At 75.3% G+C, this 56,265-nt stretch carries 57 protein-coding genes (2 of these 57 only partly in view); 26 read left to right on the top strand and 31 right to left on the bottom strand.

The genetic code is table 11. The features are described 5' to 3' along the window. A protein-coding gene (locus tag ACU610_RS12130) for an SDR family NAD(P)-dependent oxidoreductase (protein WP_446767962.1) crosses the window boundary here: on the top strand, positions 1-621 show its 3' portion. 276 nt of this gene lie to the left of the window's left edge; the window shows 621 of its 897 coding nt (coding positions 277-897); its start codon lies off the left edge, out of view; its stop codon occupies positions 619-621. 9 nt (positions 622-630) lie between these two features. Here ACU610_RS12130 and ACU610_RS12125 read toward each other — a convergent pair whose 3' ends face one another. Next, complete coding sequence (locus tag ACU610_RS12125) at positions 631-1,356, bottom strand: GAF and ANTAR domain-containing protein (RefSeq protein WP_446767961.1); 726 nt, start codon at positions 1,354-1,356, stop codon at positions 631-633. A gap of 198 nt (positions 1,357-1,554) precedes the next feature. Here ACU610_RS12125 and eat point away from each other — a divergent pair, with 198 nt between their 5' ends. The 3 genes from eat (at position 1,555) to eutC (ending at position 5,262) form a co-directional block, all read left to right on the top strand. Further along, positions 1,555-3,021 carry an ethanolamine permease gene (gene eat, locus ACU610_RS12120; RefSeq protein WP_446767960.1) on the top strand — a complete coding sequence of 489 codons (1,467 nt, stop codon included), beginning with the start codon at positions 1,555-1,557 and terminating at the stop codon, positions 3,019-3,021. Between the two features lie 73 nt (positions 3,022-3,094). Further along, positions 3,095-4,510, top strand: coding sequence for an ethanolamine ammonia-lyase subunit EutB (locus tag ACU610_RS12115; protein WP_446767959.1), 1,416 nt, complete (start codon positions 3,095-3,097; stop codon positions 4,508-4,510). Continuing rightward, the gene (gene eutC / locus ACU610_RS12110; protein ID WP_446767958.1) at positions 4,507-5,262 is read left to right on the top strand and encodes an ethanolamine ammonia-lyase subunit EutC; all 756 of its coding nucleotides are present in this window, start codon (positions 4,507-4,509) and stop codon (positions 5,260-5,262) included. The genes ACU610_RS12115 and eutC overlap by 4 nt, the downstream gene beginning before the upstream one ends. Positions 5,263-5,531: 269 nt before the next feature. Here the strand turns inward: eutC and ACU610_RS12105 are convergent, their stop codons facing one another. Genes ACU610_RS12105 through ACU610_RS12095 form a run of 3 tightly spaced genes read right to left on the bottom strand, consistent with a single transcriptional unit; the run spans position 5,532 to position 8,658 of the window. Further along, complete coding sequence (locus ACU610_RS12105; protein ID WP_446767957.1) at positions 5,532-7,139, bottom strand: tripartite tricarboxylate transporter permease; 1,608 nt, start codon at positions 7,137-7,139, stop codon at positions 5,532-5,534. Beyond that, a complete protein-coding gene (locus ACU610_RS12100) occupies positions 7,139-7,654 on the bottom strand; it encodes a tripartite tricarboxylate transporter TctB family protein (RefSeq protein ID WP_446767956.1) in 516 nt (171 codons plus the stop codon). Before ACU610_RS12100 ends, ACU610_RS12105 begins: the two co-directional genes overlap by 1 nt. Further along, a complete protein-coding gene (locus tag ACU610_RS12095; protein WP_446767955.1) occupies positions 7,651-8,658 on the bottom strand; it encodes a Bug family tripartite tricarboxylate transporter substrate binding protein in 1,008 nt (335 codons plus the stop codon). The genes ACU610_RS12100 and ACU610_RS12095 overlap by 4 nt, the downstream gene beginning before the upstream one ends. A 262-nt stretch (positions 8,659-8,920) precedes the next feature. On the opposite strand from ACU610_RS12095, the gene ACU610_RS12090 reads away from it, so the two are divergent. From ACU610_RS12090 to ACU610_RS12080, 3 genes are all read left to right on the top strand, one after another. Further along, the gene (locus ACU610_RS12090) at positions 8,921-10,528 is read left to right on the top strand and encodes an ATP-binding protein (RefSeq protein WP_446767954.1); all 1,608 of its coding nucleotides are present in this window, start codon (positions 8,921-8,923) and stop codon (positions 10,526-10,528) included. Next, positions 10,525-11,220 carry a response regulator gene (locus ACU610_RS12085; RefSeq protein WP_446767953.1) on the top strand — a complete coding sequence of 232 codons (696 nt, stop codon included), beginning with the start codon at positions 10,525-10,527 and terminating at the stop codon, positions 11,218-11,220. The genes ACU610_RS12090 and ACU610_RS12085 overlap by 4 nt, the downstream gene beginning before the upstream one ends. A gap of 82 nt (positions 11,221-11,302) precedes the next feature. Next, the gene (locus ACU610_RS12080) at positions 11,303-11,698 is read left to right on the top strand and encodes a universal stress protein (protein ID WP_446767952.1); all 396 of its coding nucleotides are present in this window, start codon (positions 11,303-11,305) and stop codon (positions 11,696-11,698) included. A gap of 131 nt (positions 11,699-11,829) precedes the next feature. Here ACU610_RS12080 and ACU610_RS12075 read toward each other — a convergent pair whose 3' ends face one another. Both ACU610_RS12075 and ACU610_RS12070 read right to left on the bottom strand, forming a co-directional pair. Further along, complete coding sequence (locus ACU610_RS12075; protein ID WP_446767951.1) at positions 11,830-12,537, bottom strand: GntR family transcriptional regulator; 708 nt, start codon at positions 12,535-12,537, stop codon at positions 11,830-11,832. Then, positions 12,534-13,595, bottom strand: a complete 1,062-nt coding sequence (locus tag ACU610_RS12070; protein WP_446767950.1) for an Ldh family oxidoreductase — start codon at positions 13,593-13,595, stop codon at positions 12,534-12,536. Before ACU610_RS12070 ends, ACU610_RS12075 begins: the two co-directional genes overlap by 4 nt. Before the next feature lie 70 nt (positions 13,596-13,665). On the opposite strand from ACU610_RS12070, the gene ACU610_RS12065 reads away from it, so the two are divergent. Genes ACU610_RS12065 through rraA form a run of 5 tightly spaced genes read left to right on the top strand, consistent with a single transcriptional unit; the run spans position 13,666 to position 17,601 of the window. Next, positions 13,666-13,977 carry a putative quinol monooxygenase gene (locus tag ACU610_RS12065; protein WP_446767949.1) on the top strand — a complete coding sequence of 104 codons (312 nt, stop codon included), beginning with the start codon at positions 13,666-13,668 and terminating at the stop codon, positions 13,975-13,977. Next, complete coding sequence (locus ACU610_RS12060) at positions 13,974-14,567, top strand: cupin domain-containing protein (RefSeq protein WP_446767948.1); 594 nt, start codon at positions 13,974-13,976, stop codon at positions 14,565-14,567. Before ACU610_RS12065 ends, ACU610_RS12060 begins: the two co-directional genes overlap by 4 nt. After that, entirely contained in the window at positions 14,564-15,976 is a 1,413-nt protein-coding gene (locus tag ACU610_RS12055; protein WP_446767947.1) for an aldehyde dehydrogenase family protein, read from the top strand. The genes ACU610_RS12060 and ACU610_RS12055 overlap by 4 nt, the downstream gene beginning before the upstream one ends. Positions 15,977-15,981: 5 nt before the next feature. Then, positions 15,982-17,100, top strand: coding sequence for an isocitrate/isopropylmalate dehydrogenase family protein (locus ACU610_RS12050; RefSeq protein ID WP_446767946.1), 1,119 nt, complete (start codon positions 15,982-15,984; stop codon positions 17,098-17,100). 9 nt (positions 17,101-17,109) lie between these two features. Next, positions 17,110-17,601: a ribonuclease E activity regulator RraA gene (gene rraA, locus ACU610_RS12045; protein ID WP_446767945.1), complete on the top strand. Its 492-nt coding sequence runs from the start codon at positions 17,110-17,112 to the stop codon at positions 17,599-17,601. A gap of 3 nt (positions 17,602-17,604) precedes the next feature. Here the strand turns inward: rraA and ACU610_RS12040 are convergent, their stop codons facing one another. Then, complete coding sequence (locus ACU610_RS12040) at positions 17,605-17,832, bottom strand: hypothetical protein (protein WP_446767944.1); 228 nt, start codon at positions 17,830-17,832, stop codon at positions 17,605-17,607. 18 nt (positions 17,833-17,850) lie between these two features. Between ACU610_RS12040 and ACU610_RS12035 the strand changes: the two genes are divergently transcribed. Continuing rightward, positions 17,851-18,222, top strand: a complete 372-nt coding sequence (locus tag ACU610_RS12035; RefSeq protein WP_446767943.1) for a hypothetical protein — start codon at positions 17,851-17,853, stop codon at positions 18,220-18,222. Positions 18,223-18,351: 129 nt separating this feature from the next. On the opposite strand, the gene ACU610_RS12030 is transcribed toward ACU610_RS12035, so the two are convergent. Continuing rightward, on the bottom strand, positions 18,352-18,918 hold the full coding sequence (locus ACU610_RS12030) for a dihydrofolate reductase family protein (protein ID WP_446767942.1): 567 nt from the start codon (positions 18,916-18,918) through the stop codon (positions 18,352-18,354). Positions 18,919-19,061: 143 nt separating this feature from the next. Here ACU610_RS12030 and ACU610_RS12025 point away from each other — a divergent pair, with 143 nt between their 5' ends. After that, on the top strand, positions 19,062-19,364 hold the full coding sequence (locus ACU610_RS12025) for a hypothetical protein (RefSeq protein WP_446767941.1): 303 nt from the start codon (positions 19,062-19,064) through the stop codon (positions 19,362-19,364). 3 nt (positions 19,365-19,367) lie between these two features. Here the strand turns inward: ACU610_RS12025 and cydC are convergent, their stop codons facing one another. From cydC to ACU610_RS12010, 3 genes are read right to left on the bottom strand one after another with little or no spacing between them, the layout of a single operon-like run. Next, positions 19,368-22,796 carry a thiol reductant ABC exporter subunit CydC gene (cydC, locus tag ACU610_RS12020; protein ID WP_446767940.1) on the bottom strand — a complete coding sequence of 1,143 codons (3,429 nt, stop codon included), beginning with the start codon at positions 22,794-22,796 and terminating at the stop codon, positions 19,368-19,370. Continuing rightward, complete coding sequence (gene cydB / locus ACU610_RS12015) at positions 22,793-23,809, bottom strand: cytochrome d ubiquinol oxidase subunit II (protein WP_446767939.1); 1,017 nt, start codon at positions 23,807-23,809, stop codon at positions 22,793-22,795. Before cydB ends, cydC begins: the two co-directional genes overlap by 4 nt. Before the next feature lie 10 nt (positions 23,810-23,819). Then, on the bottom strand, positions 23,820-25,400 hold the full coding sequence (locus tag ACU610_RS12010) for a cytochrome ubiquinol oxidase subunit I (RefSeq protein WP_446767938.1): 1,581 nt from the start codon (positions 25,398-25,400) through the stop codon (positions 23,820-23,822). Positions 25,401-25,514: 114 nt separating this feature from the next. Here ACU610_RS12010 and ACU610_RS12005 point away from each other — a divergent pair, with 114 nt between their 5' ends. After that, positions 25,515-25,877: a BlaI/MecI/CopY family transcriptional regulator gene (locus tag ACU610_RS12005; RefSeq protein WP_446767937.1), complete on the top strand. Its 363-nt coding sequence runs from the start codon at positions 25,515-25,517 to the stop codon at positions 25,875-25,877. Positions 25,878-25,907: 30 nt separating this feature from the next. Further along, a complete protein-coding gene (locus ACU610_RS12000) occupies positions 25,908-26,837 on the top strand; it encodes a M56 family metallopeptidase (RefSeq protein WP_446767936.1) in 930 nt (309 codons plus the stop codon). Here ACU610_RS12000 and ACU610_RS11995 read toward each other — a convergent pair. From ACU610_RS11995 to ACU610_RS11965, 7 genes are all read right to left on the bottom strand, one after another. Beyond that, positions 26,823-27,191 (bottom strand): hypothetical protein, encoded by a 369-nt coding sequence (locus ACU610_RS11995; protein ID WP_446767935.1) that lies wholly within the window; start codon positions 27,189-27,191, stop codon positions 26,823-26,825. The two genes, ACU610_RS12000 and ACU610_RS11995, sit on opposite strands and share 15 nt — an antisense overlap. Before the next feature lie 96 nt (positions 27,192-27,287). Then, positions 27,288-29,576 (bottom strand): heavy metal translocating P-type ATPase, encoded by a 2,289-nt coding sequence (locus ACU610_RS11990; RefSeq protein WP_446767934.1) that lies wholly within the window; start codon positions 29,574-29,576, stop codon positions 27,288-27,290. Between the two features lie 12 nt (positions 29,577-29,588). After that, entirely contained in the window at positions 29,589-30,461 is an 873-nt protein-coding gene (locus tag ACU610_RS11985; RefSeq protein WP_446767933.1) for a hypothetical protein, read from the bottom strand. A 10-nt stretch (positions 30,462-30,471) separates the two neighbouring features. Continuing rightward, positions 30,472-30,678: a heavy-metal-associated domain-containing protein gene (locus ACU610_RS11980; protein WP_446767932.1), complete on the bottom strand. Its 207-nt coding sequence runs from the start codon at positions 30,676-30,678 to the stop codon at positions 30,472-30,474. Positions 30,679-30,711: 33 nt separating this feature from the next. Then, positions 30,712-31,008, bottom strand: coding sequence for a metal-sensitive transcriptional regulator (locus tag ACU610_RS11975; protein WP_446767931.1), 297 nt, complete (start codon positions 31,006-31,008; stop codon positions 30,712-30,714). A 79-nt stretch (positions 31,009-31,087) separates the two neighbouring features. Next, on the bottom strand, positions 31,088-31,444 hold the full coding sequence (locus tag ACU610_RS11970; RefSeq protein WP_446767930.1) for a helix-turn-helix domain-containing protein: 357 nt from the start codon (positions 31,442-31,444) through the stop codon (positions 31,088-31,090). Positions 31,445-31,538: 94 nt separating this feature from the next. Then, positions 31,539-32,030, bottom strand: coding sequence for an Hsp20/alpha crystallin family protein (locus ACU610_RS11965; RefSeq protein ID WP_446770721.1), 492 nt, complete (start codon positions 32,028-32,030; stop codon positions 31,539-31,541). Positions 32,031-32,279: 249 nt separating this feature from the next. On the opposite strand from ACU610_RS11965, the gene ACU610_RS11960 reads away from it, so the two are divergent. Genes ACU610_RS11960 through ACU610_RS11945 form a run of 4 tightly spaced genes read left to right on the top strand, consistent with a single transcriptional unit; the run spans position 32,280 to position 35,174 of the window. Then, positions 32,280-32,702, top strand: coding sequence for an STAS domain-containing protein (locus ACU610_RS11960; protein ID WP_446767929.1), 423 nt, complete (start codon positions 32,280-32,282; stop codon positions 32,700-32,702). Positions 32,703-32,752: 50 nt separating this feature from the next. After that, the gene (locus ACU610_RS11955; RefSeq protein ID WP_446767928.1) at positions 32,753-34,069 is read left to right on the top strand and encodes a YibE/F family protein; all 1,317 of its coding nucleotides are present in this window, start codon (positions 32,753-32,755) and stop codon (positions 34,067-34,069) included. Between the two features lie 14 nt (positions 34,070-34,083). Further along, positions 34,084-34,704 carry a class I SAM-dependent methyltransferase gene (locus ACU610_RS11950; RefSeq protein ID WP_446767927.1) on the top strand — a complete coding sequence of 207 codons (621 nt, stop codon included), beginning with the start codon at positions 34,084-34,086 and terminating at the stop codon, positions 34,702-34,704. Further along, positions 34,701-35,174: a TraR/DksA family transcriptional regulator gene (locus tag ACU610_RS11945; protein ID WP_446767926.1), complete on the top strand. Its 474-nt coding sequence runs from the start codon at positions 34,701-34,703 to the stop codon at positions 35,172-35,174. The genes ACU610_RS11950 and ACU610_RS11945 overlap by 4 nt, the downstream gene beginning before the upstream one ends. Before the next feature lie 85 nt (positions 35,175-35,259). Here the strand turns inward: ACU610_RS11945 and ACU610_RS11940 are convergent, their stop codons facing one another. From ACU610_RS11940 to ACU610_RS11920, 5 genes are all read right to left on the bottom strand, one after another. Continuing rightward, positions 35,260-36,141 (bottom strand): glycosyltransferase family 2 protein, encoded by an 882-nt coding sequence (locus ACU610_RS11940; protein ID WP_446767925.1) that lies wholly within the window; start codon positions 36,139-36,141, stop codon positions 35,260-35,262. Between the two features lie 98 nt (positions 36,142-36,239). Further along, positions 36,240-37,100 carry a glycosyltransferase family 2 protein gene (locus ACU610_RS11935; protein ID WP_446767924.1) on the bottom strand — a complete coding sequence of 287 codons (861 nt, stop codon included), beginning with the start codon at positions 37,098-37,100 and terminating at the stop codon, positions 36,240-36,242. After that, a complete protein-coding gene (locus ACU610_RS11930; protein ID WP_446767923.1) occupies positions 37,097-38,161 on the bottom strand; it encodes a prenyltransferase in 1,065 nt (354 codons plus the stop codon). The genes ACU610_RS11935 and ACU610_RS11930 overlap by 4 nt, the downstream gene beginning before the upstream one ends. 19 nt (positions 38,162-38,180) lie before the next feature. Further along, positions 38,181-38,927, bottom strand: a complete 747-nt coding sequence (locus tag ACU610_RS11925; RefSeq protein WP_446770720.1) for a class I SAM-dependent methyltransferase — start codon at positions 38,925-38,927, stop codon at positions 38,181-38,183. Positions 38,928-39,108: 181 nt separating this feature from the next. Continuing rightward, entirely contained in the window at positions 39,109-40,356 is a 1,248-nt protein-coding gene (locus ACU610_RS11920; RefSeq protein ID WP_446767922.1) for a glycosyltransferase family 4 protein, read from the bottom strand. A gap of 87 nt (positions 40,357-40,443) precedes the next feature. Between ACU610_RS11920 and ACU610_RS11915 the strand changes: the two genes are divergently transcribed. The 3 genes from ACU610_RS11915 (at position 40,444) to ACU610_RS11905 (ending at position 42,877) form a co-directional block, all read left to right on the top strand. Continuing rightward, complete coding sequence (locus tag ACU610_RS11915; protein ID WP_012949601.1) at positions 40,444-40,737, top strand: Dabb family protein; 294 nt, start codon at positions 40,444-40,446, stop codon at positions 40,735-40,737. Between the two features lie 41 nt (positions 40,738-40,778). Beyond that, a complete protein-coding gene (locus ACU610_RS11910) occupies positions 40,779-41,594 on the top strand; it encodes a hypothetical protein (protein WP_446767921.1) in 816 nt (271 codons plus the stop codon). A gap of 209 nt (positions 41,595-41,803) precedes the next feature. After that, positions 41,804-42,877 carry a DUF4192 domain-containing protein gene (locus ACU610_RS11905; RefSeq protein WP_446767920.1) on the top strand — a complete coding sequence of 358 codons (1,074 nt, stop codon included), beginning with the start codon at positions 41,804-41,806 and terminating at the stop codon, positions 42,875-42,877. A gap of 7 nt (positions 42,878-42,884) precedes the next feature. Here ACU610_RS11905 and ACU610_RS11900 read toward each other — a convergent pair whose 3' ends face one another. Together ACU610_RS11900 and ACU610_RS11895 are read right to left on the bottom strand one after the other, a co-directional pair. Beyond that, positions 42,885-44,963: a S9 family peptidase gene (locus tag ACU610_RS11900; RefSeq protein ID WP_446767919.1), complete on the bottom strand. Its 2,079-nt coding sequence runs from the start codon at positions 44,961-44,963 to the stop codon at positions 42,885-42,887. A gap of 146 nt (positions 44,964-45,109) precedes the next feature. Further along, positions 45,110-45,817, bottom strand: coding sequence for a metal-dependent transcriptional regulator (locus ACU610_RS11895; RefSeq protein ID WP_446767918.1), 708 nt, complete (start codon positions 45,815-45,817; stop codon positions 45,110-45,112). A 140-nt stretch (positions 45,818-45,957) separates the two neighbouring features. On the opposite strand from ACU610_RS11895, the gene ACU610_RS11890 reads away from it, so the two are divergent. Then, positions 45,958-47,139: an acetoin utilization protein AcuC gene (locus ACU610_RS11890; protein ID WP_446767917.1), complete on the top strand. Its 1,182-nt coding sequence runs from the start codon at positions 45,958-45,960 to the stop codon at positions 47,137-47,139. Continuing rightward, on the top strand, positions 47,132-49,858 hold the full coding sequence (locus ACU610_RS11885) for a bifunctional acetate--CoA ligase family protein/GNAT family N-acetyltransferase (RefSeq protein ID WP_446767916.1): 2,727 nt from the start codon (positions 47,132-47,134) through the stop codon (positions 49,856-49,858). The genes ACU610_RS11890 and ACU610_RS11885 overlap by 8 nt, the downstream gene beginning before the upstream one ends. A 24-nt stretch (positions 49,859-49,882) precedes the next feature. Here ACU610_RS11885 and ACU610_RS11880 read toward each other — a convergent pair whose 3' ends face one another. From ACU610_RS11880 to dtd, 3 genes are all read right to left on the bottom strand, one after another. Further along, positions 49,883-50,434: a TIGR03086 family metal-binding protein gene (locus ACU610_RS11880; protein WP_446767915.1), complete on the bottom strand. Its 552-nt coding sequence runs from the start codon at positions 50,432-50,434 to the stop codon at positions 49,883-49,885. Between the two features lie 140 nt (positions 50,435-50,574). Next, entirely contained in the window at positions 50,575-51,558 is a 984-nt protein-coding gene (gene sigB / locus ACU610_RS11875; protein ID WP_446767914.1) for an RNA polymerase sigma factor SigB, read from the bottom strand. 252 nt (positions 51,559-51,810) lie between these two features. Beyond that, positions 51,811-52,242, bottom strand: coding sequence for a D-aminoacyl-tRNA deacylase (dtd, locus tag ACU610_RS11870; protein WP_446767913.1), 432 nt, complete (start codon positions 52,240-52,242; stop codon positions 51,811-51,813). A gap of 270 nt (positions 52,243-52,512) precedes the next feature. Between dtd and ngg the strand changes: the two genes are divergently transcribed. After that, a complete protein-coding gene (gene ngg / locus ACU610_RS11865; protein WP_446767912.1) occupies positions 52,513-54,264 on the top strand; it encodes an N-acetylglutaminylglutamine synthetase in 1,752 nt (583 codons plus the stop codon). Positions 54,265-54,297: 33 nt separating this feature from the next. On the opposite strand, the gene ACU610_RS11860 is transcribed toward ngg, so the two are convergent. The 3 genes from ACU610_RS11860 to ACU610_RS11850 all read right to left on the bottom strand — a co-directional run. Then, positions 54,298-55,029 (bottom strand): Crp/Fnr family transcriptional regulator, encoded by a 732-nt coding sequence (locus ACU610_RS11860; protein WP_446767911.1) that lies wholly within the window; start codon positions 55,027-55,029, stop codon positions 54,298-54,300. 70 nt (positions 55,030-55,099) lie between these two features. Continuing rightward, positions 55,100-55,753, bottom strand: a complete 654-nt coding sequence (locus ACU610_RS11855; protein WP_446767910.1) for a chemotaxis protein CheB — start codon at positions 55,751-55,753, stop codon at positions 55,100-55,102. Positions 55,754-55,827: 74 nt separating this feature from the next. Beyond that, positions 55,828-56,265, bottom strand: the 3' end of a protein-coding gene (locus tag ACU610_RS11850) for a zinc-dependent alcohol dehydrogenase family protein (protein WP_446767909.1). Its footprint extends 585 nt past the window's final position; 438 of the gene's 1,023 nt are visible here — the last part of the coding sequence; its start codon lies off the right edge, out of view; it ends in the stop codon at positions 55,828-55,830.

Genomic DNA, 56,265 nt, shown 5'->3' with positions numbered 1-56,265 from the left:
CACTCGGCGCAGACCATGGCCTACGGCCGGATCGAGGACGTGCCCCGTCCCGCGTTCGAGGCCGTCGTCGACACCGCCCTGCACGGCACCGCGAACGTCGCCCGCAGCGCGCTCCCGGTGTTCCGCCGCCAGGGTGCCGGACACCTCGTCGTCGTCAGCTCGCTGCTGGCCTCGGTGACCGCACCGCTCATGGGCACCTACGCGGCGGCCAAGTGGGGACAGCTGGGACTGGTCCGCACGCTGCAGCAGGAGACCCGGGACGCGCCGGACGTGCACGTCTCCGCCGTCGCCCCCGGCGGGGTCAACACCCCCATCTACTACCAGGGCGCGACGTGGGCCGGCAGCACGGGCCGGCCGCCGCCGCCGGTGTACTCGCCGGAGCGGGTGGCGCGCGCGGTCGTGGCCCGGCTGGACCGGCCCCGGCGGCTGGTGCAGGCCGGGTTCGCCAACCCGGTCGTCATCGCCGGCTTCCGGTTGCTGCCGGCGGTCTACGACGCGCTGGTCGGCCCGCTGTTCCGCGTGTTCGCCCTCGCGGGGGACGGCGCACCGCCCACCGAGGGCAACGTCTTCGCCCCGCGGCAGGAGCGCAACGCCAAGGACGGCCGCTGGCGGGGCATCTGAGCGGGGCGGTCACCAGCGCTCGCGCCGGTCGGCCAGACCCTCCTCGAACCCGGCGACGACGCCCGCGGCGACGTCGCGGAGCTTGACGTTGCGCCGCTGCGAGGCGATCCGCAGCAGGTCGAAGGCCTGGTCCGCGGTGCAGCGCTCCCGCGCCATGAGCAGGCCGACCGCCTGGCCGATGGTGGCCCGGGTGTCCAGGCCGCCGAGCAGGCTGCGGGCACGGTGGTCGCTGTCGGCGATCCGCAGCGCCACGGCCAGCGCGCCGGTGGCCTGCTGTACCCAGCGGGTCGCGGTGGCCTCGTCGTCGGCGCCGAACACCCGCGGCGCGGTGGCGTAGAGGTTCAGCGCGCCGCTGCTGCGCCCTTCGACGACCAGGGGCAGCGACAGCGACGACCCGATCCCCAGCTCCGCCGCTCGCGCGGGGTAGGGGGCCCACCGCTGCTCGACGACCATGTCGTCGACCCGCACGACGGTGCCGGTGCGCATCGACTCCAGGCAGGGACCGGCGTCCACCTCGTACTGCCGCTCGTCGGCGCGATCGGCCAGCGACCCGGTGCTCGCCACGGTCACCCCGGTGCCGTCGCGGGTCAGCGTCAGCCCGCAGGCCCCGGCGCGGGGCACCTGCCGCGCGGCCAGGTGCACCAGGTCGCCGAGGAAGGAACTCAGGTCCCCTGCCGACGCGAGCAGGGCGAGCAGCTCGCCGTCGTCCGACCGCGTGTCCCGTCCCGGCGTCACTGGTGCCGTCCTCTGCGTCGCGCCCCATCCGGTGGTGCCCGGCCGAGGGAGTATCCAGCACCCCGAGCACCTGCACACGGCTGTCCGGAACGCTGCTGTGAACAGGGTGTTGCGGCCGCCGCGGCCCGTTGACCCGGGCCGGACGCCGGTCCACGCTGGCCCACCCCGCCTCCGGCGGGCCGACCCCCGGAGGCGCCCGTGACCGTCGATCCCACCGCCCGCCCCACCCCGCCGAGGTCCGCGCACGCGGGCGTCGAGGCCGAGCGGGTCGACGCCGGCTACCTGGAGCGGCGCCGGCTGCGCACCGGGACGGCGGGCTGGCTGCTGCTGGCCGGTCTCGGCGTCTCGGCGGTCATCTCCGGGGACTACGCGGGGTGGAACTTCGGCCTGGCCGAGGGCGGTTTCGGCGGCCTGCTCATCGCCACCGTGCTGATGGCGGTCATGTACACCGCGATGGTGTTCGGGCTGGCCGAGCTCGGCTCCGCGCTGCCGACGGCCGGTGGCGGCTACACCTTCGCCCGCCGCGCCCTGGGCCCGTGGGGCGGCTATGCAACGGGCGTCGCCGTGCTCATCGAGTACGCGATCGCGCCGGCCGCCATCGCCACCTTCATCGGTGCCTACGTCGAGTCGCTCGGCCTGTTCGGCATCACCGACGGCTGGTGGGTCTACCTCGCCGTCTACGCGCTCTTCGTCGGCGTCCACCTGCTGGGTGTGGGCGAGGCGCTCAAGGCGATGTTCGCCGTCACCGTCGTCGCGCTGGCCGGGCTGGTGGTGTTCCTGGCCGGGGCGATCCCGCGGTTCGACAGCGACCTCCTGCTCGACATCGCGCCCACCGACGCCGCCGGCGCCTCGGCCTTCCTGCCGTACGGGCTGATCGGCGTCTGGGCGGCCTTCCCGTTCGCCATCTGGTTCTTCCTCGCGGTGGAGAGCGTGCCGCTGGCCGCCGAGGAGGCCCGCGACCCGGCGCGGTCCATGCCGCGGGGGATCGTCGCGGCCATGGGGGTGCTCGTCGTCCTCGCCGTCCTCATGCTGGTCTTCACCCCGGGCGCGGCGGGCTCGTCGGCGATCGCGGGGTCCGGCAACCCGCCGGTCGACGCGCTGGCCGGCGCCGGCGCGCCCGACGGGCTCACCCGGGTGGTCAACTACGCCGGCCTGTTCGGGCTGGTGGCCAGCTTCTTCTCGATCATCTACGCGTACTCGCGGCAGACCTTCGCGCTCTCCCGCGCCGGCTACCTGCCGCGGGCGCTGTCGGTCACCAACGGCCGCAAGGCGCCCATGCTGGCGCTGCTCGTCCCCGGGGCGATCGGGTTCGTCCTCTCCCTGACCGGCCAGGGCGCGATGCTGCTCAACATGGCCGTCTTCGGGGCGACGGTGTCCTACGTGCTGATGATGGTCAGCCACATCGTGCTGCGCCGCCGGGAGCCCGACCTGCCGCGCCCCTACCGGACGCCGGGCGGGACGGCGACCACCGGCGTCGCCCTGGTGCTCGCGGCCGCCGCGGTCGTGGCCACCTTCCTGGTCGACGTCACCGCGGCGCTGTGGACGCTGGCGGCCTACGCGGCCTTCCTCGCGTACTTCGCCCTCTACAGCCGCCACCACCTGGTGGCCTCGGCGCCCGAGGAGGAGTTCGAGCTGCTGGCCGACGCGGAGGAGGAGGTGCGATGACCGAGCTCGCGAGGTCGTCCAGGGACGCAACACCGCCGGGCACGAGAGCGACGAGCGCCGGCGAGGAGGGATCGTGACCGTCCGGCGCAGCACGGTCGGCGGGCACACCTACGAGTTCCCGACGCTGGTGGAGCTGATGGCGAGGGCGACGCCGCCCCGCTCCGGCGACGTCCTCGCCGGCTGCGCCGCGGAGTCGGCCGCCGAGCGGGTCGCCGCGCAGACGGTGCTCGCCGACCTGCCGCTGGCCACCTTCCTCGACGAGCAGGTGGTCGGCTACGACGAGGACGACGTCACCCGGCTGGTCCTGGACACCCACGACCCGGTCGCCTTCGCCCCGGTCGCGTCGCTCACGGTGGGGGAGTTCCGCGACCGGCTCCTGGCCTGGGCCGCCGCCGGGGACGAGGCGTCGATCAGCGGCCTGGCGCCCGGGCTGACCCCGGAGATGGTCGCGGCCACCTCGAAGCTGATGCGCAACGCCGACCTGGTCGCCGTCGGCCGGCGCACCCGGGTGGTCACCGGGCTGCGCAGCACCCTCGGCCTGCCCGGCCGGCTGGCCTCGCGGCTGCAGCCCAACCACCCGACCGACGACCCGCTGGGCGTGACGGCGTCCATCGTCGACGGGCTGCTGCAGGGCTGCGGGGACGCCGTCATCGGCATCAACCCGGCCACCGACTCCCCGGCCCGCACGGTGGCGCTGCTCCACCTGGTCGACGAGGTGATCGGCCGCTACGGCATCCCGACCCAGTCCTGCGTGCTCGCGCACGTGACCACCACGCTGCGGGCGCTCGAGCAGGGCGCGCCGGTCGACCTGGTGTTCCAGTCGGTCGCCGGCACCCAGGCGGCCAACCGCGGTTTCGGCGTCACCCTCGACCTGCTCGCCGAGGCCCGCGCCGGGGCACTGGCGCTGGGCCGGGGCACGGTCGGCACGAACGTCACCTACTTCGAGACCGGTCAGGGGTCGGCGCTGTCGGCCGACGCGCACCGCGGCATCGACGGCCGGCCGGTCGACCAGCAGACGCTGGAGGCCCGGGCCTACGCCGTGGCCCGGCACTTCGACCCGCTGATCGTCAACACCGTCGTCGGGTTCATCGGCCCGGAGTACCTCTACGACGGCAAGCAGGTGCTGCGCGCCGGGCTCGAGGACCACTTCTGCGGCAAGCTGCTCGGCCTGCCGATGGGCGTGGACGTCTGCTACACGAACCACGCCGAGGTCGACGAGGACGACATGGACTCGCTGATGCTCCTGCTCGGCGCGGCGGGCTGCACGTTCCTCATCGCCGTCCCCGGGATGGACGACGTGATGCTGCACTACCAGTCGTTGGCCTTCTCCGACGTCCTCACCACGCGCTCGGTGCTCGGGCTGCGGCCGGCGCCGGAGTTCGAGGCGTGGCTGGGCCGGATGGACCTGCTCGACGACGCCGGCCGGGTGCGGGAGCTGACCGCCGACGCGCCCGCTGCTCGGGCCCTGCTCGCGGCGGCGTCGGCATGAGTTCGGCAGTCGACGCGCCGCTGCCACCCGGCGACGACCCGTGGGCGGTGCTCCGCGCGGCCACCCGCGCGCGGGTCGCCCTCGGCCGGGCCGGCGACGCGCTGCCCACCGCCCGGGAGCTGGAGTTCCGCGCCGCGCACGCCGCCGCCCGCGACGCGGTGCACCAGCCGCTGGACCCGGGACTGGTCCGTGCCCAGCTGCCGGAGGTCGAGCTGGTCGAGGTGCGCTCGGCCGCGCCCGACCGGGCCACCTACCTGCAGCGTCCCGACCTCGGCCGGCAGCTCGCGGAGGGCACGTCGCTGCCACGCACCGACGCCGACCTGGCGGTGATCGTGGCCGACGGGCTCTCCCCACGGGCGGTGCACGAGCACGCCGCCGGGCTGGTGAGCGCACTGATCGAGCGGCTGCCCGGCTGGTCGGTCGCCCCGCTGGTGCTGGCCCACCAGGCGCGGGTGGCGCTCGGCGACGCGGTGGGGGAGGCGCTGGGGGCCCGGGCGGTCGTCGTCCTGATCGGCGAGCGGCCGGGACTGTCGTCGGCGGACTCGCTCGGCGTCTACCTGACCTGGGCCCCGCGGCCGGGGCGGGTGGACTCCGAGCGCAACTGCGTCTCCAACGTCCGCCCGCCGCACGGGCTGTCCTACGCGCAGGCCGCCGACACCGTGGCCGCGCTGCTCGGCGCGGCTCGCGAGCTCGGCGCCTCGGGCGTGGTGCTCAAGGACGAGGGCCCGGCGCTGCCCGCCGGCGCCGGCTGAAGAAGGACCCCGTCCTCCCCACCCCTCGCAGGCTCGGGGCGGGACCCGGGACGGGGCCACCGCGTCGGCGTCGCCGGGCGGACGACCCAGTACGACACCCGGCGACGCCGGCGGGCGCGAGCAGTATCGACCCGCCGTCGGGACGGGGGAAGGGGGCCGGCGGCGACCGGGTGTGGCGGTCGCCCTCCGTCCCGGCGCAGGTGGGGCCGGTCAGCAGGAACGGCGAGGGGGAGGGAGGCCGTCGGCCTCCCTCCCCCTCGCCGTCGTCGTCAGGTCCTGTCGGAGTCCTGCGACCGGTCGGACCTCGCCCGGGCCTCGACCGACACCGCCTCGGTCGTCCCGTGGTGGTGGTGGGCCTCCTCGATCTCGTGCACGGCCTCGTCGATCACCGGCACGTGCGCCTTCTTCGGCAGCACCCGGCGGATCAGCGGGAACAACAGGATCAGCGCCACGATCACGTACACGACCACCGCCACCGGGTCGACGAGCCCGCTGAGGTCGCCGTTGCTGATCTGCAGCGCCTGGCGCAGCTGCTCCTCGGCGAACGGGCCGAGGATGACCCCGATGATCGCCGGCAGCAGCGGCAGGCCGTAGCGCCGCATCATGAAGCCCAGCGCGCCGATGACCAGCAGCAGGAACAGGTCGAACACGTTGGCGTTGGCCGCGTAGGCCCCGAGGCTGGCGAAGAAGAGGATCCCCGCGTACAGGTACGTGCGCGGGATCCGCAGCAGCCGGGCCCAGAGCGGCGCCAGCGGGAGGTTCAGCAGCAGCAGCGCCGCGTTGCCGATGAACAGGCTGGCGATCAGGCCCCACACCAGCGCCGGCTCCGTGTCGAACAGCCGGGGGCCGGGCTGGATGCCGTAGCTCTCGATCGCGGCGAGCATGACCGCCGCGGTCGCCGTGGTCGGGATGCCGAGCGTGAGCAGCGGCACCAGGCCGCCGGCCGCCGAGGCGTTGTTGGTGGCCTCCGGGCCGGCGACGCCCTCGATGGCGCCCTTGCCGAACTCCTCGGGGTGCTTGGACAGCCGCTTCTCGGTGACGTAGGAGAGGAACGTCGGCACCTCGGCGCCACCGGCGGGGACGGCGCCGAACGGGAACCCGATGGCGGTGCCGCGCAGCCACGGCTTCCACGACCGGCTCCAGTCCGACCGGTTCATCCGCGGGTTGCCCACGGGGATGACCTCGACCGGGCGGCGGCGCAGGTGGGCCGCCGTCCAGAGCGCCTCGCCGACGGCGAAGAGGCCGACCGCCACGACGACGACGTCGATCCCCTCGGCCAGTTCGGCGATGCCGAAGGTGAGCCGCTGCTGGCCCGAGGTCGCGTCGATGCCGATGAGGCCGATGGTCAGGCCCAGGCCGAGAGCGGCCAGGCCGCGCACGCGGGAACTGCCGAGGACCGACGTCACGGCGATGAACGCCAGCAGCATGACCGCGAACATGTCCGCGGGCGAGATCTGCACGGCGAGGTCGGCGACGGTGGGGGCGACGAGCGCCAGCAGCAGCGTGGCGATCGTGCCGGCCACGAACGAGCCGATGGCGGCGGTGGCCAGGGCCTGGGCGGCCCGGCCGGCGCGGGCCATCTTGTTGCCCTCGATGGCGGTGACCACCGAGGCGCTCTCGCCGGGGGTGTTGAGCAGGATCGACGTGGTCGACCCGCCGTACATGCCGCCGTAGTAGATGCCGGCGAACATGATCAGCGCGGTGGTGACGTCCAGCCCGCGGGTCAGCGGCAGCAGCAGCGCGACGGCCATGGCCGGGCCGATGCCCGGCAGCACGCCGATGGCGGTGCCGAGCAGCACCCCGAGCAGCGCGAAGGCGAGGTTGGTCGGGGTCAGGGCGGTGGCGAAGCCGTTCCCGAGTTCGACGATGGCGTCCATCAGAGGATCCCCCTCAGGATGCCCGGGGGCAGGACGATGCCGAGCCCCAGGGCGAACAGGTAGAAGCTGCCGATGGACAACGCGACGGCGATCACCGCGTCGCGCACGTAGTGCCGGCTGCCCAGGGCGAAGGCGCTGCCCCAGAACAGGATCGAGCCCGAGAAGACCCAGCCCAGCGGCTCGATCAGCAGGGCGTTCGCGAGGAAGGCCGCGGCGAGCATCGCGACGGTGGCCCAGTCGCTGCGCCCGGTCAGCTCGATGTCCTCGCCGCCCTCGGGCTCACCGCGGCCGCCGCGCCAGACGTCGACGGCCAGGAACACCGAGGTGACGACGAGCAGGCCACCCACGACCAGGGGGACGGCGGCCGGGCCGACCGGACCGCGGGCGATCCGGCTCTCCGGCAGCAGCAGTGCGGAGACGACGACGAGGAGGCCCAGCGCCCCCAGGAACAGGGCCACGCCGAACTCGGAGCGGCCCTGCTCTCGGATCGTGCCTCCCGAGGAGGTGGCGCTCACGTCAGCCCCAGCTGGCTCAGCACGCCCTCGACCCGCTGGCTCTCCTCGTCGAGGAAGGAGCCGAACTCGTCGCCGGTGATGAAGGCGTCGGTCCAGCCCTGGTCCTCGAGCACCTGCTGCCAGGCCTCGCTGTCGTGGACCTGGGTGATCAGGTCGACCTGGCGCTGGGCCTCCTCGGCGGAGATCTCCGGGGCCGCCACGATGCCGCGCCAGTTGGTGAAGGTGAGGTCCACGCCCGCCTCGGTGAGGGTGGGCGCGTCGACGCCCTCGACCGGCTTGTCGCTGGTGACCGCGAGGATGCGGACGTCACCGGAGGCGGCCGGCTCGGTGACCTCGCCGATGCCGGTGGCGGCGAAGGCCACGTCGCCGCCGAGGATGCCGGCGAGCAGCTCGCCACCTCCGTCGTAGGCGACGTAGTTGACCGAGGTCGGCGTCACGCCGACCTCCTGCGCCAGCAGCATCGGGGTCAGGTGGTCGGGGCCACCGGGGTTGGACGCGCCGCCGACGGGGGTGTTGCCCGGGTCGGCCTTCCAGGCGGCGACCAGGTCGTCGATCGTCTGGAACGGCGAGTCCGCCGGGACGACGATCGCCTCGGCCTCCTCGATCAGCCGCGCGATCGGCGTGGTCTGCTCGAGGGTGGCCTCGGACTGGTTGCTGTACTGCGCGCCCACCACGCCCAGGCCCATCTGCATGAGCAGGTCGGCGTTGCCGGTCTCGTTGACCAGGCGCTGCAGGGCGACGGTGCCGCCGGCGCCCTCGAGGTTGAACACCTCGATCGTCTGGGCCAGCCCCTCCTCCTCGGCCACCTGGGCCAAGGCGCGAGCAGTTGTGTCGTACCCGCTGCCCGGTGAGTTCGGGACCATGACCCGCAGGCCGCTGACCGGGCCCTCCTGGGTGCCGCCGCCGGAGGCGGCGCCGCCCTCCGCGGTGGTGCCGCACCCGGTCAGGAGCAGGCCGGCGGCAACCGTGCCGACGGTGAGCCTCCGTAGGGAAGCGTTGCGCATGGGTTCCTCCTGTGTGTCCGGCGGGCGTCCGCCGCTCACAGGGACGGTCGCAACGTGCGTGGCGCGTGTCACGCTTGCGTGCGCATCGGACGTTGTGGTCGTTGTGTGCACGGCGTCGTGTTGCGCCGGCAGGCTCGGCCCGGGTCCGATGGCGTGCCGCGTCCTCGACCAGTCAGGAGTTGCCCGTGACCGAGCTCGCGAGGTCACGTACGGGCACAGCACCGGGGGGCACGGGGCCGACGAGCGCCGGCGAGGAGGGCTCGTGACCCGGCGGCTGTCGCTGGCCGGCCAGCTGCTCGCGCTGCAGGTGGTCATCGTCTGCGTCGTCCTCGTCGGCGTCGCGGCGGTCACCGTCGCCCAGTCGACGCTGCGCGCCGAGGAGGTCGAGGGCCGCCGGGCCCTGGAGGTCGCCGAGACGCTGGCCAACGACCAGTCCACCCGGGACGCCCTGGCTGCCGGCTCGCTCGACTACGTCCGCATCGCGGCGGAGAACAGCCGCAGCAACTCCGGCTCGGAGGACGTCGTCGTCGCCTGGGCCGACCGGACGGTCCTCGCCAGCGCCGATCCCGGGCTGCTCGACCAGCCGCTGGACATCGGGGCCAGCCGGGTGCTGGAGGGGCGGTCCTGGGTGGGTGACGTCGACTTCCGCGACGGCCGGGCCGCGGTGGCCATGGCGCCGGTCTACTCCCCGCGCGGCGACGAGGTGCTCGGGTTCGTGTCGGTGCAGCGCCCCTACCCCGGCATCCTCCAGGGTCTCGCCGCAGCGGCCCCCAACCTGCTCACCTACCTGGGGCTGGCCAGCGTGCTGGGCATCGTCGGCTCGCTGCTGGTGGCCCGCCGGGTGAAGCGGCAGACGCTCGGGCTGGAACCGGCCGAGATCGCCGGGCTGGTCGAGCACCGCGACGCGATGCTGCACGGCATCCGCGAGGGCGTGGTCGGCCTGGACCTGCGTGGCCGGGTGACCCTGGTCAACGACGAGGCGATCCGGCTGCTGCACATCCCCGGCGACGCTCTCGGCCGCACCCTCGACGACCTCGGTGTCGCCGAGGAGGTGCGCGCTGCGTTGCTGTCCAGCGGGGTGGAGCGGGACCGGGCCGTGGGCAGCGCCGGGCGCGTGCTGGTGGTCAACCGGCTGCCGCTGACCAGCCGGGGCCGTCCCCTGGGGTCGGTGGCCACGCTGCGCGACCGCACCGAGTTGCTCGAGCTGCGCCGTGAGCTGGAGCTCACCCGGCACGTCACCGACACCCTGCGCGCACAGGCCCACGAGTTCGACAACCGGTTGCACACCATCGCCGGGCTGATCGAGCTGGGCGAGCCCGAGGAGGCGGTGCGCTTCGTGCACCGGGTCAGCTCCAGCCGCTCGGAGTTCGGCGCCGCCGTCGCCGACGCCGTCCGGGACCCGGCGCTGGCCGCGCTGCTCATCGCCAAGGCCAGCCAGGCCGCCGAGCTCGGCGTGGACCTGCGCGTCGCGCCGGACTCCGCGCTGCCGGTGCTCAGCCCGGAGCTGAGCACGGACGTCGCCACCGTCGTCGGCAACCTGGTCGACAACGCCCTGGACGCCGCCTCGGGCGCCGCCGAGCGCTGGGTCGAGGTGGGCCTGGGCCTGGTGGACGACGAGGTCGACGTCGTCGTCCGCGACTCCGGCCCGGGCGTCCCCCCGGGCATGGAGGCCGAGGTCTTCCGCCGCGGGGTGTCGACGAAGGGCGGCCGGTCCACCGATGACGCGGGGGTCCCCGGCGGCCGCGGAATCGGGCTGTCCCTGGTGCAGCTGGTCTGCACCCGGCGGGGCGGCGAGGTGACGGCCAGCTCGTCGGACGGCTCGGTCTTCACCGCCCGCATCCCGGTCGGCGCGTCGCTGGTGGACGCGTGATCAGGACGCTCATCGTCGACGACGACTTCATGGTCGCCAAGGTGCACGCCGGGTTCGTGGCGGCCCTCGACGGCTTCGAGGTGGTGGGAACGGCGTCCACCGGGGCCGACGCGCTCGCCGCGGTGCAGCGGCTGCGGCCCGACCTGGTGCTGCTCGACGTCTACCTGCCGGACATGACCGGTCTGGAGGTGCTCCGCCGGCTGCGGGCGGACGGCGCACCGGTCGACGTCGTCGTCATCAGCGCCGCTCGGGACGTCGAGAGCATCCGCAGTGCTCTGCACGGCGGCGTCCTGCACTACCTGGTGAAGCCCTTCGACCGGCGGACCTTCGAGAGCCGGCTGCGCGAGTACGCCGCGGTGCGGGCGGAGCTGGCCGCACTGGACCAGGCGCGGCAGGCCGACGTCGACCGGGTGTTCGCCGGCGCGCGCGGCGGGGGCCGGCCCGTGCCCGCCACCCCCAAGGGCATCGCGCCGGAGACGCTGGAACTGGTGCGGGAGGTGCTCGGCGCGGCGGGCGCGGACGGGCTGTCGGCCACCGAGTGCAGCGAGCGCACGGGGCTGGCCCGGGTCAGCGCCCGCCGCTACCTCGAGCAGCTCGTCGCGCAGGAGGAGGCCGACGTCCGCCAGCGCTACGGCACCGCCGGGCGGCCGGAGCGGCGGTTCACCCTCCGCTCCCCGCAGCGTCCCCGGTGAGCGGCGGCGGGTACGCAACGACCGCAACGACCGCTACGGGCACAACCGGAGCCGGGCTCCCGCCGCCGCCTACGCTCCGGCCATGACCATCGTCGTGGGCTACGTCCCCACCCCCGAGGGCGAGGCCGCCCTCGACGCCGCCATCACCGAGGCCCGGCTGCGCGACCAGCCGCTGCACGTCGTCAACAGCTCCCGAGGCGACGTCCTCCAGGACCCCCGGTTCGCCTCGGAGCGGGCGCTGGACCAGGTGCGGGTCAAGCTCGACGGCGCCGGTGTGGTCTACGAGATCGACCAGCGGGTGGCCGGGCACGACGCCTCGGACGAGGTCGTGGACGCCGCCGAGCGGGTCAAGGCCAGCCTGATCGTCATCGGCATGCGCCGCCGGACACCCACCGGGAAGCTGCTCACCGGCAGCCAGGCGCAGCGGATCCTGCTCGACGCGCACTGCCCGGTGCTGGCGGTGAAGGCCACCTACTGAAGAAGGACCCCCTGCCCCCCACCGTGGAAGGACCCCGTCCTCCCCACCCCTCGCTCCGCTCGGGGCGGGACCCGGGACGGGGCCGGCGGCGGGACCCTGCAGGGGGCAACGGGGGCCGGGACCGGTCTCGTTCAGCCGAGCAGGTCGACGCCCTCGCCGGGGCCGGTGGCCAGGTTGCGGAAGATCGTGTCCAGGCTCCGCGCCAGGTGCCCGGCGAGGGCGGCCGCCGCGCCGTCGGCGTCACCGGCGAGCAGCGCGTCACAGATCGCCAGGTGCTCCCCGACGGAGACCTCCACCCGCTCCGGGTCCAGGTGGGAGAGGTTGCGCAGCCGCGCGGTGTGTGGCCGCAGTTCGGCGATGGTCCGCCGGAGGTGCTCGTTCCGGGTCGCGCCGACGACCGCCCAGTCGAACCGGTCGGCCAGTTCGTAGAACGACCGTGACCGGGCCTGCGAGGGGGCGTGCTGCAGGGTGCCCGCGAACGCCTCGCGCATCGCGGCGAAGTCGCGGCGCAGCTCGGGGTCGGCAGCCGCGGCCTCGGTCGCCTGCCGCACGGCCGCGGGCTCCAGCAGCGCGCGGAACTCGAAGAGGTCGCGCACGCTGCGGGCCGACACCCGGGAGACCCGGGCGCCCTGCCGGGGGACCAGGTCGACCAGGCCCTCGGCGGCCAGCCGGCGCAGCGCCTCGCGCACCGGCGTGCGGGAGGCGCCGGTACGGGCCACGAGGGACAGCTCCGACAGCGGCGTTCCCGGTGCCAGCTCGCCGAGCTCGATCTCCTCCCGGAGCCGCCGGTGGACCAGCTCGGCCTTGCTGGCCTCCTCGCGCTGGGGATCGGCCGTCACGCCCGTGCTCCCGGGGGGAACGGCACGCCGGTCTCCGCGCCGAGCCGGTGCAGTTCGGCGAGCGCGTCCCGGGCGAGCACGACGCCCCCGGCGGCCAGGTTCGCGGCCTCGGCGCGGTCCTCGACCTCACCCGGGGTGAACACCTCGTCGAACCCCTGCGCCAGCGGCACCGACCCCACCTCCTCGACCAGCTGCCGCACCCGCTCCCGGTACCCGGCCGGGTCGCCGAAGGCGGCCGGGTCGAGCGCGAGGAACAGGTGCCCGGCGCCGCTGCGGGCCTCCGGCTCGTAGGGTCCGTGGACGCCGGTGCCGACGGCGCTGCCGGTCAGCGCGCCGGACAGCACGTCCATCATGAAGGCGATCGCGTACCCCTTGTGCCCGGCCATCGGCAGGACCACGCCGAGCACCCCCTCTGCCGGATCGGTCGTCGGCCTGCCGTCCGCCGTCAGCGCCCAGGACCCGGGGATCGACTCGCCACGGCTCCTCGCCAGGTAGATCTTGCCGCGCGCCACCGCGGTGTTCGCGATGTCGAGGGCGAGTACGCGCCCGTCGGGACCGGGGGCCGCCATCGACCACGGGTTGGTGCCGATCCGCTTCTCCCGGCCACCCCACGGCGCCATGGCCGGGCTCGCGTTGGTGGTGAGCAGGGCGACGAACCCGTCCCGCGCGGCCCGTCGGGTGAACCACATGGCGGTGCCGAAGTGGTTGGAGTTCCGCACACCCACGACGCCGACCCCGTGCTGTCGCGCCCGCTCGGTGGCCAGCGCGCGTGCCCGGTCGGTGAGCACCTGGCCGACGCCGTCCCGGCCGTCGAGGAGCACCAGCGGGCCGGTGTCGGTGAGCACGGTCGGCTCGGTCACCGCGCGCATCGCCCCCGACCGCAGCCGGGCCGCGTACCAGGGCAGGCGCAGCAGCCCGTGCGAGGAGTGCCCCCACAGGTCGGCCTGCACCAGGCTGTCGGCGACCAGTGCCGCGTCGTCGCCCGGCACGCCGAGGGCGGTCAGGACCCGGGTACCGAACGTCCTCAGTGGCTCCGGCTCCAACCGATCTCCCGTCACCGCTTGCCTCCTCCACAGATTGTGTGCTGATCTGTATACAGATTCGCATACAAACCGTGGGAGGTCGAGGGTGTTCAGCTTGGTGGTCCAGATGGAGGTGCGGCCGGGCCGGCGGGAGGAGTTCCTCGCCGGCATGGCCGCCAACGCCGAGGCGTCGGTCCGTGACGAGCCGGGGTGCCTGCGGTTCGACGTCAGCTCGGTGGAGGCCGACGAGAACCGCTTCGTCCTCTACGAGCTCTACGCCGACGCGGACGCCTTCGCCGCGCACAAGGCGTCCCCGCACTTCGCCGCCTGGCGCGCGATCGCCGGCGACGTCCTGGTCGGCCAGGTCAACACGCCCGGCCACCTGCTGGTCACCCACACCGCCGAGGAGTCCGCATGAGCACCCAGCCCGTCCCGCCGTCGATGGTCCTGCGCCCGCAGGAGATCGAGCGCTTCGACCGCGGCAGCGGCGTCGTCACCATCCCGTTCGTCGGCAGGTGGAACTGCGCGGAGAACCGGGTCACCACCGGCATGACCGTGTTCTCACCCGGCACCGGCATCCCGCTGCACTCGCACAACGTCGAGGAGTCGGTGCTGGTGTACGAGGGCGAGGCCACCGCGGTGATCGGGGAGGACGAGTTCGAGCTGGTCGCCGGCCAGGCGACCTGGGTGCCGGCCGGTGTGCCGCACTGCTTCCGCAACCGGGGCGAGGGGTCGATGACCATCTACTGGGTGTACGGCGGCCGCGACGTCACCCGCACCATCACCGCCACCGGCGAGACCTTCGAGCACCTGTCCGACAGCGACCGTGGCGCTGGACCCGCGCGCCAGGGGGACAGCGCTGGACCCGCGCGCCAGGGGGACAGCGCTGGACCCGCGCGCCAGGGGGACAGCGCTGGACCCGCGCGCCAGGGCGACAGCGCTGGACCCGCGCGCCAGGGCGACAGCGCTGGACCCGCGCGCCAGGGCGACAGCGCGAGCCGGGCATGAGCGCCGTCGTCACGGTCGACCCCGCGACGGGGCGGCGACTGGCCGAGTACCCCACGTTCTCGGACGCCGATGTCGACGCGGCCCTCGACGCGGCCGCCGCCGCGCAGGCCGGCTGGGCGGCGCTGCCGTTCGCCGACCGGGCGGCCGTGCTGCGCCGGGCCGCCGCCCTGCTGCGGGAGGACGTCGACGAGCTGGCACTGCTCGTCACCCGCGAGATGGGCAAGCCGCTGGCCGAGTCCCGCGCCGAGGTCGAGAAGTGCGCCACCGCCTGCGACTACTACGCCGAGCACGCGGCGGCCGTCCTCGCCGACGAGCCGGTCGACGCCGCCGCCGACCGCAGCTGGATCGGCTACGAGCCCGTCGGCGTGGTGCTGGCGGTCATGCCGTGGAACTTCCCGCTCTGGCAGGTGCTCCGCTTCGCCGCACCGGCGCTCCTGGCGGGCAACGCCGCGCTGCTCAAGCACTCGCCCAACACGACCGGCTGCGCGCTCGCGGTGCAGCGGCTGTTCGCCGCCGCCGGCGCGCCGGCCGGTCTGTTCACCGCGCTGGTCGTCGCCGAGCCGGACGTGCCCGCGGTGACGACGCGGCTGATCGGCGACCCGCGCATCGGTGCGGTGACCATCACCGGCAGCGAGCGGGCCGGCCGGGCGGTGGGCGCTGCCGCGGGCGACGCGATCAAGAAGTCGGTCCTGGAGCTCGGCGGCTCCGATCCGTTCGTCGTCCTCGCTGACGCCGACCTGCCGCGCGTGGCGCACCTCGCCGCTCGCGGGCGGTTCCTCAACGCCGGCCAGAGCTGCATCTCGCCGAAGCGACTGGTCGTGGACGCCGCCGTCGCCGCCGAGTTCACCCGGCTGCTGGTCGCCGAGGTGGAGGCGCTGACCGTCGGGGACCCGACGGCGCCGGGGACGGACGTCGGCCCCATGGCCCGGGCGGACCTGCTCGAGGGGGTGCACCGGCAGGTCGAGGCCTCCGTCGCGGCGGGCGCCCGGCTGCTCACCGGCGGCCGCCGCCTCGAGGGCCCGGGCACCTTCTACGCCCCCACGGTCCTGGCCGACGTCCGGCCCGGGATGCCCGCCCACGACGAGGAGGTGTTCGGCCCGGTCGCCGCGGTCCTCGCGGTGGACGGGGACGAGGAGGCCGTGCGGGTCGCGAACGACACCCGCTTCGGGCTGGGCGCCAGCGTCTGGACCGCCGACCCCGAGCGCGGCATCGGCGTCGCGCGGCGGATCCGGTCCGGCGCGGCCTTCGTGAACGCGATCGTGGCCTCCGACGTCCGCATGCCCTTCGGCGGCACCCGCGCCAGCGGCTACGGCCGGGAGCTGGCCGCCGCCGGGATCCGTGAATTCGTCAACGTCCGCACGTGGTGGGTGCTCGACGAGCCCGCTGCGACGGCCCCCGCATCGGAGTGATCACCATGAGCAACACCCCCTACCGCCTCGGCGTCCTGCTCGGCGACGGGATCGGCCCGGAGATCGTGCCGGCGTCCGTGCACGTCGTGGACGCCGCCCTCGCAGCTGCCGGCGCGGCGCCGGTCGAGTGGCAGGAGCTGCCGCTGGGCGCCGCAGCGATCGAGACGCACGGCAGCGCCATCCCCGGCCTCACCCTGGAGGCGCTGGCCGGCCTCGACGGCTGGCTGCTCGGCCCGCACGACAGCGTCGCGTACCCGGAGCCCTTCCGGTCGCAGCTCAACCCGAGCGGCACGCTGCGCAAGCACTTCGACCTGTACGCCAACGTGCGGCCGGCGCGTGCCTTCGAGGGCGGCCGGGCGATCGCCCCGGACGCCGACCTGGTGGTCGTGCGCGAGAACACCGAGGGCTTCTACGCCGACCGCAACACCCACGCGGGGACCGGTGAGTACATGCCGACCCCCGACGTCGCGATCGCGATGGGCGTCTTCACCCGGCCGCGCATCGAGCGCATCGCCCGGGCGGCGTTCGAGCTCGCCCGCAGGCGGCGGGGGAAGCTGACCGTCGTCCACAAGGCGAACGTGCTGCAGCTCAGCTCGGGCCTGTTCAGGCGCGTCTGCCTGGAGCTGGCAGCCGAGTACCCCGACGTGGCGGTGGACGACTTCCACATCGACGCGATGACGGTGCACCTGCTGCGCCGGGCCGCCGACTTCGACGTCGTCGTCGCCGAGAACATGTTCGGCGACATCCTCTCCGACATGACCGGCGAGCTGGCCGGCTCGCTGGGTATCGCGCCGTCCCTCAACGCCTCCGACGACCGCGCCATGGCGCAGGCGGCCCACGGGTCGGCGCCGGACATCGCCGGCAGGGGCCTGGCCAACCCGATCGCCATGATGCTGTCGTCAGCCATGCTGCTCGACTGGCTCGCCACCCGGCACGGCGACCCGCGCGTCACCGACGCCACCGAGCGGCTGCAGTCCGGGATCCGCGCTGCCGTGCGCGACGGCGTCAGCACCCGGGACCTCGGGGGCACGGCCTCCACGGCGCAGTTCACCGACGCCGTGGTGGCCCGCATCGCCGCGGAGGCGTCGGCCGTCGGCGTGCCCGTCGACCCGCGAGCCTCATAGCGTGGCCGCATGACCGACGAGCAGCCGCCCGCCACCACCGACCTCTCCGACGACCATCCCGAGGCGCAGGTGTGCGACCCGGTGTTCCAGGCCTTCGGCGGCCGGCCGGCGTTCAGCGGGCCGGTCACCACGCTCAAGGTCTTCGAGGACAACGCCCTGGTCCGCGCGGCGGTCGAGCATCCGGGGGAGGGGCGGGTGCTCGTCGTCGACGGCGGCGGCTCCCTGCGCTGCGCGCTGTTCGGCGGCAACCTCGCCGTCCTCGCCGCCCGGAACGGCTGGGCCGGCGTGGTGGTCAACGGCGCGGTGCGCGACGCCGACGAGCTCGACGCCCAGCCGATCGGGGTGCGCGCGCTGGCCACCCACCCGCGGCGCAGCGTCAAGGGCCTGCACTCGGGTCAGGCGGGGCTGCCGGTCGTCTTCGCCGGCGTGGTGTTCCGCGAGGGGGAGTGGCTCGCCGCCGACCGGGACGGCGTCGTCGTGCTGCCGGCACCGCCGGCCTGAGCGTCAGCGGCGGCGCAGCGCCCGGGCGAGCCGGTGCCCGCGCCCGGAGACCAGCTCGGCGGTCGTCACCGGCTGGGGGACGTCGGCCAGCGCGGCGTGCCGCTCGCGCAGCCGGGTGCGGATCTCCTCGGGGGTGTGCGCCCGGCGCGGCCGCTCGCCGCGGGCCAGCACCACCCCGGTCGCCGCGACGCCGGCGAGACCGGCCAAGCCGAGCAGCTTCGACACCCGCACGGCCCTGACGGTAGCGCCGTGCCCGAGTTGAGCCTGGACGAGGCGGTCGACCCCACCCGCACCGACGACGTGTGGGTCGTCCGCGGCGGCTCGGTGGCCGACCGGGCGATCCGGACCCTCAGCAACGCCCCGGTCAACCACGTCGGGATGGCCGTCGTCCTGGAGGACCTGCCGCCGCTGCTCCGGCACGCCGAGCTCGGCCGCTCGCTGCCTGCGTGTGGACCGGTCAGCACCAGCGCGGCGTCCAGGCACGACCTCGCCGACGCCGTCCGCACCTGGCGGCAGTGCTACGGGCAGCGGGCCTGGCTGCGCCGGCTGGTCGGTCCCGCCGACGACGGCGGCGTGACCCCGGAGACGGCGTCAGGACCCCCCTGCCCCGGCACCCCGTAGGAGGACCCCGTCCTCCTCACCGCTCGCAGGCTCGCGGCGAGCCTCTGGACGGGCCGGCCGGGACCCTGGAGGGTGGCCGCTCCAGTCCGTCACCGGGCTCGAGGCAGCACCCGCAGAGGGGTGGTCGCATCAGGCGTCCCGGCGCACCCGGTAGGTCGTCTGCACCATCCCGCCGGGGAAGGTCCGGGTCCGCACGTGCTCGAGCTGCACGTCGGCCGGCAGCGGCCCGAACGGCGTGTGTCCCTCGCCGATGAGCACCGGCACCCGGGAGAGGGTCAGCTCCCCGACCAGCCCGGCGGCGAGGAAGTCGTGCACCGTCCGTCCGCCGTCGACGTAGACGCGGCGGTACCCGGCGGCGGTCAGCGCGGCGACCGCCTCGTCGAACGAGCGGTGCAGGGTGATGCGGGGATCGGGCGCCAGCGCGGAGCTCAGGACGTGCACGGGCTTGCCCTGGTACGGCCACTCGGCCAGCGGCGCGATCACCTCGTAGGTGCCGCGGCCCATCACCAGCGCGTCGATCCCGGAGACGAACTCGGCGAACCCGAAGTCGCCGCCCTCGCCGGCTCCGTCTCGACCCGCCCCACCCCCGCCGCCCTCGTCGCCGCCGGTCAGCCAGGCGAGGTCGCCGTCCGGACGGGCGATGAACCCGTCGACGCTCATGCCGAGGAACACCGAACCGGTGAAGGGCGCGTCCATGTCGGCAGAGTGCCCGACGACCCTGACGGACCGGGCGGACCGGCCCTGGTATCACGCCGGAGATGTCGGTCCTCTGGGGTAGGCATGGAGTCGTCCTCCCCGGCGTTGAACCCGACGCGGGGGAACCGCTCAGGAGAGTCACCATGTCCGTTCCCGACCACCACACGCACTGGGCTCCACCTGACATCGCGCAGGACCTCCTCGCGATCGCCCGGACGCCGGGCGCCGCGCCGCCCCGGGAGATCCACGTCCGTCCCGAGCTGCACGAGCGGATGCTCGCCCAGCTGACGCCCGACGAGCGCGCCGCGGTCGTCGGGTGTCACGTCCTCGGGCCGTCCCCGGGAGTGCCGCTCGTCGTCGATCCCGACCTGCCGGGCTTCCCCGGCTTCGAGGTCGTCCGCGCCCGGCCGGAGGCTCCCCCCCAGCCACACGCCGCCGCGGCCTGAACGTCAGCCGGCGAGGGCGGCCTGCGTCGCGCCGATGCGGACGACCGTGTCGCCGGGCTCCTCGACGGTGTCGTCGTGGGTGACGCAGACCACCACCCGGCCGGTGAGCCCCGTCCGCAGGTCACGCAGCAGCGCTGCGGCGGTGGGCGGGTCGAGGTGCGCGGTCGGCTCGTCGAGCAGCACGACGTCCCGGTCGGCCAGCAGTGCCCGCGCCGTGGCCAGCCGGCGCCGCTCGCCGCCCGACAGCGCCGTGCCACCCGCGCCGACCGCGGTGTCCAGCCCCGCGGGCAGCGCGGTCAGCAGCCCGCCGAGGCCGGTGGCGTCGAGGACCGCGCGCATCCGGGCCTCGCCGTCCGGCCCGGCCAGCTCGCCCCGTGGCGCGGCCAGGGCCAGGTTGGCGCGGATGCTCGAGGCGAACACGTGCGCGTCCTGCGGCAGCCAGGCGATCCGGGAGCGGACGCCGTCCCCGGTCAGCCGCGCGGCGTCGACGCCGCCCAGCGCGTACGTGCCCGCCCGCGGCCGCAGGGCGGCGAGCAGCACGGCGAGGAACGTCGACTTGCCGGCGCCCGAGGGCCCACGCACGACCAGCCAGCCGCCGTCCGCGTCGGCCCGTGTGGTCAGGCCGCCGAGCACGTCCGGGCCGCCGGGCCACCCGGCGACCAGGCCGTCGGTCGCCAGCGTGCACACCGGCGCGGGGACGGTGCGCGGGTCGGCGGGGTCGGCCGGCACCGGCGCGGTGAGGACGGCGTGGAGCCGGTCGCGGGCGTCGGCGAGCGTGCCGCGCCGCTGCAGCGCGGGGACCAGCCCGGCCAGCGGCTCGGCGAGGGCCAGCGGGGCCAGCGCCACCGCTGCGATCGCCGGGCCGGTCACCCCGGCCGCGGCACCGGCAGCCGCGGCGGCCACGGCGGCCAGCCCGGTGCCGAGGACGACGGCCCCGGTACCCAGCGCGCCGGCGCGGGTGCGGGCGCGGTCGGCCGTGGTGCGGTCGGCGGCGAGCGCGGCGAGGTCGGCCGCCGTCCGCCCGGCCAGGCCGTGCGCCCGCAGGTCGGCCGCGCCCTCGAGCGCCGAGGTGGTGTCGCGCAGGGCCGCCACCCGCAGCGCCGCCTCGGCGCGCGCGGCGCCGGCGTCCACCCGCCGGTGCGCGACCAGCACCAGCGCGACGCTGACCAACAGGACCGCCGCCGCCGCGCCGGCCGCGGCGGGGGAGACCAGCGCCAGCGCGCCGACGGTCACGGTGGTCACCGTGCCGGCCACCAGGGCGGGCGGGACGACGCGCACCGAGAGGTCCTGCACGAGGCCCACGTCGCCGACCACGCGGGCCAGCGCCGAGCCCGGCGTGCGGTCGGCGGCGATGCCCTGGGCGGCCAGCGCCCGCCAGACCCGCACCCGGAGGTCCGCGGCCAGCCGGAGCGCGGCGTCGTGCGCGGTCATCCGCTCCACCCACCGCAGCCCGGCGCGGCCCAGCCCGGAGGCCCGGACGCCGACGATCGCGACCAGCAGGGTGAGCACCGGCGGCATCTCGGCGGCCCGCACGATCAGCCAGCCCGAGACCGCGGTGAGCGCCACCCCCGCGCCGGCCGAGGCCGTGCCGGCGGCGACCGCGCGCACCAGCGCCCGCCGCGGCCAGCGCAGCCCGCCACCCGCGCCTCGGGCGGCGGGATCGGCGGTCTCGTGGTGATCAGGTGCTGAGGGCCGCGCGACCGCCGGCCTCGCGGGCACGGGAGCGAGGGCGGGGACCGGGGTGGGCACCGCGGCCGCGGAGGGCAGGTCGACGGTGCGGTCGGCGAGGGCCGCGAGTGCGGGGTCGTGCGTCACCAGCAGGACGGTCACCGTGCCGCGCAGCCCGGCCAGCTCCGCGGCCACCCGAGCGGCGGAGGCGTCGTCCAGGTGTGCGGTCGGCTCGTCGAGCAGCAGCAGCCGGGCGCCGCGCCGGATCCGCACCAGCGCGCGGGCCAGCGCCACCCGCTGCAGCTCGCCGGGGGAGAGGCTGGTGCAGTCGCGGCCGGCCAGATCGGCGGCGCCGGCCCGGGTCAGCGCCTCGACGACGTGGGCCTCGCCGGCCGGCTCGTCTCCGACGTCATGACTCCCGCCCGGCCCCGAGCCCGCGTGCCGGCGCAGCTCGTCGGCGACGGTCGCGCCGGTCGTGCGCGGGTGCTGCGGGACGTACGCGACGCCGCCGGCCGGGACGCCGGACACCGCGCCGTGCACCTCCGCGGCCGGGTCGGTCAGCCCGGCGAGGACGGCGAGCAGTGTCGACTTGCCCGAGCCGCTGGCGCCGCGGACGGCGACCAGCTCCCCCGGCCGGACGGCGAGGTCCACCGGGGGCAGCGCCGGGACCGTGCGGCCGGGGAAGCGGACGCTCAGCCCGGTGACGGCGACGTCGGCGCCGCGCGGGTCGCCGTCGTCGTCCGCCACCTGGGCGGGGTCACCGACGGACGCGGGGCCGGCGACCGGAGCTGTGTCCATCGGACCCGAGGCCGGCGCCGCCAGCACCACCCGGGCCTCGGCGGCGGCCAGGGCGGCGTGCTCGCCGGCGTGGTGGGCCGCACCGAGGGCGCGCAGCGGCGCGAAGGCCTCGGGCGCGAGCAGGAGTGCGGTCAGGCCGACGGCGAGGTCGAGGTCGCCGTGCACCAGCCGCAGGCCGACGGTGACCGCGACCAGCGCCACCGAGAGCGTGGCGAGCAGCTCGAGCACCAGCGCGGAGAGGAAGGCCAGCCGCAGGACCGACAGCGTGCGCCGGCGGGCGGCCTCGCCGAGTTCGGCGAGCGCCGCGGCCTGCTCGGCGGCGCGGCCCAGGCCCACCAGGACCGGGAGCCCACGGACCAGCTCGGCCACGTGCGCGGCGATGCGGTCCAGCGCCCGGGCGGCGGCGGTGGTGCCGTCGCGGGTGGTCAGCCCGACCAGCACCATGAACAGCGGCACCAGCGGCAGGGTCACCGCCACCAGGCCGGCCGAGAGCAGGTCGGTCCAGGCCAGGACGACGAGCAGCACCGGCGGCACGACCAGCGCCTGTGCCAGCGCGGGGAGGCGGGTGGCCAGCGCGGGCCCGAGCTCGGCCAGCCGGGTGGTGGCCAGCAGCGCGGCCGGGCCGGGTCCGCCGGCCGCGGCGACCGCGGCCGGGGAGGCCGCGAGCCGGGCGGTCAGGGCGGTCCGCAGCTGCTCCTCGGCGCGCCGGGCGTCCCGCGCGGCCGTCAGCTCGCCGGTCCAGCCGGCGACCGCGCGGAGCACGCCACCGGCGGCGGCCAGGAGCAGCGGGCCGGTCAGCGCGCCGTCGTCCTGACCGGCCGCGCGGGCGACCGCGTGCGCCAGCCCGGCCGCCAGCAGCACCAGCCCGGCGACCTGGCCGAGGGCGGCGGCCGCCGCGCGGACCAGCGCCCCGGTCGCCCCCGGGACGTCGGCCAGCGGACCGAGCGGTCCCCGGCCGGACCTCACGCGTGCGCCCCGGCGGGCTCGCCGTGCTGCGGCTCCGCGGTCAGCCGCTTGCGGAACACCCAGTAGGTCCACGCCTGGTAGCCGAGCACCACGGGCAGTCCGATCCCGGCGGCCCAGGTCATCACGGTGAGCGTGTAGTCGCTGACCGAGGCGTCGGCGATCGTGACGTCGAACGCCGGGTCGATCGTCGAGGGGACGACGACCGGGTACGCGGCGCCGAACAGCGTCGCGGCGGCCGCGGCCAGCATCGCGCCCCACGCGGCGAAGGCCTGGCCCTCACGGCCGACCCGCAGGCGCGCCCACGTGACCAGGACGGCCAGCGCGGCGACCAGCCACAGCGCCCCGGTGACCGGCGTGCCGTACCGCAGGTGGACCAGACCGGCCCAGGCCAGCAGCGGGAGTGCGGCCACCGGCGCCCACCGCAGGGCGAAGCGGCGGGCGGCGAGCCGCAGCGGGCCGTCGGTCTTCAGGGACAGGAAGACCGCGCCGTGCACGACGGAGAACGCGAGGACGGCGACCGCGCCCAGCAGCGCCGACCAGCCCAGCCCGGAGAACGCGCCGCCGACCCGGTTGCCGTCGGCGTCGATCGGCAGGCCGAGGGTGGTGGCGCCGAGCGCGGCGCCGATGCCGGCCGCGGCGATCAGCGAGCCGGCGGTGATCACCCGGGTCCAGGTCGCGTCCCACGCCTCCGTGTGGTGCGAGTGCCGCCACTCGAAGGCGACCGCCCGCACGATCAGCCCGAACAGCACCAGCACGAACGGCAGGTACAGCGCGGGCAGCCAGGTCGCGTACCAGCCGGGGAAGGCGGCGAACACCGCGCCGACGGCGGTGATCAGCCAGACCTCGTTGCCGTCCCACAGCGGGCCGATGGTGCGCAGCATCAGGTGCCGCTCGGCCGGACGGCGGCCGAGCACCGGCAGCAGTGCGGCGACGCCGAAGTCGAAGCCCTCGAGCAGCAGGAAGCCGGTCCACAGCAGCGCGACGGCGGCGAACCAGAGGGTCTGCAGGTCCACGGGAGGCTCCTCAGTAGGCGAACTGGAGGACGTCGTCGTCCTCGCGGGGCTCCGGCGTGCCCTCGGGGGTGTGTCCCGGCGTGGGGGCCGCGTCATTGGGGGTGTGGCCACCGGTCGGAACGCCGCGGCGCACGAAGCGGGTGATCAGCCACAGCTCGACGACGGCCAGGGCGCCGTAGACGAGGGTCAGCAGCGACAACGACGTCCAGACCTCGGCGGCGGTGACGCCGGGCGAGACGGCCTGGGCGGTGAAGAAGTACGTCTGCTCGCCGACCGGGACGTCGGGGTTCGGGTGGACGACGAAGGGCTGGCGGCCCATCTCGGTGAAGACCCACCCGGTCGCGTTGGCCACGAAGGGCGCGGCGACGGCGAGCAGCGAGCCGTGGACGCCGATCCGCGAGGTCGGCACCCGGCCCCTCCGGGTGGCCCACAGCGCGTAGGTGGCGACCCCGGCCGAGACCGCGCCCATGCCGATCATGAGCCGGAAGCTCCAGTAGGTGACGCCCAGCAGCGGGGTGTAGTCGATCGGCTCGCCCGCCTTGTCGCCGAACCGCGACGGGTCGTCGGGGTAGGTCGCGCCGTAGACCGCGGCGTACTCCTCCTGCAGCTCGTTGACGCCGGGGACGGCGGTGGAGAAGTCGCCGTGCGCGAGGTAGCTGAGGATGTACGGGACGGTGATCGAGTGGACGTCGTCGCACTCGTTGGAGCCGAGCTTGCCCCACGCGAACACCGACAAGGACGCCGGCGCCTCGGTCTCGCAGAGCGCCTCGGCCGAGCTCATCTTGAGCGGCTGCTGCTCGTACATGAGCTTGCCCTGCCAGTCGCCGGTGAGGGCGACGAGGACGAACGCGGCGAGCGACACCCAGCCGCCGAGCCGGACCGAGCGCCGCCACACGGCGTGGTCGATGTCCGTGCTCGGCTGCCCCGCCAGCTTCCGGCGGCGCAGGTGCCACAGGCCGATGCCGACCAGCAGGGCGCCGGCGACCACGAGCGCGGCGACGATCGCGTGGCTGAAGGCGGCCAGCGCGGTGTTGTTGGTCAGGACGGCGAGGAAGTCGACCTGCAGCGGGCGGCCGGTGGTGTCGTCGACCTCCACGCCCACCGGGTGCTGCATCCAGGAGTTGGCCGCGATGATGAAGTAGGCGCTGACGATCGAGCCGACGACCGCGGCCCACAGCGCGGCCAGGTGCAGCTTCTTCGGGATGCGACCCCAGCCGAAGATCCACAGGCCGAGGAACGTCGACTCGAGGAAGAAGGCCAGCAGCGCCTCGAGGGCCAGCAGCGAGCCGAAGACGTCGCCGACGAAGCGCGAGTACTCGCTCCAGGCCAGGCCGAACTGGAACTCCTGCACCAGGCCCGTGGCCACGCCGAGCACGAAGTTGATCAGGTAGATGCGGCCCCAGAAGCGGGTCATCCGCAGCCACTCGGGCTTGTCGGTGCCCACCCAGAGGGTGTGCATCACGGCGACCAGGGCCCCCAGGCCGATGGTCAGGGGGACCATCAGGAAGTGGTAGACGGTCGTGATCCCGAACTGCCAGCGCGCGATGTCCAACACGTCGATGTCCAACACGTCGATGTCCAGGACGTCCACCGCAGGCCCCTCTCCGGTCGTCGTACGATCGACGCGTTCTTTCTACGCCTCGTAGAAGGACAACTTCTACAGGACGTAGAACATGCCGGTGTGATCCCAGGGACAGGAGGAGCCATGGCGTCGCTGGGAGACCTCGAGCGTGCGGTGATGGACCGGCTCTGGTCGGCCGGGGGACCGCTGGCGGCCGCCGAGCTGCGTGACGGCCTGGCCGATCGCGGCCTGGCGCTGACCACCGTGCACACCGTGCTGTCGCGGCTGGAGCAGAAGGGCTTCGTCGTCCACGACGACGCCCGGCCGCGTCGCTTCCGCGCGCGCGGCACGCGTGCGGACCACGCCGCCGAGCTCATGCACGAGGTGCTCGGCCAGGCGGGGGACCGGCAGGCGGTGCTGGCCCGCTTCGTCGGCGGCGTCGACCCCGAGGAGGCCCGGCTGCTGCGCGAGCTCCTGGCCGCCGGTCCGGACGACGCTCCGCGCTGAGCGCCCGGCCCGCCCCGCCACCCCCGGCCGATGCTGCCCGCGACCGCGGCGGCCCTCGCCGTCCTGGCCGCGCTGCTGGCGTGGCCGGTACCGGCGCTGCTGGCTCGCGCCCGCTGGCCGCGGCGCGACCCGCTGGTGGCCCTGGTCTGCTGGCAGGCGATCGGGCTCGCCGGAGGTCTGTCGATCATCGGGGCGCTGCTGGCGCACGGCCTCGCGCCGTGGGGGCACTCGCTGCCCGAGGCGGCGTGGGCCGTGGTCACCGGGCACCCCGCCGAGGCGCCGGTCCGCGGTGACCACTGGGTCACCCTGACCCTCGCCGCCGTCCTGGCCACCGAGCTGGTCGGCGTCCTGCTGCTCTCCGGGCTGCGGACCGCGCGCACCCGGCGCCGGCACCGCGCGCTGCTCGAGCTCGTCGTCCAGCCGGCCGGGGTGCCCGATGCGCGGCTGCTCGAGCACCCCGCCCCGGTCGCCTTCTGCATCCCCGGTGCGAAGCCGTTGCTGGTGCTCTCCTCCGGCATGGTCGCCGAGCTCGACGACGCCGAGCTGGCCGCCGTGGTCGCGCACGAGCGGGCACACCTGCGCGAGCACCACCACCTGTACCTGCTGCCGTTCGTGGCGTGGGAGGCCGCCCTGCCGGTGCTGTCCGCGGCCGGGCGCGCGCACGCGGCGGTGCGCACGCTGGTGGAGATGCGTGCGGACGACGTCGCGCTCGGCTCGCTGCCCGGGTCCGCGCCCCGGCGGACGCTGGCCCAGGCGATCGTCGTCGCGGCCGGCGGAGCAGGGGGAGCGGGCGTGCCCTCCGGAGCGCTCGCGGTCACCGGCAGCGCGGTCGGGGCGCGCGTGCTGCGGCTGCTCGAGCCGCCGTCCCCGCTGCCGGCGTGGGCGCAGGTGCTGGCACTGCTGTCGGCCGGCCTGCTGCTGCTGGTACCGACCGCCCTGCTGCTGCTACCGGCGCTCTGAGCGCGGGGCGAGAGCCGGCGCCAGCGCGGCGTAGCCCGCGGCGATCCCCCCGCTGATGAGCGCGGCGCGGCGGTAGCGCGGTGAGCGCACCAGCGGCACCATGCTCGCGGCGTGCAGCAGGTCCACCGCGGAGCCGGCCCGGACCACGCGCGGCTCCGGAGCGGCCAGGACGGCGGCGTGCTGGACGACGAGCCGGGCGCCCAGCAGCCGCACGGCCCAGCGCCGGGACCGGGGCAGCTCCGGGCACAGTGCGTCGACGACCTCGTCGGGCCGCGCGAGGAGCGCGAGCCCCCACGCGGCTCCGGTCCCGCCGAGGAGACGCGTGAGCCGGCGACGCGGGTGCTCCAGGGTCACGGTCGTGCCTCCGTTGCTCCGGGGTGGTTCGGTCCGGTGGTCGGGCTCTGCCCACCAGTGTGGGCAGAGCCCGACCTCTCGGGAGGGGGCCTCCGGTCAGGCGGGGACGGCGGCGCGGCGGCCGGCGGGGACGGCGGTGGTCGCGTCTTCGCCGCCCGGCAGCGGCGCGAACCGGCGCAGCCGCAGGCTGTTGGTCACCACGAACACGGAGCTGAACGCCATCGCCGCGCCCGCGATCATCGGGTCGAGCAGCCCGGCCACGGCCAGCGGGATCGCCGCGACGTTGTAGGCGAACGCCCAGAACAGGTTGCCCTTGATCACCGCGAGGGTGCGCCGGGCCAGCCGGATGGCGTCGGCAGCCGCACGCAGGTCGCCGCGCACCAGCGTGAGGTCGGAGGCCTGGATCGCCACGTCGGTGCCGGTGCCCATGGCCAGCCCCAGGTCCGCCTGCGCCAGCGCCGCGGCGTCGTTCACCCCGTCGCCGACCATCGCCACGACCCGGCCCTCGCCCTGCAGCCGGCGGACGACGTCGACCTTCTCCTGAGGCAGCACCTCGGCGAGCACCTCCTCGATGCCGACCTCGGCGGCGACCGCGCGGGCCACCGTGGCGTTGTCGCCGGTCAGCAGCACCGGGTGCAGGCCCAGGTCGCGCAGCCGGCGGACCCCCTCGGCCGAGGTCTCCTTCACCGCGTCGGCGACGGCGAGCACCCCGCGGGCGACGCCGTCCCAGGCCACCAGGACAGCGGTCCGGCCGGCCGCCTCCGCCTCGGCCTGCGCGTGGGTGAGCTCCACCGGGACGTCGACGCCGCTCAGCAGGCCGGCCCGCCCGACGAGCACCGCCGTCCCGTCGACGACGCCACGCACGCCGAGCCCGGCCTCGTTGGCGAAGCCGCTGACCGGTCGCAACGGACCGGTGCGCTCGGCCGCGGCCTCGGCGACCGCCCGGGCGATCGGGTGCTCGGAGCCGGACTCGACCGCACCGGCCAGCGCCAGCACCCGGTCGGCGCCCTCGCCGCTGGCGGGGACGACGTCGTGCAGGGTCATCCGGCCGGTGGTGACCGTGCCGGTCTTGTCCAGCACGACCGTGTCCACCCGGCGGGTGGACTCCAGCACCTCGGGGCCCTTGATCAGGATGCCCAGCTGAGCGCCGCGGCCGGTGCCCACCATGAGCGCGGTCGGCGTGGCCAGCCCCAGCGCGCAGGGGCAGGCGATGATCAGCACCGCGACCGCGGCGGTGAAGGCCGCGGCCAGCCCGCCGCCGGTGCCCAGCCAGAAGCCGAGGGTGCCCACGGCCAGGGCGATGACGATCGGCACGAACACCCCGGAGATCCGGTCGGCGAGCCGCTGGACGGCGGCCTTGCCGTTCTGGGCGTCCTCGACCAGCCGGGCCATCTGCGCCAGCTGGGTGTCGGAGCCCACGCGGGTGGCGCGCACGACCAGCCGGCCGCCGGCGTTGACGGTGGCGCCCACGACGGCGTCGCCAGGGCCGACCTCGACCGGCACGGACTCGCCGGTGAGCATCGAGGCGTCCACGGCCGAGGAGCCCTCGGCGATCACACCGTCGGTGGCGATCTTCTCGCCGGGCCGGACGACGAACAGGTCGCCGACGGTCAGCCGGTCGACCGGCACCCGCGTCTCGGTGCCGCCGCGCAGCACGGAGACCTCCTTGGCGCCGAGCTCCAGCAGCGCCCGCAGCGCCGCACCGGCCCGCCGCCTGGAGCGGGCCTCGACGTACCGCCCGGCCAGCAGGAACGTCGTCACGCCCGCCGCGGCCTCCAGGTAGACGTTGGCGCTGCCGTCGGTGCGGGCGACGGTCAGGTCGAACGGGTGCGTCGTGCCGGGCGCGCCGGCGGTGCCGAGGAACAGCGCGTACAGCGACCAGAGGAACGCCGCCCCGGTGCCGAGGGAGACCAGCGTGTCCATGGTGGCCGCGCCGTGCCGCAGGTTGGTCCACGCGGCGCGGTGGAACGGCAGTCCGCCCCACACGACGACCGGCGCGGCCAGCGTCAGCGAGAGCCACTGCCAGTACTCGAACTGCAGTGCCGGGACCATCGCCATCGCCACCACCGGCACGGTGAGCAGGGTGGACACCAGCAGCCGCTGCCGCAGCGGGCGCGTCGAGTCCTCCTCCGCGGGCTCGGCGTCCGGCGCCGGCGGCTCGGGGAGCGCCGCGGTGTAGCCCGTCCTCTCGACCGTGGCGATCAGGTCGTCGGTCGTGACGTCGCCGCCGAAGGAGACCCGAGCCTTCTCGGTGGCGTAGTTGACCGTCGCGGTGACGCCGTCCATCCGGTTGAGCTTCCTCTCGACGCGGGCGGCGCACGACGCGCAGGTCATGCCACCGATCAGCAGCTCCACCTCGGAGGTCCGGACGTCGGGGGTGCTCATGCGTGGGTCTCCTCAGCCGCCGTGCCCGTGGCCGGCGGTCGCGTCGGATGCCGCCGTCCCGGTGACCTCCACCGTGAACCCGGCGATGTGCACCGCGTCGCCGTGCCGGAAGTCGAGGAACAGCCGGTAGGTGCCGGCGGACGGCGCGGTCGCGGCGAAGGCGACGTGCGGGCCCGCGGCCGGCGCGACGTGCGGGTCCTCGACGGGGTGCACGTGGAGGTACTCGAGGTCGCCCTCGCGCAGCACGACCAGGTGCCCGTAGGCGCCCAGGTAGGGCTGCAGGTCGAGGACCGGACGGCCGTCGCGGCTGATGCTGAGGGTCAGCTCCGACTCCGCCCCCGCGGCCGGCTCCCCGGTCAGGACGACGGTGTAGCCGTCGACCTCGGTCACCGGCGCCGGCTCGGGCACCGACTGGGGGTCGTAGGAGCCGGCCACCTGCAGGTCGGCCGTCAGCGCGAGGTCCTCCGCGCCCGCGGGGGTGGTGTCCGCGACCAGGTGCCAGCTGCCGGGGGTGAGGGTGAGCGGCACCCGCCAGGTGCCGTCGGGCGCGAGGTCGGGGTGCACGTGCTGGTAGCCGGAGAGGTCGGCACGGACGGCGACCAGGTGCAGGTCCTCGCCGTGGTCCGCGGTGTACCCGGTCACCGGGGTGCCGTCGGGGCCCAGGACCCGGAACGCCACGGTCGTCGTCCCGGCGGCGGGCCGCTCGTCGAGCACGTCGAGGAGGTAGCCGGTGCCGGTGGCGGCGGGTTCCGGTGTCGGCGCGGCCGCGGCGGGGTGGGCCTCGGGGGCACCCACCGGGCCGACCGCCGCGCCGACGCCCACGGCCGCGGTGAAGACGGCGCCGAGGCCGGCGGCGACGACGGCGAGCCTGACCGGTGTCCGCACGAGGGGCTCCTCAGCCCACCAGCTGGTAGCCGGCCTCCTCGACGGCGGCGCGCACGGCGACGTCGTCGACGGGCTCGGTGCTGGTGACGGTCAGGCCGCCGCTGGCCAGGTCGACGTCGACGGTGGTGACCCCCGGGACGGCGCCGACCTCCTCGGTCACGGCGTTCACGCAGTGGCCGCAGGTCATGCCGACGACGGTGTAGCTGGCGGTGCTCACGCTGGGGCTCCTCGGAGGGCTGGAGGGGGTGGGTCAGGAGCGGACGAGGCGGGCGATCGCCTCGGAGGCCTCGCGGACCTTCTCGTCGGCCTCGCGGCCACCGGCCTGGGCGGCCTGGACGACGCAGTGCGACAGGTGCTCCTCGACCAGTCCGAGGGCGACCGACTGCAGCGCCTTCGTCATCGCCGAGACCTGCGTCAGGATGTCGATGCAGTACTTCTCGTCCTCGACCATCCGCTGCAGTCCGCGGGCCTGGCCCTCGATGCGGCGCAGCCGCTTGAGGTAGTCGTCCTTGCGGTGGATGTAGCCGTGCTGGCCGTTGGTCTCCACGGGTGTCCTCCCGACGCGTCCGGTGGGCGCTCGGGCACAACCATACCCCCCTAGGGCATCAGGTGCCGTGCGCCGTCGGTTACCGGTCCGCGTCGCGGGCCCGCAGTCGGTCCACCGTGGCCTGCAACCGCGCGGTGTCGGCGCGGGCGTCGGCCAGCTCGTCCTGCAGCCCGAGGATCACCTCGGCGGAGGCGAGGGTGTGCCCCTCGTCGAGCAGGCCCCGCAGCCGCGCGGCCAGGATCAGCTGGTGGCGGGAGTAGCGGCGGTGTCCGCCGGGGGAGCGGTGCGGCTGGAGGACGCCGGCCGTGTCGAGGCTGCGCAGGAAGGCTGCCTGGACACCGAGCAGTGCCGCGGCCTGGCTCATGGTCAGCGCGGGGAAGTCCGGGTCGTCGAGGCGGCCTACCGGGTCGTCGTCCCGGGAGGCGGGTGGGGGCATGGCGGTCCTCCGGGGTCTACGGGTGGCGCCGGGGTGGCCGGGAAGCGCGAGGGCCGGGTCCGTCCGGACCCGGCCCTCGGGGAGTCGCCGCCGATCAGCTCTCCACGGACTTCCGCTCGGACGTCTCCCCCTCGATGGTGCGCCCCTCGACGGCGGTCGGCGTGTCGGCACGGGTGACGGTGATCTTGCGAGCCCGCGCCTTCTCGGCGACCGGGATGCTCACCGTGAGCACGCCGTCGTGGTAGTGCGCCTCGAGGCGGTCGGTGTCCAGGCTGCGGCCGAGGACGAGCTGCCTGGTGTAGCTGCCGTACGGACGCTCGGCGATCGCCCACTCGGCGTTCTCCAGCTGCGGCACCGAGCGCTCCGCGGTGACGGTCAGCGTGGTGCCCTCGACCTGCAGGTCGATCGAGCCTGGGTCGACTCCGGGCAGGTCGAAGTGGGCGACGAAGTTGTCGCCGACGCGGTACGCGTCCATCGGCATGCCCGACAGCGGACGGGCGGTCAGCCCACCGGCCCGGCCGGTCAGCTGGTCGAGCGCCCGGAAGGCGGCGTTCGTGGCGGCGAACGGGTCATAGGCGGTCAGCATGGCCACGGCTGTGTCAACCTCCTGTGTTCGTACTGGTGTGTTCGCTGCCCCGAGGTGAACCTCTAGTGGCAACTGGAGATTACCTCGTGCGTGCACCCGAGTAAACATCCTCTGCCCAGATTTGTTCCGCGTCCCCGCCCGGTGCCTGCCCGGCAGTCCCTGTCCGGGAGGCACCCCCGGCGTCCCCACGGCCGAGCGCGACGCGCACGCCCGCGCGTGAGGAGCGTCTCCCCGGGGCAGGAGATGCCCGTGGACGACACCAGTGACCCCCGAGCGCAGGGGGAGACCGACCAGCAGCGTGCCGACCCGGAGCCGGAGGTGACCACCGACCTCGACGGCGACGTCGCGACGCTCACCGTCGGTGGGGAGCTGACCGATGGGGCCCGCCGTCCGCTGGTGCGGACGATGACCGACCTGATGCTCGGCCGGTCGGATCTGCGGCGGGTGCGGCTGGACGTGCGCGCAGTCACGTACCTGAACTCCGCCGGCATGGCCGTGCTGGTGCAGCTGCAGAAGCTGGGCCAGCCGCGCGGCGTGGAGGTCGTGCTGGTCGCCCCGCCGGCCGCGGTCGCCCGGCCACTGCAGCTGTCGGGGTTGTGGCTGCGCTTCCCCGTCGAGGAGTTCCCGGCAGTGGAGGACGACCGCGTCGACCGCGAGGGCGGTCCTGGCTGAGGACCGGTGTCGCGGACGGCGCGCCGCGGCCCAGCTCCTAGCCTGACCGGGTGCCGTCGAGCCCCACCCACACCCATGGTGCCCACACCCACGGTGCCCACAGCCACGGTCCCGACCCGGACGCGCCGCCGCCGACCCCGGAGGTGCTCGCCCGGAGACGGCGCGCGGTCTGGCTGATGCTCCTGCTGCTCGTGCCGGTCGGCCTGGCGACCGTCGTCGGGCTGGTCGTGCTCTGGCCCGGCGACGAGCCGACCCGGGCCGAGCAGGCCGCCGAGCAGTTCCTGCCGCCCGGGACCACGTACCACGAGGGCCGCGTCGCGTCCGTCGACCCCGGCGACTGCCTGCCGCCCGGCGAGGGCGAGCTGTCGCAGCAGCTGACCTGCCAGGCGGTCGTCGTCGTCGAGGTGCTCGACGGCCCGGAGGCGGGGGAGTTCCAGCAGGTGCCGATCGCGGCCGACGTCTACACCTCCGGTGTCGAGGTGGACGACGTCCTCGTGCTGACCCGCGATGCGGCGGCGGAGGGCGCCGGCCTGTACGCCTTCTACGACTACGACAGGGACGTGCCGATCGTCGCGCTCACCGTCGCCTTCGCCGTCGTGACCGTGGCCGTGGCGCGGCTGCGCGGCCTGGCCGCTCTCGTCGGGTTGGCCTTCGCGTTCTTCGTGATGCTGCAGTTCCTGCTGCCCGGCCTGCTCGGCGACTCCTCGCCCACGCTGATCAGCCTGGTCGGCTCGGCGGCGATCATGTTCGTCGTCCTCTACCTGGCGCACGGCTTCTCCGCGCGGACGACGACCGCGCTGGTGGGGACCCTCTTCGGGCTGGCGCTGGTCGCCGTCCTCGGGGCGGTGGCGGTGGCCAGCGCGCGGCTGACCGGGCTGACCAGCGAGGAGACCAACACGCTGCTCGGGTACGACCCGGCGCTCGACTTCTCCGGGCTGGTGCTCGCCGGGGTGGTCGTCGCCGGCCTCGGCGTGCTCAACGACGTGACGATCACCCAGGCCTCGGCGATCTGGCAGCTGCACGAGGTCGACCCGGGCATGACGTGGCGGGAGCTCTACCGCCGCGGGATGACCGTGGGCCGGGACCACATCGCCTCGACCGTCTACACGATCGTCTTCGCCTACGCCGGCGCCTCGCTGCCGCTGCTCATGCTCTTCGAGGTCTACGCCCAGCCGTGGGACGTCGTCCTCACCAGCTCGGCGATGGCCGAGGAGGTGATCCGCACGCTGGTCGGCTCGATCGCGCTGGTCCTCGCCGTCCCGGTGACGACGGCGGCCGGCGCCTTCTTCGCCAAGGCCGCCGGCACCCGGGCGGGCGCGGCGACCGACCAGCGGCTGACCGCCCTGCGCGCCCGCTTCGCCCGGTGAGCGAGGCTGTGCGGGTGACCCCGGACCTCCTGCACGCCGCCCGTTCCGCTCCCGGCTTCATGCCCGACGACGAGGGGACGGCGCTGTACGAGGCCGCCCGCACCGTCGTCGTCCCGGGGCCGCTGCTGGAGGTGGGCAGCTGGATGGGGAAGTCGGCGCTGTACCTGGCCGCCGCGGCGCGCGAGACGGGCCGGCAGGTGGTGACCGTCGACCACCACCGCGGCTCGGAGGAGCACCAGCCGGGCTGGGAGTACCACGACCCGTCACTGGTCGACCCGGCCGTCGGGCTGCTCGACACGCTGCCCCGGTTCCGCCGGACGATCGCCGACGCCGGCGCCGAGGACGTCGTCATCGCGGTGGTGGCGCGCTCGGAGGTGCTGGCGCCGCTGTGGGCGACCCCGCTCGCGCTGCTGTTCCTCGACGGCTCGCACACCGAGGAGTCCGCCCGACGCGACCAGGACGCCTGGGTGGCCAAGCTGGCCGTCGGCGGCACGCTGGCCATCCACGACGTCTTCCCCGACCCGGCCGACGGCGGCCAGGCGCCCTACGGCGTCTACACGCGCGTGATGGACTCGGGCGACTTCGAGGAGCTGCCCGGCACCGGCTCACTGCGGCTGCTGCGCAGGCTGCGGTGACAGAGGACCCCCCCGCCCCCCGCCACTCGGAGGAGGACCCCGTCCTCCCCGCCCTTCGGAGGAGGACCCCGTCCTCCCCACCGCTCGCAGGCTCGCGGCGAGCCTCTGGACGGGGCCGACCCGGGACGGGGCCGGGGCCCCTGCAGGGGGGCCAGCTCGAGGCGGAGCGGGACGCGACCCGGGCGCAGATCGCGGCGCTCACCCGCGAGTTCGACCAGGTCGTCGACGCGTCGAGGCAGTCCAACGCCGACGACGAGCACGACCCCGAGGGCGCGACCATCGCCTTCGAGCGGCAGCAGGTCGCTGCACTGCTCGCGTCGGCGCAGCGTCGGCTGGCCGACGTCGAGGCGGCCCTGGAACGGCGCGCAGCCGGCGGTTACGGCGTCTGCGAGACCTGCGGCCGGCCGATCGCCCCCGAGCGGCTCGCCGCCCGCCCCGCCGCGCGCACCTGCATCCACTGCGCGACCTGAGCCGCCACGGATACCTCGGGCATAGGAGGCAATGCATACGCCCCGGGCGCTGTGGACGTGGGTATTGCCTCCTATGCCTACGAGGTCAGCTGACGTAGCGGCGGGCGGTGGAGGTGCGCTGGGCGTGCTCGAGCGCGGCGAAGCGGGCCTCGGCTTGCGAGGGCAGCACCCGCCGTTCGCGCACCACCCAGGGGATCCCGCGGGCGGCCGCCCACAGGCCCTGGGCGGTCACCCGGTCGCGGGGCAGGGTCCGCAGCAGGTGCACGGTGCGGCGCAGCGCCGGGCGGGCGGGACGGCGCAGCCACGTCGTCCAGAGGGTGTTGCGGATGCCGTCGCGGCGCCGGCGGTGGGAGTCACGCGCCTTCGACGCCTGGTGGTGCACCGTCAGCGCGGGCAGGTAGCACAGCTCCCACCCGGCGGCGGCCAGGTCGCCGGCCATCAGCTCCTCTTCACCGCCCAGCCACAGCCGCTCGCAGAAGCCGCCGACCTCGGTGAACGCCTGCCGGCGCACCACCGACGCGCCGGCGAGGAAGGAGCCCAGCGCCGGCCCGGGCAGCCAGTCGGCGCCGCGGACGGGGGAGTCGCGCAGCTCGGGCACGATCGGGTCCTCCCGGCCGCCGGGCTCGACGAGGATGCGCGCGGTCACCACGGCCAGGCGCGGGTGCGCGTCGAGGACGTCGGCCGCGGTGCGCAGCGAGCCCGGGTCCCACCAGGTGTCGTCGTCGCAGAAGGCGACGTAGGGGGTGTCGACCCGGGCCACGCCGACGTTGCGGCCGATCGCGCCGAGGTTCCGCGGGCTGGCGACCAGCTCCACCTGCGGGAACCGCTCGGCGATCGCCGCGGCAGTCCCGTCGGTGGAGCCGTTGTCGACGACGACGACGTGCGGCTGCTCGGGCAGCGCGACCAACCGGGAGAGCGCCAGCAGGACCTCGTCGCGGCGCTGGTGGGTGATCACGACGACCGACACCCGCGGGTCCGTAGGAGGACCTCCCTGCCCCCCATCGCTCGCAGGCTCGCGCCGGGGCCCTGCAGGGAGGCCGGCCGTGACGGCAGGCTCCGTCGCCGTCATGCCGCGGCCTCGGCCAGCACGCGCAGGTCGGCGCGGACGTGCCCCGGGACCACCCGGCGGCGCCGCAGGGCGGCCGGCACCTCCGGCAGGGCGCGCAGCAGCCCGTGCCGCTCCGGCGCCCCGGTGCGCAGCGCCTGCAGCACGAGCCCGGCCACCTGCGGCCACGGACGCCGCATGACCGCGGTGAGCAGCCGACTGCGCCAGATGGCCGTCCGCCGCCCTTCCGGTGCCGACCGCCGCGGCGACGGGTGGTGGTGCACGGTCACCGAGTCGACGTAGGCGATGCCCCAGCCCGCGGCGGCCAGGTCCAGCGAGAGCCGCTCCTCCTCGCCGGGGAAGCGGACCACGGGGTCGAAGCCGCCGACGGCGAGGAAGGCCTCGGTGCGCACCATCGCGCCGCAGGCGATGAAGCCGAGCAGCGCCGGGCCGGGCAGGTCGTCCGGCGTCCCCAGCGGGCTGCGCGCCAGCTCGGTGCAGAACGAGTCCAGCCGCTCCTCGGGGCCGACCAGGATCCGCGCGTTGAGCACCGCCAGCCGCGGGTGCGCGCGCATGACCTCCACCGCGCGGGCCAGGTCGCCCGGCGCCCACCACGAGTCGTCGTCGGCGAACGCCACGAACTCGGTGCCGGCCCGCTCGACGCCGAGGGTGCGCGCGTAGGACCCGACGTTGCGCTCCAGCGGGACGACGGTGACCTCGGGCAGGGTCTCCCGCACCGCGTCGACGGTGCCGTCGGTGGAGGCGTTGTCCACCAGCACCACCGGCGCCTCGTGGCGCGGCAGGGTGCGCAGGAGGTCCTCGCGGCGGTTCTGGCTCATGACGACGACGGCCACGTCGCCGGGGCGGGGATGGCTGCTCACGGCAGCACCCTTCCCGCGCGGCCGGGCAGCCAATCCGTGGTCTCCGGTGAGCCTGCCGTCCCGGCCGCGGGCAGCGCGCCCGGGTCGGTGAACAGGCCCGAGGCCGCGGTGGCGCCGGAGAGGGCGTCGGTGGCGAGGACGACGGCCGCCGCGGTCCACGTCGTCCGCTCGACCGGCCAGCGGGCGTCGTCGGGGTAGACGTAGCCGGTCCAGTAGGAGCCGTCGTCGGCCCGCAGGTGCTGCATGGCGGCCACCTGTTCCAGGGCGGCGTCCGGCCGCCCGGCGGCGGCCAGCGCGAGCGCCAGTTCGCAGGTCTCCGCTCCGGTGACCCACGGACGGTCGGCGACGCAGCGCGCGCCCAGCCCCGGGACGACGAAGCGGTCCCAGTCGGCGGCCAACCGGGCGTCGGCGTCCTCGCCGGTGACCGCGCCGCCGAGCACCGGGTAGTACCAGTCCATCGAGTAGCGCGACCGGTCGGCGAACGCGTCGGGCCGGGTGCGCAGCGCGGCGCCCAGGTCGGCGGCGGCGAGCTCCCAGTCCGGCTGCGGCTCCCCGAGCAGGCCGGCCAGGGCGATCCCGCAGCGCAGCGCCTGGAACAGGCTGGCGTTGCCGGTGAGCAGCGCGGTGTCGTCGGCGGTGCCGTCAGGGCGCAGTGCCCAGCCGACCGCGCCGCCGGGCAGCTGCATGCGCGTGACCAGGTCCAGGCCGCGGCGCACGGCCGGCCACGCCGCTGCAGCCAGCTCGTGGTCGCGGGTGAGCAGCCAGCTGTGCCAGACCCCGACCGCGAGGTAACCGGCGTGGTTGCTCTCCGCGGCGGGGGAGGTCTCGGCGCCGTCCCGGTACTCCGACGCCCACGAGCCGTCCGGCCGCTGCCGGCGGGCCAGCCAGCGGTAGGCCGCGCGGGCCCTGGCGTGCTCGCCGCCGAGGTCGAGGGCCATGGCGGCCTCCACCATGTCCCACGGGTCGAGCCGGCCGCCGCGGAACCAGGGCAGCGCGCCGTCGGCCTCCTGCTCGGCGGCGATCGCCGCGACCGTGGCGCGCACCTGCTCCCCGCTCAGCACGCCGGGCAGCTCCGGGAGCTCAGACAGCGGTCGCCTCCAGCTCGGTCTCGCTCGCCGGAGCCGCTCCCGCCGGCTTGCCCGCGTAGACGACCAGGCTCTTGCCGATCACCGGGTCCAGCAGCCGCTCGGCGGCGCGGGTGAGCCACGGCCGCCGCGTCAGGTCCCACACCAGCAACCGGTGGTAGGCGCGGACGGCGGCGCTGTCCCGCTCCACGCCCACGGCGCACTTGAGCCACCAGAACGGGGCGTGCAGCGCGTGCGCGTGGTGCTGGGCGCCGGGTACCAGGCCGGCGGCGGACAGCCGGGCGCGCAGCACGTCGCCGCGGTAGATCCGGATGTGGCCGCCCTCGTTGGCGTGGTAGGCGTCCGACAGCGCCCAGCAGACCCGCTCGGGCCCGTACCGCGGCACCGTCACCGCGACCGTGCCGCCGGGCTTGAGCACGCGGGCGATCTCGGCCATCGCCGTCGCGTCGTCGGGGATGTGCTCGAGCACCTCCGAGGCGATCACCCGGTCGACGCTCGCGTCGGGGAAGGGCAGTGCCAGCAGGTCGGCGCGCACCACCTCGTAGCGGGCACCCGCCGGGGCCTCACCGGCGTCGGCGATGGCGCCCAGCCAGCGCTTCGTCGTCTCGACCTCGGACGCGCCCCGGTCGACCGCGACCACCCGCGCGCCGCGCCGGTAGGCCTCGAACGCGTGCCGGCCCTCGCCGCAGCCCAGGTCCAGGACGGTCATCCCCGGCCGCAGGTCCAGCCGGTCGTAGTCCACGGTCAGCAAGGCCGTGCCCTCGGTTCGACCCCGGGCTCGTTCCGCTCCTCGGTCGACGACATGGGTCGCCCCCGCGGTCGCTCGCTGGTGCTCGCTGCGATGCTCACGACCTGTCGGCTCCGTGTCCCCCGCGAGCGGGAGGTGCCCCCAGCCCGCAGCGGTGCTCGCTCGCCCGTCGTCCTCACGATCCCTTCCGCTCGAGCACCTCGCGGTACCACTCGGCCGTCCGCTCGGCGGTCGACCGCCAGGTGTAGGAGGTCAGCACCCGGCGCCGCCCGGCCCGGCCCAGCTGGTCGGCCAGGGACGGCGAGTCGAGGACGAGCTGCAGCGCCGCGGTGAGCTCGCCGACGTCCCCGGCCCGCACCCGCAGGCCGGCCTTGCTGCCCACCACCTCGGGCAGCGCCCCGGCGTCGGTGGTGACCAGCGCGGTGCCGCAGGCCATGGCCTCGATCGCCGGCAGCGAGAAGCCCTCGTACAGCGAGGGGATCGCGACGACGGCGGCGGTCTGCAGCAGCCGGACCAGGTCCGGCTCGGGCAGCGGGCCGGTGAAGCGGACGGCGTCCCGCAGTGCCAGCCGGTCGAGGGCCGTCTCCGCAGGCCCCCCGGGCCGCGGGGTGCCGACGACGGTCAGCCGCACCGGCCGCTCGGTGCGCAGCTTGGCGACCGCCTCGAGCAGGTGCACCAGCCCCTTGAGCGGGACGTCGGCGCTCGTGGTGACGACGATCGAGTGCGGGTCGCGAGGCCGGTCGGCCAGCGGTGGGGTGAAGACGTCGGGGTCGATGCCCACCGGGACCACCCGGATGGCCTCCGCCGGGACGCCGAGGTGGGTCTCGATGTCGCGGCGGGAGTTCTCCGAGACGGTGGTGACGCCGTCCAGCTGGGGGGCGACGCGGGCCTGCATGCGCGTGAAGCCGTACCAGCGGCGCAGGCTGAGCCGGCGGCGCAGCGACGGAGCGGCGGCCAGCTCCAGGTCGCGGTCGATGGCCACGGGGTGGTGCACGGTGGCCACGGTCGGCACGCCGGCCCGGGTGAGTCGCAGCAGGCCGGAGCCGAGGCACTGGTTGTCGTGGACGAGGTCGTAGGACGGCGCCTGGGGAAGGAGCAGCCGGGCCGCGCGCAGGCTGAAGGTCAGCGGCTCGGGGAAACCGGCCGTGCACATCGTGGCGTACTCGAGGAGGTCGATCCGGTCGCGGAACTCCGAGGGCCGCGGGGTGCGGAAGGGGTCGGGCTCGCGGTAGAGGTCCAGGCTCGGCACGCGCACGAGCGGCACGCCGTCGTCCAGCTCGGGGTAGGGCTGGCCGCTGAACACGGTGACCCCGTGGCCGAGGGCGGTGAGCTCGCGGGAGAGCGCCCGGACGTAGACGCCCTGGCCGCCGCTGTGCGGCTTGCTGCGGTAGGACAGCAGTGCGATGCGCAGCGGCCGTCCCATGGTCGGCGACTCTAACCAGGCTCGTTACTCACCGGTTCGCCGGTGCCGGGCTGCGCGGCTCCGGCGGGCCCTGACAGGATCGTGGTCGTGCTGCGCCACGTCGTCCTCTTCACCTGGTCCGACGACGCCGACGAGGAGCGCCGGGAGCAGACCCTGGCCGCCCTGCGCCGGCTGCCCGAGGAGGTGGGCGGGATGACCTCCTTCGCGGTCGGCCCGGACGCCGGGTTGCGCGAGGGCAACGCGCACACCGCCCTGGTCGCCGACTTCCCCGACGTGGAGGCCTGGCGGCGCTACGCCGACCACCCGGTGCACCTGCAGGTCATCGCCGACCACGTGAAGCCGATCCTCGCCGCGCGCAGCGCCGTGCAGTACGAGGTCTGAGGCACCTGCACGCGGCCCAGCGCGGGGCTACCGTCGGCCGCATGACGAAGGACCCCGTCCCCACCCCTCCCACGTTCGGGGAGGGCCCCGGGACGAAGCCGGGGACCCTGCGGGAGGGCCCCCGCGCCCGCCGCGCCGCCCTGCTCGCCACGGGCCTGGTCGCCGGTGCGGTCCTGACCGGTTGCGCCTCCGGCGCCGACGTCCGGGAGGCCGTGGCCACGGGGACGCCGTCCGCCGAGGCCGCCGCGGCGACCCCCTCCGGCACCGACCTGGCCGCCGGGCTGCTGCCCGCCGAGGCGTTCGGCCCCGACGCACGGGTCTTCCCGGTGTCCGGGGAGCGGCTGTCCCAGGAAGCGCTGGCCGGGATGGGGTCACCGGCCGACGTCGAGGTCACGCCCGAGTCGTGCACCGCGGCCCTGCGGGCGCTGCCGGTGCCGCAGCCGCCGGCCGCGGAGGACCTCGCCGCGCAGGTCGCCGTCCAGGGGACGACGTACACCGCCGAGCTGCTGGCCGTGGCCGGACCCGCGGCCGAGCTCGTCGGCCGGGTGCCCGAGCTGGTCGCCGAGTGCTCGCAGGTGACGGTCAGCTCGCCCGATCACGGCAGCGCCACGGTCGACCTGACGACCTTCGACGTCCCCGACCTCGGCGACGCCACGGTGGGTGTGTCGGTGGGGGTCGTGGCCACGGAGCCCGGTGGCGCCCAGCGAGAGGCCTCCGGACTGGTCGGGCTGGTGCGGGACGGGGACCGGGTGGTGACGCTGGCGACCGGCGACCGGGAGGGCGCCGAGCCCGACCGTGCGGCCTTCACCGCGCTGCTCGAGCAGGCGTACGACGTGCAGGCCGGGGCCCTGGACTGACGAAGGGCCCCCTGCCCCTCGCCACTCGGAGAAGGACCCCGTCCCCCTCACCGCTCGCAGGCTCGCGGCGAGCCTCTGGACGGCGCCTGCCGGGACGGGGCCGGGGACCCTGCAGGGGCCGACGGGGCCGGCGTCCACAGTCGCCCGGCCGGTCCACAGATCTTGCCGCGGGGCCGCCCCGGGTGGGGACGGCGGCGAGGGTCGGGCGCATGGACGACCCCACACGCCCCCTGGTGTCCCTCTCCGACTCCGCGGACCTCGCCGCCGCGCTGCCCTACCTCGTCGGGTTCCACCCGCACGAGTCGGTGGTGCTCGTCGCGCTCGGCGGGCCGACCGGCAACCGGGTGGGCCTGACCGTGCGCGCCGACCTGCCGGCCCGGAGCACCTCGGCCGCGGTGGTCACCGCGCTGGTCCGCAGCGTCGCCACCGACGACCCCGCCGGCGTGGTGGTCGCGGTCGTCTCCGAGGCCCCCGACGAGCGCGGGTCGCTGCCCGGCGGCGACGTGTTGGCCGGTCTGCCGCACCGGGACGTCGTGCACGACGCCGTCGTCGCGCTGGCGGGGCTGGACATCCCGGTGCGCGACACCCTCCTGGTGCGCGGCGGTCGCTGGTGGTCCTACGACTGCCCTGAGCCGTGCTGCGCCCCGGGCGCCGGCGCGCCGCTGCCCGGCGGCGTCTCCGCGCTCGCGGCCGCGTCGGCCGCCGCCGGGCAGGTGGTCGCGCCGGACCGTGCGGCGCTCGAGGCGCGGATCGCGCCGCTCGACGGCCCGGCCCGCGCCGCCATGGAGACGGCCACGTGGCGGCTGGTGGACCGCCGGGCACGCGCGGCGCGGGCGGACCCGGACGCCGAGGCCCGCCACTCCTGGGACGCCGTGCTCCGGGCCGTGCGGCGCTGCCGCCCACCCGAGGGCGGGCGGCTGCCCGACCGCGAGGTGGCCGGCGTGCTGTGGGCGCTGGCCGACGTCCGGGTGCGCGACCGGGCGCTCACCCTCGCCCTGGGGGACGACGCCGCCGCGGCCGAGCTGCTGTGGACCGAGTGCACCCGCCGGGCCCCGGCCCCGCTCGACGCTGCGCCGGCCACGCTGCTCGCGGTCAGTGCGTGGCTGCGCGGGGACGGCGCCATGGCCGACATCGCCCTGGAGCGGGCGCTGGACAGCCGCCCGACCTACACGCTCGCGAGGCTGCTCGCGGACGGGCTGGCCGCCTGCCTGCCCCCGGCGGGGCTACGGGCGATGCTGGCCGAGGTGAGCGCCGACCCCGACGAGGTCTGGGCCGCGGGCTGAGCGGGCCTCACAGCAGCTCGGGGCGCTCCCATCCCTCGCCGTGGACGTGCTCGGCCAGGAAGCACAGCACCGTCTCGTACCAGACCTGCGCGTTGCCGGGGGTGAGGACCCAGTGGTTCTCGTCGGGGAAGTAGAGGAACCGCGATGGCACGCCCCGCTTCTGCAGGTCGTACCAGAGCCGCAGCGCCTCGCCGATCGGCACCCGGTAGTCGCGGTCGCCGTGGATGACCAGCATCGGCGTGCGGATGGCGTCGGCGTAGCGGTGCGGGGAGTTCTGCTCGTAGCGCTTCGGCTCGCGCAGCGGGTCGCCCCACTCCCGCTCCCAGTAGTAGGCCGCGTCGGTGGTGCCGACGAACGAGTCCACGTCCCACAGGCTGGCGTGGGTGACGATCGCCCGGAAGCGGTCGGTCTGGGTCGCCACCCAGTTGGCCATGTAGCCACCGAAGGAGCCGCCCATCGCCGCGGTGCGCGTCTCGTCGACGTCGGGCCGCTGCTCGACGGCTTCGACGGCCGCCATCAGGTCGGTGTAGGGCGCCTCGCCCCACGCTCCCCAGCCGCGGCGGACGAAGTCCTGCCCGTAGCCCTGCGAGAGCGCCGGGTCGGGCAGCAGGACGGCGTAGCCGCGGGCGGCCATGACCCACGGGCACCAGCGCCAGGACCAGGAGTTCCAGCTCATCAGCGGCCCGCCGTGGATCCACAGCAGCAGTGGCGCCGGGTTCTCGGCCGACGCGCCCTCGGGCAGCACCAGCCACGCGTGCACCGGCGTCCCGTCGGCGGCGGTGGCCTCGACCTCGTGCAGGCTGCCGGGCAGGGTGCCGAGCGTGCCCGGGTTGGGCAGCGGCTCGGGGTGCTGGCCGGTGGCCTGCGGGTCCAGTCGCACCGGCGCCGGCGGCTCGTCGTACGCCGAGCGCAGCGCGTACAGGGCGCTGCCGTCGCGGGCCACCTGCAGGTCGCTGTAGGCGCCGTCGGTGGTCATCCGCACCGGCTCCCCGCCCTCGGCCGGCACCCGGAACAGCGCATGCCGGCCGCCGTCGTCGGCCAGGAAGTACACCGTGGTCCCGTCCGCGCCGAACTGCGGCGCGGAGGGCCAGCGGTCGAAGCCGGGCGTGAGCTCCCGCGCCGCGCCGGTGGCCACGTCGACGTGCAGCAGCGTGTAGTCCGGTGGGTCGTCGTGGGTCGACATCGACTCCCGCACGCAGACCACGGCGCTGCCGTCGGGGGAGAAGCGCGGCGCCGACAGGTCGGCGAGCGGGTCGTCGACCAGGGCCCGGCTCTGGCCGGTCGCGGTCTCCACCAGGACCAGCCGGTCGCGCTGGCCCGCCGGGCCGTCGGGCACCGTCTCCACACGCACCAGCAGCCGGCCGTCGGGAGAGAGGTGCAGGTCGCCGCCGGCACCGTTGGGCGGGACGGCGTCAGGGGTCAGGTCGCGCAGCCCCACCGCCGGGCGCTCGGCGCCGGCGTCGGGGTCGGCGGGGAGCGCGCCGGCCCAGAAGACGTGCGGGGTGGCGGGGCCGAGGTCGGCGTCCCAGTGCCGCACCGGATAGGCCTCGTGCAGGATCGCGGTGACGCCGGCCTCCTTGCGCCGCTTCCGGCGCTCGGCGTCGGCCTCGGCGTCGACCGCGCCGGGCATGGCCGAGGCGGTGACCACGACCTCGCCGGTGTCCGAGGCGACCACGACGGTCCCGATCCCGCCCGGGTGGGTCAGCACCAGCCGGGCCTCACCACCGTCGGAGGGCAGGCTCCACAGCGCCTGCTTCGGGTCCTCCGCGCCCCCCTCCGGACCGGACCCGGCCTCGGGGTCCGGGCGGGCGGAGGTGAACAGCAGCGAGCCGTCGGACGCCCACACCGGCGTGGACTCGCCAGGGGCGCTGCGGGTGAGGCGGCGGGCCGGCCGCCGTCCCTCCGGGTCGACCTCCCACAGCGCGGACTGCCACCTGGTCTTCTCGCGGTCCAGGGTCTGCACCGCCACGGCGAGTCGGCGGCCGTCGGCGGAGAGGGCCAGCCCGGCGACCCGGGGGAGGGCGACGAAGGCGGCGAGGTCGGCGAAGGGGGAGGGTGGGGCAGGGGCGTCGGAGGGCTCGCTCACCCGGCCCACGGTAGGAGCCGGGTGAGCGAGGCCCCCTTGCAGGGTCTCCGGCTCCGTCCCGGATCGGCCCCGTCCAGGGGCTCGCCGTGGCCCCGTCCAGGGCACCGCCCCGAGCTCGCGAGGGGTGGGGAGGACGGGGTCCTCCTTCAGAGGCGGGGAGCCGCCTCGACCGGGGTGAGCTCCTCGTCGAGGGCGCTGACGAACACGTGCTGGGCCACGCCCATCGGCAGCACGGTGCCGTCGAGGCTGACCGAGCCGGCGGTCAGCTGGGCCACGGCGGTCATGCCCGGTCGCAGGCCCTTCGCGGCGAGCTCGCGCATGAGGGCGCCGTCCTCCTGGAGGTTCTCGCTGATCCGCTTGATCTCCACGCGGCGCCCCTCGGGGGTGGCCGTGGTCGACAGCAGCGTCAGCGAGTCGAGCACCGCCGAGGTCTCGCCACCGAGGGCGTCGAGGCCGGGGATGGGGTTGCCGAACGGTGACACCGTCGGGTTGCCCAGCAGGGTGAGCAGCTTGCGCTCGACGGCCTCGCTCATGACGTGCTCCCAGCGGCACGCCTCCTCGTGGACGTCGGCGTAGTCCAGCCCGATGACGTCGACCAGCAGGCACTCCGCGAGCCGGTGCTTGCGCATCACCGCGGTGGCCAGCTGGCGCCCCGACTCGGACAGCTGCAGGTGCCGGTCGCCCTCGACGGTCAACAGGCCGTCACGCTCCATCCGGGCGACCGTCTGGCTCACCGTCGGGCCGCTCTGGTGCAGCCGCTCGGCGATGCGGGCTCGGAGGGGGACGATCCCCTCCTCCTCCAGCTCGAAGATCGTCCGGAGGTACATCTCCGTGGTGTCGATGAGGTCGTTCACAGGTCTCCTCCGTGTCGTCCCTGATGGTACGGGGAGAGGGCGCGTGCACCGGCTGACGCGGCGGGCCGTCGTCGGGACGCCGTCGCGGTACCGACGGTAGCGTCGCCGGGGACATCGTCGTCGCCGTCGAGGAGTGTCCCGTGAGTGACTCGGTCGCGGTCGTCTGGGACGACGCGCTGCTCGGCTACACGATGGGCGGGGACCACCCGCTGCACCCGGTCCGGCTGGACCTCACGATGCGGTTGGCGGACGGCCTCGGCGTCCTGAAGACCGACCGGCTGCAGGTGCTGCGGCCCACGCCGGCGGACGTCGACCTGCTCACCCGCGTGCACGACCCGGCCTACCTGGACGCGGTGAAGCGTGCCCCGACCGACCCGGGGGTGGGGCACGGCCTCGGGACGCCGGACAACCCGATCTTCGACGGGATGTACGACGCCGCGGCGCTGATCACCGGCGGCAGCGTGCTCGCCGCCGAGCAGGTGCACAGCGGCCGGGCGCAGCACGCGGTCAGCATCTCCGGCGGTCTGCACCACGCGATGCGCGACCGCGCGTCGGGCTTCTGCGTCTTCAACGACGCGGCCGTGGCCATCACGTGGCTGCTCGACCAGGGGCACCAGCGCATCGCCTACGTCGACCTCGACGTCCACCACGGCGACGGCGTGCAGGCCGCCTTCTACGACGATCCCCGCGTCCTGACCGTGAGCATCCACCAGACGCCGTTGACGCTGTTCCCGGGCACCGGGTTCCCCGAGGAGACCGGCGCCCCGGACACGGCGCTGGGCAGCGCGGTCAACCTGGCACTGCCGAACGGCACCGACGACTCGGGCTGGCTGCGGGCCTTCCACGCCGTCGTGCCCAGCCTGCTCAAGGCGTTCCGCCCGGAGATCCTGGTGACCCAGTGCGGCTGCGACGCCCACCACGAGGACCCGCTGGCCGACCTCGACCTGACCGTCGACGGGCAGCGGGCCAGCTACCGCGCCGTCCACGACCTGGCGCACGAGATCTGCGACGGCCGCTGGATCGCCCTCGGTGGAGGCGGTTACGGCCTGGTCCGCTGCGTGCCCCGCGCGTGGACGCACCTCATCGCCGAGGCCGCCGGCGCCCCGCTGGACCCGGCCACCGAGATCCCCGAGTCGTGGCGCGAGGACGTCGTCCGCCGCGGGCTGCGCGCCCGTCCGCCGACGCACATGACCGAGGGCGGCTACACCGGCTTCGCGCACTGGGACCCGTTCACCGAGTCCCGCGTCGACCGGGCGATCACCCGCACCCGGACCGCCACGTTCCCCTACTTCGGCCTGGACCCGGACGACCCCCGTGACTGAGCAGAGCACCGAGACCCCGAGGGCCCCCGCGGGGGACGCCCCGCCGCCCGAGCCGCCGGCCCACTGGGAGGCCGACATCATCGCCGCCGACGGCGGCACGGTGCACCTGCGCCCCATCTGCCCCGAGGACGCCGAGGGCCTGGTCGGGCTGATGGACCGCAGCTCGGACCAGACCCGCTACTACCGCTTCTTCGGGCCGATGAAGCGGCTGTCGGAGAAGGAGCTGTACCGCTTCACCCACGTCGACCACGACACCCGGGTCGCCTTCGTCCTGGTGCTCGGCGACCAGGTCATCGGCGTGGGCCGCTACGACCGCTACCCGGGCACGGACGACGCCGAGGTCGCCTTCCTGATCGAGGACGCCCACCAGGGCCGCGGGCTGGGCTCGGTGCTGCTCGAGCACCTGGCCGCCGCCGCGCGCGAACGGGGCATCGAGAACTTCGTCGCGGAGGTGCTCGCGCAGAACAACCGGATGGTGCGGGTCTTCCTCGACGCCGGGTACACGCCGACCCGGTCCTACGAGGAGGGCGTCGTCCACCTCACCTTCCCGATCGCGCCGACCGAGACCGCGCTGCAGGTGGCCTACGAGCGGGAGCAGCGCAGCGAGTCGCGGTCGATCGCGCGGCTGCTCACGCCGTCGTCGGTCGCGGTGGTGGGCGCGAGCAACGACGAGGACAAGATCGGCCACGCCGTCCTGCGGCACCTGCTCGACTACGGCTTCCGCGGCCCGATCTACCCGGTCAACCCGGGCACCCGGCACGTGCGCGGCGTGCCGGCCTACGCCGGCATCGAGGACATCCCCGACGACGTCGACCTCGCCGTCCTCGCGGTGCCCGCCGACGAGGTCGCCGACGTGGTCGAGGCGTGCCGGCGCAAGCGCGTCCGCGGGCTGGTCGTGATCTCCGGCGGCTTCGGCGAGTCCGGCCCGGAGGGCCGGGTCCGCGAGCGGCAGCTGGTCGCCGCGGCCCGCGCCTCGGGCATGCGGGTCGTCGGCCCCAACTGCCTGGGCATCGTCAACACCGACCCGGGGGTGCGGCTGAACGCCAGCCTGGCGCCTCGGATCCCCGGCCACGGGCGGGTGGGCTTCTTCGCGCAGTCCGGCGCGCTGGGCTCGGCACTGCTGGAGCGGGCGCGCAGCCGCAACATCGGCCTGTCCAGCTTCGTCTCCGCCGGCAACCGGGCCGACGTCAGCGGCAACGACCTGCTGCAGTACTGGACCACCGACGCCGGCACCGAGGTGGTGCTGCTGTACCTGGAGAGCTTCGGCAACCCCCGCAAGTTCGCCCGCCTGGCCCGCCGGTTGGCGCGCATGAAGCCGGTGGTGGCGGTGAAGGGCGGCCGGCACGTGCGGATGACCGAGGGCCTGGCCGGGACCTCGGTGGCGGTGCCCGAGGAGTCGGTCGCGGCGCTGTTCGCCTCGGCCGGGGTGATCCGGGTCGAGACCCTGGCCCAGCTGTTCGACGTCGGCACGTTGGTGGCGCACCAGCCGCTGCCGGCCGGCGACCGGGTCGCCGTGGTCGGCAACTCCACCGCCATGGGGTGGCTGGTCAGCGACGCCGTCCTCGAGCACGGCCTGCGGCTGGCCCACGAGGCGCCCACCGACATCGGCGCCGCCGGGACGGCGGAGGAGTTCCGGGCCGCGCTGCAGGACGCCGTGGACGACGAGGGCGTGGACGCCGTCGTCGCGGTGTTCCTGCCGCCGGTGACCCGCCCTTCCGGGTCCGCGGAGTTCGGCCGGGCGCTGCTGGAGGTCACCCAGACGGCGGACAAGCCGGTGGTGGCGAGCTTCCTCTCCACCGAGGGCATCCCGCCGGAGCTCGCCGTCCCCGGGGAGGACGGGACGCCGGCCCGCGGGTCGGTGCCGTCGTTCTCCACCCCCGAGCGGGCGGTGATCTCGCTGGCCAAGACGGCGCAGTACGCGGCCTGGCAGCGTCGCCCGGTCGGGGAGGTCCCCGAGCTCGAGGGGATCGACGAGCAGGCCGCGCGGGACGTCGTGCTGTCGGCGTTGGCCTCGGCGCCGGACGGCCGGGCGCTGACCGACGACGAGCTCATCGCGCTGCTGGCCGCCTACGGCATCCCGCTGCTGGGCACCCGCACGGTCAGCGACGCGGAGGCCGCGGTGGCGGCGGCCGAGGAGATCGGCTACCCGGTGGTGCTCAAGTCGACCGCCCCGTGGCTGCGGCACCGCTCCGACCTCGGCGGGGTCCGGCTGGACCTGGGCGACGCCGACGCGGTCCGTTCGGCGTACGCCGCGATCCCGTCGGGCGACCCGGTGATCGTGCAGGAGATGGCCGCACCCGGGGTGGCCACCGTCGTGGGGATCGTCGACGACCCGTCCTTCGGTGCGCTGGTCAGCTTCGGCCTCGGCGGCGTGGCCACCGACCTGCTCGGTGACCGCGCCTACCGGACCCTGCCGCTGACCGACCTGGACGCCGCCGAGCTGGTGCGGGCGCCCCGGGCGTGGCCGCTGCTCAACGGCTACCGCGGCTCCGAGCCGGTCGACGTCGCGGCGTTGGAGGAGCTGCTGCTGCGGGTCGCACGGCTGGCCGACGACCTGCCCGAGGTGCTGCAGCTGGCCCTGGAGCCGGTCATCGTCGGCCCGCCCAACCCCTGGCACGGCGGCCGGTCGCTGGTCGTGGCCGGGGCCACCGCACGGGTCGGTCCGCCGACCGCCCGCGTGGAGCCCGGTCCGCGCCGCATGCGCGCGCCGGGGGTCTAGCCGGCGACCGGGGCCGGCCGGGGCTCAGGGTCGCCGGCCGGTGAAGGCCAGCAGCCGGGTCTGCTCGTCGGCGTCGTCGGGCACCGGGACCCGCGGCCCGAACTGGCCGCTGCTGCGCAGCGCGGTGTCCCAGGGCTCGATGCCGGCGAGGAAGCCCGACACCTCGGCCGGGTCGAGCGCCTCGTCCTGGCCGGTGGCGCGGGCGAGGTCCCAGGCGTGCACGAGGAGGTCCATCAAGCCGGTCATGGCGACCAGGTCCTCCAGCGGCATCTCGCCCGCACGCGTCGTGGTGGGGCGCCGGGCCGTGGCGAGGTCCTCCAGCAGCTCGCGGATCGCCGCGTCGGCGGCCCGCCACGCACCGGCCGGGTCGTCGTCGACCGAGGGACCGGCAGGGAGCGGCCGGTCCACGGCGCCGAGGTAGAGGGCCGGCATCCACTCGACGACGTGCCGGACAACGTCGCGGGCCACCCAGCCGGCGCAGGGTGCGGGGTCGTCCCAGCGTTCTGCGGGCACGCCGTCGACCCGCCGTCCGAAGTCGTCCGCGAGCTGCCGCCACCGCTGCACCGTCGTCGCCACGACCGCCTCCTTGTCAACCAATCGGTTGAACACGAGCCTGGCGTGCGACGTCCGCGGTGTCAACGCCCGGGGACGACGAGAGCCCGTCACCGAGTGGTGACGGGCTCTCGTCGTCGCCCCCTCCGGGAGAGGGGCCCTCGTCAGGCGAGGTAGTCGCGCAGGGCGTCGGCGCGCTGCGGGTCGCGCAGCTTGGCCATCGTCTCGCGCTCGATCTGACGGACCCGCTCGCGGGAGAGACCGAACTGCTTGCCGATCTGCTCCAGCGTCCGGGGCTGGCCACCGTCGAGGCCGAAGCGCAGCACGACCACGTCGCGCTCCCGCTCCTCCAGCGTGGAGAGCACGTTGCGCACGTCGCCCTTCATCATCTGGAAGGCCACGGCGTCCTCGGCGACCGCGGCGTCGGCGTCCTCGATGAAGTCACCGAGGCGGGACTCCTCGTCGGCACCGACGGTCTGGTCCAGCGACACCAGGTCGCGGGAGTACTCCAGCAGCTCGGTGATCCGCTCGGGGGTCATGTCGAGCTCGAGGCCCAGCTCCTCGGCGGTGGGCTCGCGCTCGAGCTCCTGGTGGATCCGGCGCCGGGTGCGCACCACCTTGTTGACCTGCTCGGCGAGGTGCACGGGCAGCCGGATGGTGCGGCCGGAGTCGGCCATCGCGCGGGTGATGGCCTGGCGGATCCACCACGTCGCGTACGTCGAGAACTTGAAGCCCTTGGTGTAGTCGAACTTCTCGACCGCCCGGATCAGGCCGACGTTGCCCTCCTGGATGAGGTCCAGGAACGTCATGCCGTGGCCGGTGTAGCGCTTGGCCACCGAGACGACCAGGCGCAGGTTGGCCTCCAGCAGGTGCCGCTTGGCGGCCTTGCCGTCGGCGGCCAGCGCCTTGTAGTCCCGCTGCAGGGCAGGGGTCAGCTGCCGCTCGGCGAGCAGGCGCTCGGCGTACAGGCCGGCCTCGATCCGCTTGGAGAGCTCGACCTCCTGCTCGGCGGTGAGCAGCGCCGTCTTGCCGATGGTGTTGAGGTACACCCGGACCAGGTCGGTCGACACCAGGCCGCTGGTGTCCGGCTCGCGGCGCGGCGAGCGGACCTCGAGGGTGTCGGTGGTGGAAGACTGCAGCAGCGTCACGATCTGTCTTCGTCCTTGCCTTCGGATCGGATGCACACCGTCGGTCGTCGATGGGCGACGGTGCACCCCGGGCGTCGGGGGTCGGGCCGCTCGGCCGGCTCGGGTCAGCCGGTGAGCCCCCGCTCTGTGTGTCCCTGTGGTACGCCCTGTCCAACGGCCCCGACGGGGTCGGGTGTTCCTCGAATGCCTGTTTCCCAGCAAACGCACAGGGCGTGTGTCGCGTCACGTCCCCATACCCCGGCAGGACGCCGGTCAGACCTCCAGCAGCAACGTCATCGGCCCCTCGTTGACCGACGACACCAGCATGCGGGCCCCGAACACGCCGGTCGCCACCTCGCTGCCGCGGCGGCGCAGTTCGGCGACCACCTCCTCGACCAGGGGCTCGGCCAGCTCACCGGGGGCGGCGTCGGCCCAGGAGGGGCGGCGCCCCTTGCGGGTGTCGGCGTAGAGGGTGAACTGGCTCACGACGAGCACCGGGAGGCCGAGGTCGCCCACCGAGCGGGCACCGGCCTCGGTGGGGAAGATCCGCAGCTCGTGCACCTTGCGCGCCAGCGCCCGGGCCCGCTCCGCGTCGTCCCCGCGGCCCACCCCGACCAGGGCCAGCAGTCCCCGGCCGATCTCCCCGACGACCGCGCCGTCCACCGTCACCGCCGCCGTCCCGACCCTGCTGACCACCGCGCGCACCCGGTCATCCTCCGGCCGGGCGGATCGGCGGGGTGTCGGCCCCCGCCCGACCCCGGACCCCGTCGCGGTCGTCGGGCGCCTGCGGTCGGCGATGATTTGTTACGAATGTGTTTCGTCCGCGTCGGACCGGGCATGGTCTCCCAGCTCGGCCGGGGTGCAGCACGCCGCCCACGGCCGGACACGACTCCGGGTGGCAGCACATCGTGTGGACCAGTACGCCTCGTCCGACCTCCGGCCCACGAGGGGCGCAGCACGGCGGGGAGATGTCCCGTGGTCGCGCGGCCTGATCTCCGCCGGCGGCCGCTGAGCGCCGTCCCGACGATCACCGGTACTCCCTGGCACCCGCCGTCGGAGCACCAGCTGCGCGGCATGGACACCGAGGCCGCCCTGGACCTCGGCTGGGGTCGGCTCGTGTTCGGCCAGACGTTCGCCGACCCGCAGCGGCTGGTCGATGTGCTGCACGGGGAGGCCGAGGGCCGCCGCGACATCTGCATCTACCCGCGGGACCCCCAGGTGCTGCTCGGCCTGGCGCCCGACGAGCTGTTCCTGGACCCCTCGCTCACCTTCCGGCTGGACCTGCACCGGTACCGCCCGCGCCGCGAGCTGGTCGAGAACGTCTTCGTGCGCACGGTGACCTGCCCGGACGACGTCGCCGAGATGGAGCGGATCATCACGCGCGCCGGCATGGTCCCCGGGGACCCCGCCACCGTGTGGCACAACCACTCCACCCGCACGGTCCGGTACCTCGTGGCGGAGGACCGGCGCACCGGGCGGGTCATCGGCACGGTCACCGGGGTCGACCACGTCCGCGCGTTCGGCGACCCCGAGGGCGGCAGCAGCCTGTGGTGCCTGGCCGCCGACCCGGGCGAGGCCCCGCCGGGGACGGGGGAGGCGCTGGTCCGCGTGCTCGCCGAGCGCTACCTCGCTCGAGGGCGCAACTACCTCGACCTCTCGGTGTTGCACGACAACGCGCCCGCGATCGCGCTCTACCGCAAGCTCGGCTTCCGCCAGGTGCCCGCTCTGGTGGTCAAGCGCCGCAACGCGGTGAACGCGCCGCTGTTCGTCCCCGGTCCGGTCGGGCTCGACCGGCTCAACCCCTACGCCCGGATCCTCGCCGACGAGGCGCTGCGCCGGGGCATCCGGGTCGAGGTGACCGACGCCGCCCACGGTGAGATGCGGTTCTCCCTCGGCGCGCGCAGCGTGCTGACCCGCGAGTCGCTCTCGGAGCTCACGTCGGCCGTGGCCATGAGCCGCTGCGACGACAAGCGGGTCACCCGCCGCATCATGGAGGGCGCCGGCGTCCGCGTCCCCGTCGGCGCCGAGGTGGCCGGGGACGACCTGGGACCGGCCCTGGCCCTGCTCGCGCCGTTCGGCGAGCTGGTGGTGAAGCCGGCCCGCGGGGAGCAGGGCAAGGGCATCACCGTCGGGGTCCGGGACGAGGCGGGCCTGCGGTCGGCGGTCGCGCTGGCGCGGCAGCACTGCCCGGACGTGCTGGTCGAGGAACTGGTGGTGGGTGAGGACCTGCGGGTCGTCGTCATCGACTCCGAGGTGGTCGCCGCCGCCGTGCGCCGGCCGGCCACGGTCGTCGGCGACGGCGTCTCCGACGTCACGACGCTGATCCGCCGGACCAGCCGGCGCCGGGAGCGGGCCACCGGCGGGGAGTCGCGGATCCCGCTGGACGACACGACGGCCGCCGTCGTCGCCGAGGCCGGCTGGGCGATGGACGACGTCCCGCCGGCCGGGGAGCGGATCCGCGTCCGCCGGACGGCGAACCTGCACACGGGCGGCACCATCGAGGACGTCACCGACCGGCTGCACCCCGAGATCGCCGCGGCCGCCGTCCGGGCCAGCCGAGCCATCGGCATCCCGGTGACCGGCCTGGACTTCCTCGTCCCCGACCTCGACGGGCCCGAGCACGTCTTCGTCGAGGCCAACGAGCGGCCGGGGCTGGCCAACCACGAACCCCAGCCGACCGCCGCCCGCTTCGTCGACCTGCTGTTCCCCGAGACCCGCTGCCGCTGATGCACGGACCCCGTCCTCCGGACCGGGCCGGGGTCAGACCTCCGGCGCCGCGGTGATGCGCCGGTACTCGGTCTGCACGATGTCGTAGCAGTCGCAGGCCGCCTCGTGCAGGGCGTCGGGGTCGAGGACGGTGATCTGCCCCCGGGTGTAGCGGATCACCCCGGCCTGCTGGAGCACCCCCGCGGTCAGCGAGACGGTACCTCGGCGCACACCCAGCATCTGGGCGAGGAACTCCTGGGTGAGGGTGAACTCGTCGGCGCCCACGCGGTCGCGGGTCTGCAGCAGCCAGCGGGCGCAGCGCTCCTCGGTGGTGTGCAGGCGGTTGCAGGCCACGTTCTGGGACAGCTGCACCATGGTGGCCTGGGTGTAGCGGTGCAGCAGGTCGTGCAGGGCGCCGTCCTGGGACAGGTACCGGCGCAGCTCGGCGGTCGACAGGCGCAGCGCTCGTCCGGCGATCTGGCAGTAGGCGTCGTGCGGGCTCTCGGCGGTGCCGAGGAAGACCGGCAGTCCGGCGACGCCCTCGTAGCCGATCGTGGCGACCTCGACCGCCGCCTCTCCCTCGACGGTGGCGAGCAACGACAGGACGGCGTCGACGGGGAAGTAGAGGTGCTCGATCGTCCTGCCGCGCGCGTGGAGCTGCTCGCGGACGTCGAGGTCCACCCTCTCCAGGGCGGGCAGCAACCGACCGAACTCGTCCTCGGGCAGGGAGCGCAGGAGGAGGTTGTGTCGCGGGTCCGGTTCGCTGCTGCTGGTCGGCGTGGACACGTGCCGCCTTCTCGGGACGGGGGCTCCCGGCTGCTCCGGGAGTCGCGGGGCTACCCCTGGTCGCCGCCCGTCATGCCGGCACGGACCCACGCCGGCCCAGGCGGGCCCACGGCGGGACCGGCACGGCGAACAGGTCGGCCGCGCCGGCGGCCATGGTGTAGGCCACCAGAGCCGGTGCGACGAGATCCAGGGGCAGGGCGTGCTCGACGCAGCCGGTGGCCAGTGCCGCGCTGGGCATGCCGGGCGCCTCGGCGTCGTCCGGGTCCTGGACCAGCACCCGGCCGCCCTCCCGCCGGACCGCACGCACGCCTGCGGCCCCGTCGGACAGCCGGCCGGTCAGCACCACCGCCAGTACCCGAGGGCCGAAGGTCGCGGCCGCACTGGTGAGGAGGTCGTCGACGGTCGCGGCCGTGGGGCAGGGGCGCAGCGTCAGGTGGCCGTTCGGGTGCACGTCCGCGGTCGTCCTGGCCGGCAGCACGGTGATCCCGTGTTCCAGAGGACCGGGCGTGGCGGTGCGCACGGGGAGGGTCCCCGCGGCCCGTAGCAGGTCGGTCAGCAGCTGCGGCGCGCCGGGACTGCGGTGCTGCACCACGAGGACCGGCACCGGGAAGACGGACGGCAGGCCGGAGACGACCCGCCGCAGCGCCCGCACGCCACCGGTGCTGGCGGCCAGCACGACCACGGCGAAGTCGCCACGGGGAGCGGGGAGCGAGGCCGGGAGCACGGATCCAAACTACGCCTGTGTCAGGTACCTGACACACCACCACGCGCGACAACCCGAGGACTCCAGGCCGGAGATCAGGGGCGCAGCAGGGTCTTGATGGCGCGGCGCTCGTCCATCGCCCGGTAGCCCTCGGCGGCCTGCTCGAGGGGCAGCTCGAGGTCGAAGACGCGGCCGGGGTCGATCTGGCGGGTGCAGATCAGGTCGATGAGCTCGGGCAGGAACCGGCGCACCGGGGCCGGGCCGCCGTGCAGGTGGACGCCGGAGAAGAACAGCTCCGCACCGGGCAGGGAGACGTCGTGGCTGACGCCGACGTAGCCGACGTGCCCGCCGGGCCGGGTGGCGCGGATCGCCTGCATCATCGACTCCTGGGTGCCGACGGCCTCGATCACCGAGTGCGCGCCCAGGCCGTTGGTGAGGTCCTTGATCCGGGCGACGCCCTGGTCGCCGCGCTCGGTGACGAGGTCGGTGGCGCCGAACTGCAGCGCCAGCTGCTGGCGGGGCTCGTGGCGGCT

This window comes from Geodermatophilus sp. URMC 61 (assembly GCF_052931555.1).
This window is presented reverse-complemented; position numbering and strand designations above follow the sequence as displayed.

Excerpts from the sequence above, each read along its gene's own strand:
- eutC (WP_446767958.1), top strand. The coding sequence starts at position 4,507 with ATGAGTTCGGCAGTCGACGCGCCGCTGCCACCCGGCGACGACCCGTGG.
- ACU610_RS12105 (WP_446767957.1), bottom strand. The coding sequence starts at position 7,139 with ATGGACGCCATCGTCGAACTCGGGAACGGCTTCGCCACCGCCCTGACC.
- ACU610_RS12095 (WP_446767955.1), bottom strand. The coding sequence starts at position 8,658 with ATGCGCAACGCTTCCCTACGGAGGCTCACCGTCGGCACGGTTGCCGCC.
- ACU610_RS12080 (WP_446767952.1), top strand. The coding sequence starts at position 11,303 with ATGACCATCGTCGTGGGCTACGTCCCCACCCCCGAGGGCGAGGCCGCC.
- ACU610_RS12060 (WP_446767948.1), top strand. The coding sequence starts at position 13,974 with ATGAGCACCCAGCCCGTCCCGCCGTCGATGGTCCTGCGCCCGCAGGAG.
- ACU610_RS12055 (WP_446767947.1), top strand. The coding sequence starts at position 14,564 with ATGAGCGCCGTCGTCACGGTCGACCCCGCGACGGGGCGGCGACTGGCC.
- ACU610_RS12050 (WP_446767946.1), top strand. The coding sequence starts at position 15,982 with ATGAGCAACACCCCCTACCGCCTCGGCGTCCTGCTCGGCGACGGGATC.
- rraA (WP_446767945.1), top strand. The coding sequence starts at position 17,110 with ATGACCGACGAGCAGCCGCCCGCCACCACCGACCTCTCCGACGACCAT.
- ACU610_RS12030 (WP_446767942.1), bottom strand. The coding sequence starts at position 18,918 with ATGGACGCGCCCTTCACCGGTTCGGTGTTCCTCGGCATGAGCGTCGAC.
- ACU610_RS12025 (WP_446767941.1), top strand. The coding sequence starts at position 19,062 with ATGTCCGTTCCCGACCACCACACGCACTGGGCTCCACCTGACATCGCG.
- ACU610_RS12005 (WP_446767937.1), top strand. The coding sequence starts at position 25,515 with ATGGCGTCGCTGGGAGACCTCGAGCGTGCGGTGATGGACCGGCTCTGG.
- ACU610_RS12000 (WP_446767936.1), top strand. The coding sequence starts at position 25,908 with ATGCTGCCCGCGACCGCGGCGGCCCTCGCCGTCCTGGCCGCGCTGCTG.
- ACU610_RS11990 (WP_446767934.1), bottom strand. The coding sequence starts at position 29,576 with ATGAGCACCCCCGACGTCCGGACCTCCGAGGTGGAGCTGCTGATCGGT.
- ACU610_RS11970 (WP_446767930.1), bottom strand. The coding sequence starts at position 31,444 with ATGCCCCCACCCGCCTCCCGGGACGACGACCCGGTAGGCCGCCTCGAC.
- ACU610_RS11965 (WP_446770721.1), bottom strand. The coding sequence starts at position 32,030 with ATGCTGACCGCCTATGACCCGTTCGCCGCCACGAACGCCGCCTTCCGG.
- ACU610_RS11920 (WP_446767922.1), bottom strand. The coding sequence starts at position 40,356 with ATGGGACGGCCGCTGCGCATCGCACTGCTGTCCTACCGCAGCAAGCCG.
- ACU610_RS11910 (WP_446767921.1), top strand. The coding sequence starts at position 40,779 with ATGACGAAGGACCCCGTCCCCACCCCTCCCACGTTCGGGGAGGGCCCC.
- ACU610_RS11905 (WP_446767920.1), top strand. The coding sequence starts at position 41,804 with ATGGACGACCCCACACGCCCCCTGGTGTCCCTCTCCGACTCCGCGGAC.